Annotated in this window: 48 protein-coding genes and 2 tRNA genes; 25 read left to right on the top strand and 25 right to left on the bottom strand. The window is 68.9% G+C overall.

Features of this window, described 5'->3' with window-relative positions; all coding sequences use genetic code 11:
* Window positions 1-29 precede the first annotated feature (29 nt).
* The 3 genes from CH341_RS03140 to CH341_RS03125 form a co-directional block, all read right to left on the bottom strand.
* Window positions 30-587 carry a CreA family protein gene (locus CH341_RS03140; RefSeq protein WP_111417570.1) on the bottom strand — a complete coding sequence of 186 codons (558 nt, stop codon included), beginning with the start codon at window positions 585-587 and terminating at the stop codon, window positions 30-32.
* Between the two features lie 158 nt (window positions 588-745).
* Window positions 746-1,426: a hypothetical protein gene (locus CH341_RS33570; RefSeq protein ID WP_146604356.1), complete on the bottom strand. Its 681-nt coding sequence runs from the start codon at window positions 1,424-1,426 to the stop codon at window positions 746-748.
* A 151-nt stretch (window positions 1,427-1,577) separates the two neighbouring features.
* Window positions 1,578-2,276: a metal-dependent hydrolase gene (locus tag CH341_RS03125; RefSeq protein ID WP_111417567.1), complete on the bottom strand. Its 699-nt coding sequence runs from the start codon at window positions 2,274-2,276 to the stop codon at window positions 1,578-1,580.
* 162 nt (window positions 2,277-2,438) lie between these two features.
* Here CH341_RS03125 and ruvX point away from each other — a divergent pair, with 162 nt between their 5' ends.
* Entirely contained in the window at window positions 2,439-2,915 is a 477-nt protein-coding gene (gene ruvX / locus CH341_RS03120) for a Holliday junction resolvase RuvX (protein WP_111417566.1), read from the top strand.
* Window positions 2,916-2,987: 72 nt separating this feature from the next.
* On the opposite strand, the gene CH341_RS03115 is transcribed toward ruvX, so the two are convergent.
* Together CH341_RS03115 and CH341_RS03110 are read right to left on the bottom strand one after the other, a co-directional pair.
* Window positions 2,988-3,491, bottom strand: coding sequence for a hypothetical protein (locus CH341_RS03115; protein WP_146604355.1), 504 nt, complete (start codon window positions 3,489-3,491; stop codon window positions 2,988-2,990).
* Between the two features lie 283 nt (window positions 3,492-3,774).
* Window positions 3,775-5,424, bottom strand: a complete 1,650-nt coding sequence (locus CH341_RS03110) for an acyl-CoA dehydrogenase family protein (RefSeq protein ID WP_245430846.1) — start codon at window positions 5,422-5,424, stop codon at window positions 3,775-3,777.
* A 121-nt stretch (window positions 5,425-5,545) separates the two neighbouring features.
* Here CH341_RS03110 and CH341_RS03105 point away from each other — a divergent pair, with 121 nt between their 5' ends.
* The 5 genes from CH341_RS03105 to dprA all read left to right on the top strand — a co-directional run bounded on the left by CH341_RS03105 (window position 5,546) and on the right by dprA (window position 10,894).
* Window positions 5,546-6,499: an aspartate carbamoyltransferase catalytic subunit gene (locus CH341_RS03105; RefSeq protein ID WP_111417563.1), complete on the top strand. Its 954-nt coding sequence runs from the start codon at window positions 5,546-5,548 to the stop codon at window positions 6,497-6,499.
* 186 nt (window positions 6,500-6,685) lie between these two features.
* Window positions 6,686-7,987 (top strand): dihydroorotase, encoded by a 1,302-nt coding sequence (locus CH341_RS03100; RefSeq protein ID WP_111417562.1) that lies wholly within the window; start codon window positions 6,686-6,688, stop codon window positions 7,985-7,987.
* Between the two features lie 135 nt (window positions 7,988-8,122).
* Window positions 8,123-8,761 carry a glycerol-3-phosphate 1-O-acyltransferase PlsY gene (gene plsY / locus CH341_RS03095; protein WP_111417575.1) on the top strand — a complete coding sequence of 213 codons (639 nt, stop codon included), beginning with the start codon at window positions 8,123-8,125 and terminating at the stop codon, window positions 8,759-8,761.
* Between the two features lie 234 nt (window positions 8,762-8,995).
* A complete protein-coding gene (locus CH341_RS03090; RefSeq protein ID WP_210208167.1) occupies window positions 8,996-9,646 on the top strand; it encodes a class I SAM-dependent methyltransferase in 651 nt (216 codons plus the stop codon).
* 129 nt (window positions 9,647-9,775) lie between these two features.
* Window positions 9,776-10,894, top strand: coding sequence for a DNA-processing protein DprA (dprA, locus tag CH341_RS03085; RefSeq protein ID WP_245430845.1), 1,119 nt, complete (start codon window positions 9,776-9,778; stop codon window positions 10,892-10,894).
* 29 nt (window positions 10,895-10,923) lie between these two features.
* Here dprA and CH341_RS03080 read toward each other — a convergent pair whose 3' ends face one another.
* The gene (locus tag CH341_RS03080) at window positions 10,924-11,133 is read right to left on the bottom strand and encodes a hypothetical protein (RefSeq protein ID WP_111417560.1); all 210 of its coding nucleotides are present in this window, start codon (window positions 11,131-11,133) and stop codon (window positions 10,924-10,926) included.
* Between the two features lie 257 nt (window positions 11,134-11,390).
* Here CH341_RS03080 and topA point away from each other — a divergent pair, with 257 nt between their 5' ends.
* Both topA and rnr read left to right on the top strand, forming a co-directional pair.
* Window positions 11,391-14,120: a type I DNA topoisomerase gene (topA, locus tag CH341_RS03075; RefSeq protein ID WP_111417559.1), complete on the top strand. Its 2,730-nt coding sequence runs from the start codon at window positions 11,391-11,393 to the stop codon at window positions 14,118-14,120.
* Between the two features lie 309 nt (window positions 14,121-14,429).
* The gene (rnr, locus tag CH341_RS03070) at window positions 14,430-16,733 is read left to right on the top strand and encodes a ribonuclease R (protein ID WP_245430844.1); all 2,304 of its coding nucleotides are present in this window, start codon (window positions 14,430-14,432) and stop codon (window positions 16,731-16,733) included.
* A gap of 21 nt (window positions 16,734-16,754) precedes the next feature.
* Here the strand turns inward: rnr and CH341_RS03065 are convergent, their stop codons facing one another.
* Complete coding sequence (locus CH341_RS03065) at window positions 16,755-17,726, bottom strand: Bug family tripartite tricarboxylate transporter substrate binding protein (RefSeq protein ID WP_111417558.1); 972 nt, start codon at window positions 17,724-17,726, stop codon at window positions 16,755-16,757.
* Between the two features lie 25 nt (window positions 17,727-17,751).
* Window positions 17,752-18,459, bottom strand: a complete 708-nt coding sequence (locus tag CH341_RS03060; protein ID WP_111417557.1) for a GntR family transcriptional regulator — start codon at window positions 18,457-18,459, stop codon at window positions 17,752-17,754.
* 186 nt (window positions 18,460-18,645) lie between these two features.
* Here CH341_RS03060 and CH341_RS03055 point away from each other — a divergent pair, with 186 nt between their 5' ends.
* The 3 genes from CH341_RS03055 (at window position 18,646) to CH341_RS03045 (ending at window position 21,680) form a co-directional block, all read left to right on the top strand.
* Entirely contained in the window at window positions 18,646-20,091 is a 1,446-nt protein-coding gene (locus CH341_RS03055) for a thioredoxin domain-containing protein (RefSeq protein WP_111417556.1), read from the top strand.
* The gene (locus tag CH341_RS35150) at window positions 20,088-20,642 is read left to right on the top strand and encodes a UGSC family (seleno)protein (RefSeq protein ID WP_210208166.1); all 555 of its coding nucleotides are present in this window, start codon (window positions 20,088-20,090) and stop codon (window positions 20,640-20,642) included. The genes CH341_RS03055 and CH341_RS35150 overlap by 4 nt, the downstream gene beginning before the upstream one ends.
* 183 nt (window positions 20,643-20,825) lie before the next feature.
* Window positions 20,826-21,680: an NUDIX hydrolase gene (locus CH341_RS03045; RefSeq protein WP_245430843.1), complete on the top strand. Its 855-nt coding sequence runs from the start codon at window positions 20,826-20,828 to the stop codon at window positions 21,678-21,680.
* A gap of 7 nt (window positions 21,681-21,687) precedes the next feature.
* On the opposite strand, the gene CH341_RS03040 is transcribed toward CH341_RS03045, so the two are convergent.
* Window positions 21,688-23,211, bottom strand: coding sequence for an efflux transporter outer membrane subunit (locus CH341_RS03040; RefSeq protein WP_111417555.1), 1,524 nt, complete (start codon window positions 23,209-23,211; stop codon window positions 21,688-21,690).
* A gap of 6 nt (window positions 23,212-23,217) precedes the next feature.
* Window positions 23,218-23,907 (bottom strand): TetR/AcrR family transcriptional regulator, encoded by a 690-nt coding sequence (locus CH341_RS03035; RefSeq protein ID WP_170149444.1) that lies wholly within the window; start codon window positions 23,905-23,907, stop codon window positions 23,218-23,220.
* Between the two features lie 148 nt (window positions 23,908-24,055).
* Here CH341_RS03035 and CH341_RS03030 point away from each other — a divergent pair, with 148 nt between their 5' ends.
* From CH341_RS03030 to rpmG, 5 genes are all read left to right on the top strand, one after another.
* Window positions 24,056-25,345 carry an efflux RND transporter periplasmic adaptor subunit gene (locus tag CH341_RS03030; protein ID WP_111417553.1) on the top strand — a complete coding sequence of 430 codons (1,290 nt, stop codon included), beginning with the start codon at window positions 24,056-24,058 and terminating at the stop codon, window positions 25,343-25,345.
* A gap of 17 nt (window positions 25,346-25,362) precedes the next feature.
* Entirely contained in the window at window positions 25,363-28,497 is a 3,135-nt protein-coding gene (locus tag CH341_RS03025; protein WP_111417552.1) for an efflux RND transporter permease subunit, read from the top strand.
* A gap of 43 nt (window positions 28,498-28,540) precedes the next feature.
* Window positions 28,541-29,107 carry a sigma-70 family RNA polymerase sigma factor gene (locus CH341_RS03020; RefSeq protein ID WP_245430842.1) on the top strand — a complete coding sequence of 189 codons (567 nt, stop codon included), beginning with the start codon at window positions 28,541-28,543 and terminating at the stop codon, window positions 29,105-29,107.
* A gap of 165 nt (window positions 29,108-29,272) precedes the next feature.
* Window positions 29,273-30,397 (top strand): patatin-like phospholipase family protein, encoded by a 1,125-nt coding sequence (locus CH341_RS03015; protein ID WP_146604354.1) that lies wholly within the window; start codon window positions 29,273-29,275, stop codon window positions 30,395-30,397.
* A 214-nt stretch (window positions 30,398-30,611) separates the two neighbouring features.
* Entirely contained in the window at window positions 30,612-30,779 is a 168-nt protein-coding gene (gene rpmG / locus CH341_RS03010) for a 50S ribosomal protein L33 (protein ID WP_111385023.1), read from the top strand.
* Window positions 30,780-31,343: 564 nt separating this feature from the next.
* On the opposite strand, the gene CH341_RS03005 is transcribed toward rpmG, so the two are convergent.
* Both CH341_RS03005 and CH341_RS03000 read right to left on the bottom strand, forming a co-directional pair.
* Complete coding sequence (locus CH341_RS03005) at window positions 31,344-32,720, bottom strand: PleD family two-component system response regulator (RefSeq protein WP_111417549.1); 1,377 nt, start codon at window positions 32,718-32,720, stop codon at window positions 31,344-31,346.
* Window positions 32,721-32,732: 12 nt separating this feature from the next.
* A complete protein-coding gene (locus CH341_RS03000; RefSeq protein ID WP_111417548.1) occupies window positions 32,733-33,104 on the bottom strand; it encodes a response regulator in 372 nt (123 codons plus the stop codon).
* A 278-nt stretch (window positions 33,105-33,382) separates the two neighbouring features.
* On the opposite strand from CH341_RS03000, the gene CH341_RS02995 reads away from it, so the two are divergent.
* Window positions 33,383-34,669, top strand: a complete 1,287-nt coding sequence (locus CH341_RS02995) for a DNA polymerase IV (RefSeq protein WP_111417547.1) — start codon at window positions 33,383-33,385, stop codon at window positions 34,667-34,669.
* Window positions 34,670-34,919: 250 nt separating this feature from the next.
* On the opposite strand, the gene CH341_RS02990 is transcribed toward CH341_RS02995, so the two are convergent.
* Window positions 34,920-35,783, bottom strand: a complete 864-nt coding sequence (locus CH341_RS02990; protein ID WP_111417546.1) for a cell envelope integrity EipB family protein — start codon at window positions 35,781-35,783, stop codon at window positions 34,920-34,922.
* Window positions 35,784-35,981: 198 nt separating this feature from the next.
* Here CH341_RS02990 and CH341_RS02985 point away from each other — a divergent pair, with 198 nt between their 5' ends.
* The 3 genes from CH341_RS02985 (at window position 35,982) to CH341_RS02975 (ending at window position 38,505) form a co-directional block, all read left to right on the top strand.
* Complete coding sequence (locus CH341_RS02985; protein ID WP_111417545.1) at window positions 35,982-36,446, top strand: RidA family protein; 465 nt, start codon at window positions 35,982-35,984, stop codon at window positions 36,444-36,446.
* 14 nt (window positions 36,447-36,460) lie between these two features.
* Window positions 36,461-37,189: a glycerophosphodiester phosphodiesterase family protein gene (locus tag CH341_RS02980; RefSeq protein ID WP_111417544.1), complete on the top strand. Its 729-nt coding sequence runs from the start codon at window positions 36,461-36,463 to the stop codon at window positions 37,187-37,189.
* An 83-nt stretch (window positions 37,190-37,272) separates the two neighbouring features.
* Window positions 37,273-38,505, top strand: coding sequence for a GNAT family N-acetyltransferase (locus tag CH341_RS02975; protein WP_245430840.1), 1,233 nt, complete (start codon window positions 37,273-37,275; stop codon window positions 38,503-38,505).
* Here CH341_RS02975 and CH341_RS02970 read toward each other — a convergent pair.
* Complete coding sequence (locus CH341_RS02970) at window positions 38,502-38,705, bottom strand: hypothetical protein (RefSeq protein WP_245430839.1); 204 nt, start codon at window positions 38,703-38,705, stop codon at window positions 38,502-38,504. The genes CH341_RS02975 and CH341_RS02970 overlap by 4 nt on opposite strands.
* A gap of 266 nt (window positions 38,706-38,971) precedes the next feature.
* On the opposite strand from CH341_RS02970, the gene CH341_RS02965 reads away from it, so the two are divergent.
* Window positions 38,972-39,400: an HIT family protein gene (locus tag CH341_RS02965; protein ID WP_111417542.1), complete on the top strand. Its 429-nt coding sequence runs from the start codon at window positions 38,972-38,974 to the stop codon at window positions 39,398-39,400.
* A gap of 25 nt (window positions 39,401-39,425) precedes the next feature.
* Here CH341_RS02965 and CH341_RS02960 read toward each other — a convergent pair whose 3' ends face one another.
* Together CH341_RS02960 and CH341_RS02955 are read right to left on the bottom strand one after the other, a co-directional pair.
* Window positions 39,426-40,427, bottom strand: a complete 1,002-nt coding sequence (locus CH341_RS02960; protein ID WP_245430838.1) for a metal ABC transporter solute-binding protein, Zn/Mn family — start codon at window positions 40,425-40,427, stop codon at window positions 39,426-39,428.
* Window positions 40,428-40,556: 129 nt separating this feature from the next.
* Window positions 40,557-40,862: an ETC complex I subunit gene (locus CH341_RS02955; RefSeq protein ID WP_111417540.1), complete on the bottom strand. Its 306-nt coding sequence runs from the start codon at window positions 40,860-40,862 to the stop codon at window positions 40,557-40,559.
* 198 nt (window positions 40,863-41,060) lie between these two features.
* On the opposite strand from CH341_RS02955, the gene CH341_RS02950 reads away from it, so the two are divergent.
* A complete protein-coding gene (locus CH341_RS02950) occupies window positions 41,061-42,077 on the top strand; it encodes a 2-hydroxyacid dehydrogenase (RefSeq protein WP_111417539.1) in 1,017 nt (338 codons plus the stop codon).
* A gap of 84 nt (window positions 42,078-42,161) precedes the next feature.
* Here CH341_RS02950 and CH341_RS02945 read toward each other — a convergent pair.
* From CH341_RS02945 to CH341_RS02930, 4 genes are all read right to left on the bottom strand, one after another.
* Window positions 42,162-42,238, bottom strand: a tRNA-Pro gene (locus CH341_RS02945).
* A gap of 168 nt (window positions 42,239-42,406) precedes the next feature.
* Complete coding sequence (locus CH341_RS02940) at window positions 42,407-43,492, bottom strand: NAD/NADP octopine/nopaline dehydrogenase family protein (protein ID WP_170149443.1); 1,086 nt, start codon at window positions 43,490-43,492, stop codon at window positions 42,407-42,409.
* Window positions 43,493-43,529: 37 nt separating this feature from the next.
* The gene (locus CH341_RS02935; protein WP_111417537.1) at window positions 43,530-44,948 is read right to left on the bottom strand and encodes an MmgE/PrpD family protein; all 1,419 of its coding nucleotides are present in this window, start codon (window positions 44,946-44,948) and stop codon (window positions 43,530-43,532) included.
* A 75-nt stretch (window positions 44,949-45,023) separates the two neighbouring features.
* Window positions 45,024-45,998, bottom strand: a complete 975-nt coding sequence (locus CH341_RS02930) for an ABC transporter substrate-binding protein (protein ID WP_111417536.1) — start codon at window positions 45,996-45,998, stop codon at window positions 45,024-45,026.
* A 184-nt stretch (window positions 45,999-46,182) separates the two neighbouring features.
* On the opposite strand from CH341_RS02930, the gene CH341_RS02925 reads away from it, so the two are divergent.
* Complete coding sequence (locus tag CH341_RS02925) at window positions 46,183-46,953, top strand: IclR family transcriptional regulator (protein WP_210208165.1); 771 nt, start codon at window positions 46,183-46,185, stop codon at window positions 46,951-46,953.
* 6 nt (window positions 46,954-46,959) lie between these two features.
* Here CH341_RS02925 and CH341_RS02920 read toward each other — a convergent pair whose 3' ends face one another.
* The 3 genes from CH341_RS02920 to CH341_RS02910 all read right to left on the bottom strand — a co-directional run bounded on the left by CH341_RS02920 (window position 46,960) and on the right by CH341_RS02910 (window position 49,163).
* Window positions 46,960-47,430: a DUF192 domain-containing protein gene (locus tag CH341_RS02920; RefSeq protein ID WP_111417534.1), complete on the bottom strand. Its 471-nt coding sequence runs from the start codon at window positions 47,428-47,430 to the stop codon at window positions 46,960-46,962.
* Between the two features lie 193 nt (window positions 47,431-47,623).
* A complete protein-coding gene (locus CH341_RS02915) occupies window positions 47,624-48,232 on the bottom strand; it encodes a cold-shock protein (RefSeq protein WP_111417533.1) in 609 nt (202 codons plus the stop codon).
* Between the two features lie 169 nt (window positions 48,233-48,401).
* Window positions 48,402-49,163, bottom strand: coding sequence for an SIR2 family NAD-dependent protein deacylase (locus CH341_RS02910; protein ID WP_111417532.1), 762 nt, complete (start codon window positions 49,161-49,163; stop codon window positions 48,402-48,404).
* Between the two features lie 62 nt (window positions 49,164-49,225).
* On the opposite strand from CH341_RS02910, the gene CH341_RS02905 reads away from it, so the two are divergent.
* Together CH341_RS02905 and CH341_RS02900 are read left to right on the top strand one after the other, a co-directional pair.
* Window positions 49,226-49,684 carry a VOC family protein gene (locus tag CH341_RS02905; protein ID WP_111417531.1) on the top strand — a complete coding sequence of 153 codons (459 nt, stop codon included), beginning with the start codon at window positions 49,226-49,228 and terminating at the stop codon, window positions 49,682-49,684.
* Between the two features lie 163 nt (window positions 49,685-49,847).
* Window positions 49,848-49,923: transfer RNA gene (locus CH341_RS02900), tRNA-Glu, on the top strand.
* Window positions 49,924-50,022: 99 nt separating this feature from the next.
* Here the strand turns inward: CH341_RS02900 and CH341_RS02895 are convergent.
* Entirely contained in the window at window positions 50,023-50,499 is a 477-nt protein-coding gene (locus CH341_RS02895; protein WP_111417530.1) for a response regulator, read from the bottom strand.
* Between the two features lie 140 nt (window positions 50,500-50,639).
* Window positions 50,640-51,458 carry a pyruvate formate-lyase-activating protein gene (gene pflA / locus CH341_RS02890; RefSeq protein ID WP_111417529.1) on the bottom strand — a complete coding sequence of 273 codons (819 nt, stop codon included), beginning with the start codon at window positions 51,456-51,458 and terminating at the stop codon, window positions 50,640-50,642.
* Between the last annotated feature and the right edge of the window lie 105 nt (window positions 51,459-51,563).

The following is a 51,563-nucleotide window of genomic DNA, read 5'->3' as shown; positions in this document are numbered from 1 at the left end:
GCCGGGCGAGGCCGGCCGCGCCCGAAACCTCACTTCTCGATGAAGTCGGCGCAGCGCTGGACGGTGGTGTCTCCGGGGCCCCACGGCATGACCGGGACGGTCGAGGTCGAGTTCTTCGGAGAACCTTCGATGATCCGGTCTGAATAGACCATGTAGACCAGAACATTCCGTTTGGTGTCGCAGCCGCGTACGATCTGCATTTTCTTGAAGAACAGTGAGCGGCGCTGGCGGAAGACGTCGACGCCCTGCTCGAACTTCGACTTGAACCGGATCGGACCGATCTGGCGGCAGGCCAGCGAGATGTCGGAGACCTCCTCGGCGAGACCCAGCCAGCCCTTGAACCCGCCCTTCTCCGGCACGGTGAAGTGGCACGCGACGCCCTCCACCTCCGGGTCGTCGAGCCCGTAGGTCGCGAGTTTATCGTTCGGGGACAACCACTTGAACACGGTCGACCGGCGGAAAATGAGGTCCGGCTCGTCGGCCGCGACGGCCGGCGACACGGCGGCGAGACCGAGTCCCAGCACCAGCCCGGCCAGCACGGCACGGGCCGAGCACGGTCGGTCCGCGCGGGCAAAAAGTCGCGTCATGTGAAAGCTCCATTCGAATACGGCGGGCGGTCCGCCCAGCATCCTGGCCGGCGCGCGCGGTCGCGGTGTTGAGATAATGCGTCCAGCGAACGCCGGAAGCCCCCGCGCGCAAATAGGTTTTCTCGCGGGACCGCGACTCGGCGGGAGGCCGCGCCCGCTCAATACGGGAAGAAGCCGCCCGGCCTCGGACCCCAGCCCGGACCGTAGCCCTGCCGCGGATAGGCCTCGGCTCGGCGGTAATCGCCGCCCCACGGCGCCTGCCCCGTCTCGGTCCGCGTCTTCTTGCGCACCTTCTTGGTCCGCTTGGGTTTTTCGGCGGCCGGCTTGTCCTCGTCGGCGGCCACGATGGCCTCCTTGGGCGGCTCGGCCGGCTTCGGCTCCACCGCCTTGGACTCGCTGGCTTTTCCGGCGGCCGGGGTGGCGGCCGGATCGACCCGCGGCCGCCCGTCGGGCACGCTCCGCCCGTCCGTCGCACTCGCCGGCCCCGCCGTCCCGATCGCCGTCAACGCCGTCGGCGAGGCGACCGACCGCGTCCGTTTCACCGGCTCCGTGGCCTTGATCGGTGCAGAAACCGCAGCCGGCGGAGGCTCTTGGGCCCGGGCCGGCGCAACGCCGACCGTGCCGGTCGGCTCACTGGCCGAGTAGTCCTGCCAGCTCCGGCCGATCGGCTCCTGCAGGGCAGTCGGCCGCATCAGCTCGGAAACCACGGCATAGCTCGCGACGACACACACCAATCCGGCCGAAACGATGCCGAGCAGCCGGGTGGCCGAGAACCGACGACGGGTCGGGCGCGCCCGTTCGGGCCACAGGGAAAAGTCTGAATGAGAGCGGGGGGTCATGATCGATCCAGGTCGGCTACGCCGGTCGCGTACACAGGTGCCGTTCGATAACGCGCGAACCGTCGACTGGTTCCATCGAGACTCGCGCAAAACGAGACGGAAACGGTAAGTTCCCGTCGACGCGGCGCCGGTTCAACGACCCCCTGAAGTCTCAAACAGCGATGGCCTTGCCCTTCTCGGGCACGACCACGCGGGTCGCCTGTCCTCGCATCGCCTCGATGAACGCGTCGGCGCTCTGCGCGATGATCGGGAACGAGCCGTAGTGGCACGGGATCACGGCATCCAGCCGGAAGAAGCGCTTCACCGCGAAGGCGGCGGTGCGGGCCCCCATCGTGAAGCGATCGCCGATCGGCACCATGGCGATGGTCGGCTCGTGCAGCTCGGCGATCAGCCCCATGTCGGTGAACGCGTCGGTGTCGCCCATGTGATAGACGGTCGGCTCGCCCGCGGCCTTGACGATCACGCCGCAGGGATTGCCGAGATAGATGGGCGTGCCGTCGACGATGTCGCCCGAGGAATGGTCCGCCCGGACCATGGTGGCGGTGAAGCCGCCCAGATCCGTAGTGCCCCCGGTGTTCATCGGATTGAGCTTCTTCAATCCCTTCGAGACCAGCCACATGCCGAGATCATAGTTGGTCGTGACGGTGGCGCCGGTCTCTTCGGCGATCGCCAGCGTGTCGCCGACGTGATCGCCGTGCCCGTGGGTGAGCAGGATATGGCTGACGCCGGCGATCGCCGCGGCGCGGTCACTGACGAAAGCCGGGTTGCCGGTGAAGAACGGATCGATCAACACGGCCTTCCCCTGGAAATCGAGGCGGAAGGCGGAATGGCCGAACCAGGTGATCTCCATGACGACTCTCCTCACGGGCAACTGCGCGGCACGCTGCGTACCGCGGACAGCATGGGTAGGGAAGATAAGCCGCAGGGCGGAAGCACGGTCAATCCGCCCGGCTCGAGCGAAACTCCGCATCGCGGGACTCGCCCCACTGCCGAGGGCATGTTAGGCGGACGCATGCCTGCGCCCGTGGTTCCCCTCGCCGACATCGGTCCGCTCCTGCCGGAGCGCGGCGGCCTGATCGGCCTCGATCTGGGTGAGAAGACCATCGGCGTGGCGGTCAGCGATCCCGACCGGCGGCTGGCGACCGGCGTCGAGACGATCGCGCGAAAACGCTTCACCGAGGACGCCGCCCGCGTGCTGGCACTCGCCGCCGAGCGCCGCGTCGCCGGGCTGGTGCTGGGGCTGCCGATCAACATGAACGGCACCGAGGGGCCGCGCGCCCAATCGACCCGCGCCTTCGCCCGCAATCTTTCTCGCCTCACCGATCTGCCGATCGGCCTGTGGGACGAGCGGCTGTCGACGTCGGCGGTCGAACGCGAGCTGATCGCCGCGGATGCGAGCCGGCGGCAGCGCAAGGCCGTGATCGACCAGCACGCCGCCATCTTCATCCTGCAGGGCGCCCTCGATCGGCTCCTGCGCGGACCGACGTGATCCGCATAAAAAAGGGCGAGTCCGAAGACCCGCCCCTCTCCACATCGAGCGATCGCGTCGAGCGACCGGCGATCAGTACAGCGGATACGGCAGGACCGTGCCCTGCGTGCCCGGCTGGCCCGAGATCGCCGCGACGCCGTAGTCGGCCCGGCGCGTGCCGCACGGCCCGTAATAGCCGTAGCCGCGGTTGAGGTCGGTCGAGATCCAGCACCCGCCACCGGAGGCCGAGGCGACAGGGCCGGCCGAGGCGTAACCCTCGTAGCCCGGCTGCCAACCGGGGTTGTAGCCGCCCGTGAGCGGGCTCAGTGCGGCACCGGCGATGCCGGTGGCAAGGCCGACGCCGGCCCCGATCGCGCCCGCCGCGAGGCCGACACCCGCCCGGGCCGCCCCGCCCGCCACGCCGACACCCGCCGCGACCGGATCACCGTAATAGCCCGGCGAATAGGTCTGCGCGGCGACGCGATCCTGATGACGCATCTGCGACCGGCGCGACTGCGCGTCGCTCGGGGTCACGGTCGCGAGGGCGAGCGCACCGGCCAGACCGGCCGCCACGGCATAGTGAACCATCGTCTTCATCGTGTTCTGCTCCTGCTTGCTGACGAGCCCGTTTCCGACGACGCGATCACGCCGTGCGAGGCGCGTGGTCGCCGCCCCGATCGTTCGGGTCGTGACGGTGCGGTGACGGGCTCTCGGGTCGTCAACCGCCCGCGCCGCCATCGGTTCCGCTGCAGTGCAGCACGTCCAGGAAGAGGATTTCTTGTTATCAGCGAATAACTTGTATCAGGGCGGAGAGTTCGCCCCGAAATTTCCATCGAATTGCCCCGCGGCCGTCACGCACTGCGGCGAGCGGCGCGGTGGTTCATTCGGGCATCGCTCGCGACAGCAACCTGTCCGTTTCGGCGACCGACAATCGGCTCGTCCCGGCCGTGATCCCACCGCCGCCGAGAAGGCGGGTCCGCGCGAATGTTTCGGCGATCGGCGACCCCGACGCGCGCAACGCGGCAGCCGCCGCGAGCAGCGCGAGCCGCTCCACCGCGACGCGGGCGACGCGCTCCGGCTCCGGATCCTCGAACGCCTCCTTCAAGGCCGCGACGGTCGCGGCGACTCCCGGCAAGTCACTGGCCTCGCCGGCGAGCTCCGCCACCACGGCCATGACCTCGTCCCGGTGGCGGTCGAGGGTACGGAGAACGTCGAGGCAAACGACGTTCCCGGAGCCTTCCCAGATCGCGTTGACGGGTGCCTCACGGTAGAGCCGCGGCAGCGGCCCGTCCTCGATGAAACCGTTGCCCCCCAGGCATTCCAGGGCTTCGGCGACGAGAGCCGGTGCTCCCTTCGCGATCCGGTATTTCGCCGTCGGCGTGAGCAGTCGGGCCCGCATCCGCTCGGCCGCGCTCTCGCCGCCCAGATCGAACGAGCGGACGAGCCGGAACGCGAGCGCCACGGCGGCCTCCGATTCGAGTGCCAGATCGGCCAGCACGGCCCGCATCAGCGGCTGCTCGGCGAGCCGACGCCCGAACACGCCGCGATGCCGGGTATGGTGGACCGCATGGGACAGGGCCGCGCGCATCAGCCCGGCCGACGACACGGCACAGTCGACCCGGGCGAGCTGCACCATCTCCATGACGGTCCGAACGCCCGCCCCCTCGTCGCCGAGCCGCCATCCGAACGCGTCCCGAAACTCCACCTCGGCGGAGGCACTCGACCGATTGCCGAGCTTGTTCTTGAGCCTCTGGAATTCGATCGGATTGACGCCGCCGTCCGGCCGGAAGCGCGGCACCAGGACGGCGGTGGGACCATCCGGGGCCCGCGCCAGCACGACGAACGCGTCGCTCATCGGGGCCGACATGAACCACTTGTGGCCCGTGACGGCGTAACCTCCCTCGACCGGCTCGGCCCTGGTCGCGCCGCCGCCCAGGTCGGTGCCGCCCTGCCGCTCGGTCACCCCCATGCCGAGGGTGAGCCCGAACTTCTCTTCCCACGGTCGAAAGCTCGGATCGTAGTGGCGGTTGACCACCTTCTTGATCATCTCGGCCGCGACCGGCGGTCCCGCCCCGAGCGGGGCGACCGCGGAACGCGTCGTGATCATGGCCGAGAGGTGCCCGTTCTCCACCTGGGCGACCATGTAGAAACGCGCGGCCCGCGACACCTCGGCCGGCGAGCCGGCCCGCTCGCCCGCCGGCGTCCAGGTCGAGCAGTGCAGGCTGGCGCCGATGCTCTCCTTCAGCAGATGATGATAGGACGGATGGAACTCCACCGTGTCGCGCCGATAGCCGCGTGCATCGAAGGCCTGGAGACGCGGAGGATTCTCGTTTGCGAGCCTGGCATGCTCGGCCATCTCGCCGGCACCCCAGCGGCGCCCGAAGGCGGCAAGCATCCGGGCCTCGTCCACAGCGCCGTTCGCGACGACGGCGTCCCGCAGGGCGCGGTCGCTTTCATAGAGGTCGACATCGGCGAAAGACGGCGACTGGTTGAAGCGCTCCTGCTCGGCCATCGTTCCCTTTCTCGGCATGCCCCGGCCCCGGGGCTCCTGCGCCGTCCCCGCTCCGCCCATCGTCCGGTTGGGGACAAGTCGGAAGCATAGCACGTCGCGCTTGCTGCCATCCTCGAACGCGCATATACGGCTGGCTTTGATGAATGTCGCTCCCAAACCTGCTTTCGTACTTCGCCAACGTCATTTGTTGGGGATCGAAGGCCTTTCGCGCGAGGAGATCGTCGGTCTCCTCGACCTCGCTGGAGAATTCGTCGATCTCAATCGCCGCGTCGAGAAGAAGACCACCTCGCTGCGCGGGCGAACCCAGATCAACCTCTTCTTCGAAGCCTCAACCCGGACCCAAGCGTCCTTCGAGCTCGCCGGCAAGCGGCTCGGCGCCGACGTGATGAACATGTCCGTCGCGTCCTCGTCCATCCGCAAGGGCGAGACGCTGATGGACACGGCCATCACGCTGAACGCGATGCACCCCGACATCCTGGTGGTGCGCCACAACGCGTCGGGCGCCGTGAAGCTCTTGGCCGACAAGGTCGACTGCTCGGTCGTCAACGCCGGCGACGGCGCTCACGAGCACCCGACCCAGGCGCTGCTCGATGCGCTGACGATCCGCCGCAACAAAGGCCGCATCGAGGGCCTGACGGTGGCGATCTGCGGCGACATCACCCATTCGCGGGTGGCGCGGTCGAACTTCCTCCTGCTCAACGCGATGGATGCGCGAGTGCGAGTGATCGCGCCGTCGACCCTGCTGCCGCCCGGCATCGAGCGGTTCGGCGTCGAGGTCTATCGCGACATGCGGGAAGGCCTGAAGGACGCCGACATCGTGATGATGCTGCGCCTGCAGCGCGAGCGCATGAACGGCTCCTTCATCCCGTCCTCGACCGAATACTTCGCCTATTACGGCCTGGACGAGAAGAAGCTGGCCTACGCCAAGCCGGACGCCCTGGTGATGCATCCGGGCCCGATGAACCGCGGGGTCGAGATCAACTCGACGGTCGCGGACGGCGCACGCTCGTTGATCCGCGAGCAGGTCGAGATGGGCGTCGCGGTCCGCATGGCGATCCTCGAGGCGCTGTCGCGGAACCTTCCGAATGCGTGAGCCGGCTCTTCGCGTCGGCCGCGTCGTCTTTATCTGTCATGACCGGGCGCGTCCCGGCCATCCATGTGTGAACCATCGCGGGACGTCCAGAGCGTGGACGCCCGCGACAAGCGCGGGCATGACGGGTCGGGGTTTCCAGCGACCGCGCCATTCCTCGCGCATGCCCGCTGACTTCCTGGTGTGACCATGCTCTCCGAACGCCGACCGATCCTGCTCGCCAACGCCCGGGTCGTCGACCCGTCGCGCGATCTCGACCTCGTCGCCGACGTCCTGATCGCCGACGGGCTGGTGCGCGACATCAAGCGCGGCATCGGCGCCGCCGGCGTGCCCGAGGGCACCGAGGTGGTCGACTGCGCCGGCAAGGTGGTGGCGCCGGGCCTCGTCGACATGCGCGCCTTCATCGGCGAGCCGGGCGCGGAGTATCGCGAAACCTTCGCCTCGGCGAGCCAGGCGGCCGCGGCCGGGGGCGTGACGACGATCGTGTGCCAGCCCGACACCCATCCGCCGATCGACGACCCCGCGACCGTCGACTTCGTGATGCGTCGCGCCCGCGACACCGCCATCGTCAAGGTGGTGCCCATGGCGGCCCTCACCAAGGGCCTCAAGGGCGAGGAGATGACCGAGTTCGGCCTCCTGAAGGCCGCCGGCGCCGTCGCCTTCACGGACGGGGCGCGCAGCGTCACCAACGCCAAGGTGATGCGCCGGGCGCTGACCTATGCGCGCGACTTCGATGCGCTCATCGTGCACCACACCGAGGATCCGAACCTCTCCTCCGACGGCGTGATGAACGAGGGCGAGTACGCCGCCCGGCTCGGCCTGCTCGGCATTCCGAAGACCGCCGAGACCATCATGCTGGAGCGCGACGTCCGCCTCGTCGGTCTCGCCGGCTCGCGCTACCACGCCGCCTCGCTCACCTGCGCCGACTCGCTCGAGGTGCTCAAGCGCGCCAAGGACGCCGGCCTGCGCATCACCGCCTCGGCGTCGATCAACCACATCACGCTCAACGAGCTCGACGTCGGCTCCTACCGCACCTTCTGCAAGGTGACGCCGCCGCTGCGCCCGGAGAGCGATCGCGTCGCCCTCGTCGAGGCGCTGTGCAGCGGCCTCGTCGACGTGATCATGTCGGATCACGACCCGCAGGACGTCGAGACCAAGCGCCTGCCCTTCGCCGAGGCGACGCCGGGGGCGATCGGCGTCGAGACCATGCTGGTCGCCGGCCTGCGCCTCGTCCATTCCGGCGACGTGCCGCTGCCGACCCTGATCCGCGCCATGTCGACCCGGCCGGCCGAGCTGCTCGGCCTCCCGGGCGGCACGCTGAAGCCGGGCGCGCCCGCCGACGTCATCGTCGTCGATCTCGACACGCCGTGGGTGCTCGACCGCGAGGATCTGAAGTCGAAGTGCAAGAACTCGCCCTTCGACGAGGCGCGGCTGCAGGGCCGCGTGGTGCGGACCATGGTGTCCGGCCGCACCGTTTTCGAGTTCGTGTGAGCGGCGGACGGCCGGCACCGATTGCCCAGCGGGCGGCCTGTCGGTAGGGTCCGCCGCGAGGCCCGGCCGCTGGCCGGGCACGACGGTTCATCCCCGGAGCGAACGACGACGATGCTCCACCCCGGCGCCTGGTTCATGGCCCTGCCCGTCTATGCGGGCGCGGTGGCGCTCGGCTATCTGCTCGGCTCGATCCCGTTCGGGCTGCTGCTGACCCGGATCGCCGGCGCCGGCGACATTCGTACGATCGGCTCCGGTAATATCGGTGCGACCAACGTGCTGCGCACCGGTCGCAAGGGCCTGGCGGCCGCGACGCTCCTGCTCGATGCGCTCAAGGGAACGGCGGCCGTGCTGGTCGCGCCGCTCCTCGCGACGGCGGCGGCGCCGGGTCCCGATCTCGCCCTGCTGGCCGGGCTGGGAGCCTTTCTGGGGCATCTCTTTCCGGTGTGGCTCCGGTTTCGCGGCGGCAAGGGCGTGGCGACCTTCATCGGCGTGCTGATCGGCCTGTCGCCCCTGGCCGCGGTCGGCTTCGGTCTGGTCTGGCTCGCCGTCGCCTTCACGACCCGCTACTCGTCGCTGGCCGGGCTGTCCGCCAGCGCGGCGACGCCTCTCCTCCTCTGGCTGGCCGGCATGTCCGAGGCCGCCATCCTGTTCGCCGGGCTCGCCCTGCTGTCGTGGATCAAGCACGCCGCGAACCTGAAGCGGCTGCTCGCCGGCACCGAGTCGAAGATCGGCAAGCGCACGGGCGCCGGGCAGGCCGCCGACGACCCCGCCTGAGCCGGGAGCCGGCCCGCATGCGCCGTGGTTCGGGCGCAACAGTCTGGCGTCACCGGACCACATCGAACCGACGGTTCTTTACAGCGCGCGCCGGAATGCCGTATCGCGACTAATCGGTGCAACCGTGTCGAGCTAATTTGCCCGACAGAGCGCCCCGGGTGTCTCGACGGCACCAGTGGCCGGTTGCAGAACGAAAAATATCGCGCCGGGGGCGCGCGGCGCTCGGGGGGTCACGTGGCGATTCAGTGGGCCGATTACGATCTCGATTACATCCGCCGCCGCTACGACCGCATCGCCAGCCTGATCGTTCCGTTCGAATGGCTGCTGTTCATGCCGACGGCGTTCCGGCGCACCGCGGTCGAGCAGATCGGCCTCGCGCCCGGCGAGCGGGTGCTGGAGATCGGCTGCGGCACCGGACGCAACCTGCCGTTCCTGCGTGAGGCGGTCGGGCCGTCCGGCCGGGTCTACGGCGTCGACTTCTCGGCCGGGATGCTGGCACGCGCCCGCAGCGTGGTGGCGCGCGGCGGGTGGGACAATGTCCACCTCACCCAGTCCGATGCCGCCGACTATCGCTCGCCCGAGCCCCTCGACGCCGTCATGTTCGGCCTCTCCTACAACACGATGCCGCATCACCGGGCCGTGCTGGCACGCGCCCTCGAGCTGCTCGAGCCGGGCGGCCGTATCGTCATCATGGACGCCAAGCTGCCGCCCGGGATCGGCGGCAAGCTGGTGCTGCCCTTCAGCATCTGGCTGATGAAGAAGACCGTGCTGGGAAATCCCTATATCCGCCCGTGGGAGCACCTGGAGCCGCTCGTCGACGAGTTCCGGATGGACGAGTTCCTGTTCGGCTCCTACTACGTCTGCCGCGGCATCAAGCGGGCCTGATCACCTCACCTGCGCCGCCGACTCGCGCATTGCGCGAATCACCTCTCGCGCGACACGCGCTCCCGTGCCACCATGCCGTGCGTGAGCGAGGCGGCCGTCCGTTCGGCCGTGCGGCAGGGGGAGTGTCCGGTGTCGGCCGGCGTGCGTCTCACCGACGAGCAGCGGCTCGACTGGCTGCGGCTGATCCGTAGCGAGAATGTCGGGCCACGGACCTTCCGGGCTCTCCTGAACCGTTTCGGGGGCGCCCGCGCGGCGCTCGCCGCACTTCCCGACCTCGCCCGCCGCGGGGGCGCCGTCCGCCCCGTCCATGTGACCACCAGCGCCGAGGCCGAACGCGAGCTCGCCACCGCGCGTCGGCACGGCGTCGTGTTCGTGGCACTGGGGGAGCCGGACTACCCCGCGGCCCTGCAGGCGATCGACGATGCCCCGCCGCTGCTCGGCGTGCGCGGCCGGATCGATCTTCTCGCGCAGCCCGCGGTCGGCATCGTCGGCGCCCGAAACGCATCGGCGGCCGGCCTGATGATCGCCGAGAGGCTCGCGCGCGAGCTCGCCGAGGCGGGCTTCGCGATCGTGTCGGGGCTCGCGCGCGGGATCGACGGCGCGGCACACCGGGGCAGCCTCGGGCGCGGGACGATCGCCGTGGTGGCCGGCGGGCAGGATCGCCCCTACCCGCCCGAGCACATCGATCTGCTGGAGGCGATCGCCCGGGACGGGGCCGTAGTCTCCGAGATGCCCATGGGCTGGGTGCCGCGCGGACGCGATTTTCCCCGCCGCAACCGCATCATCTCCGGGCTCGTGCTGGGCGTCGTCGTCGTCGAGGCGGCGCGCCGCTCGGGCTCGCTGATCACGGCCCGGCGGGCGCTGGAGCACGGCCGCGAGGTCTTCGCCGTGCCGGGATCACCGCTCGATCCCCGCAACGAGGGGACGAACGACCTCCTCAAGCAGGGCGCGACCCTGGTGACGGCGGCGGCCGATGTGGTCGCCGCGCTGGAGCCGATGGTCGGCCGCGACTTCGAGCGCCCGCTCGACGAGCCGGCACCCATCACCCTCTCCTTGCCCTTGGAGCTGCCGCCGGACGGGCGGACCCGGGACGGCATCACGGCCCTGCTCGGTCCGACCCCGGTCGCCGTCGACGACCTGATCCGCTGGTCCGGCGCGGCGCCCGCCACGGTACAAATCACATTGCTGGAATTGGAGCTCGCCGGCCGGCTCGACCGCCAGCGCAGCGGGCGCGTCGCGCTTCTTTGAACTGCGTCACCACAGGTGCCGATCCGCGGTCACTGTGGTGGTGCACCGTTAGCCCGTTCCCGGTCACGGCCGGCGCCGCTGCTCGCCTCCGCCTCGATCCGCGCCATGTCCAGGATGTAGCCGAGAGTCTGCAGCCCGTTGCGGCGCGCCAGGCGGGCGAGATCGGCGGTCAGGTCCGCGATATACGCCGCCGCGGATTGCGCGCCGGGCCTCTCGTCGGCGGGTGTGGTATCGGACATGAGCTACCCTGCCGCTGCGCCGCTTCGGGACCACCCGACGGCGCGCGGTCGCATTCCCTCGATACGTGTTTTCGACAGGAATACTATCTAAAGTCGCGGCGAAAGATAAACACAACTTTTGATACGTAGGCGGGTGTGCGGGGCACGCGCCGCAGCTCCGATTTGACACCTGCCCCCCGCTTAACCATTTTCCCGGGGCCGCGGCGGTCCCGGAACCGGGCCGACAGACCGGCCACACGTCCACTGCAAGGCTTTTCATGAACGTCGTTGTCGTCGAATCTCCGGCCAAGGCGAAGACCATCAACAAGTATCTCGGCGGTGGCTACGAGGTGCTGGCCTCGTTCGGGCATGTTCGCGACCTGCCGCCCAAGGACGGTTCGGTCGATCCTGCAGCCGATTTCAAGATGGTCTGGGAGGTCGACGGGAAGGCGCAGAAGCGCATCGCCGACATCGCCCGGGCCCTCAAGGGTGCCGACAAGCTGATCCTCGCGACCGATCCGGACCGTGAGGGCGAGGCGATCTCGTGGCATCTTCTCGAGGCGCTGCGCGAAAAGCGCGCCCTCACCGATCAGGCCGTCGAACGGGTGGTGTTCAACGCCATCACCAAGCAGGCCGTCACCGAGGCGATGAAGCACCCCCGGGCCGTCGACCAGGCCCTGGTCGACGCCTATCTGGCGCGGCGCGCGCTCGACTATCTGGTGGGCTTCACGCTGTCGCCGGTGCTGTGGCGCAAGCTGCCGGGGGCCCGCTCGGCCGGCCGGGTGCAGTCGGTCGCGCTGCGGCTGGTCTGCGACCGCGAGCTCGAGATCGAGAAGTTCGTCACCCAGGAATACTGGTCGCTGATCGCCACGCTGGCGACGCCGCGCAACGAGAGCTTCCAGGCGCGCCTGGTCGGCGCCGACGGCAAGAAGATCACCCGGCTCGACATCGGCAGCGGCGCCGAGGCGGCCGACTTCAAGCAGGCGCTCGAGACCGCCCGCTACACGGTCGCGACCGTCGACGCCCGGCCGACCAAGCGCCATCCGCAGCCGCCGTTCACCACCTCCACGCTGCAGCAGGAGGCGAGCCGCAAGCTCGGCTTCGCCCCGGCCCACACGATGCGGGTGGCGCAGCGCCTCTACGAGGGCGTCGACATCGGCGGCGAGACGGTCGGCCTGATCACCTACATGCGAACCGACGGCGTCCAGATGGCGCCGGAGGCGATCGCCGCCGTGCGCAGCGTCGTCCGTGAGGACTACGGCGACCGCTATCTGCCCGCCGCGCCGCGCCAGTACCAGACCAAGGCGAAGAACGCCCAGGAGGCGCACGAGGCGATCCGCCCGACCGACATGGCCCGCCGGCCGCGCGACGTGAAGAGCCAGCTCGAACCCGATCAGGCCCGGCTCTACGAGCTGATCTACATGCGCGCCGTGTCGAGCCAGATGGAATCCGCCGAGATGGAGCGGACCACGGTCGACATCACGGCGAAGGTCGAGGCGGCGAAGCCGCGGCTGCTGGAGCTGCGCGCCACCGGCAGCGTGGTGACGTTCGACGGCTTCCTGGCCGTCTATCAGGAGGGCCGCGACGAGGATCCGGAGGACGAGGAGAGCCGCCGGCTCCCGGCGATGAGCGCCGGCGAGGCTCTGCAGAAGCTCGCGCTCGAGTCCACCCAGCACTTCACCGAGCCGCCGCCCCGCTATTCCGAGGCGTCTCTGGTCAAGCGGATGGAGGAGCTCGGGATCGGGCGTCCGTCGACCTATGCATCGATCCTCCAGGTGCTGAAGGACCGCAGCTATGTGCGGATCGACAAGCGCCGGCTGGTGCCGGAGGACCGTGGCCGCATCGTCGTCGCGTTCCTGGAGAGCTTCTTCTCGCGCTACGTCGAGTACGACTTCACGGCCGACCTGGAGGAGCAGCTCGACCGGGTCTCCAACAACGAGATGGAGTGGCACCAGCTCCTGCGCCGCTTCTGGACCGACTTCGCCGGCGCGGTCGACGGGATCAAGGATCTCAAGATCAGCGAGGTCATCGACGCGCTGGATGCGATGCTCGCCCCGCATCTCTTCCCGGCTCGCGAGGACGGCAGCGATCCCCGCGTCTGCGCCACCTGCGGCACGGGGCGGCTGTCGCTGAAGCTCGGCCGCTTCGGCGCGTTCATCGGCTGCTCGAACTATCCCGAATGCCGCTACACGAGGCCGTTCTCGGTGCCGGGCGCGGACGGCGCCCCCGAGGCCGAGAACAAGGTGTTGGGCCAGGATCCGGAGACCGGTCTCGACGTGTCGCTGCGCAACGGTCGCTTCGGTCCGTATGTCCAGCTCGGCGAAAGCAGCAACGGCGGCGAGAAGCCGAAGCGGGCCGGCCTCCCCAAGGGCACGGATCCGGCGACCGTCGACCTCGAGCTCGCGCTCGGGCTGCTGTCGCTGCCGCGCGAGGTCGGCAAGCATCCCGAGGACGGCGAGCCGATCCTGGCCGGAATCGGCCGGTTCGGCGCCTATGTGCAGCACGGCAAGACCTACGCGAACCTGGAAGCGGGCGACGAGGTGCTGGCCGTCGGCCTCAACCGGGCCGTGACGCTGCTGGCGGAGAAACGGGCCAAGGGACCGGGCGGGCGTCGTTTCGGTGGCGACCCGGGCCGCTCGCTCGGCGACCATCCGGCCCAGGGCGGAGCCATCGTGGTGAAGGCCGGGCGTTACGGCCCCTATGTCAGCCACAACGGCATCAACGCGACGCTGCCGAAGGACAAGACGCCGGATACCATCACGCTCGACGAGGCCGTGGCCCTGATCGCCGCCCGGGCCGAGGCGACCGGCGGCGCCCCCCGCCGCAAGGCTCCGGCCAAGAAGGCCGCCGCCGCCAAGACGGCCAAGGCCAAGGACGGTGGCGAGGCCAAGCCGGCCGCCAAGGCCGCCGTGAAGGCGAAGGGCAAGGCGGCCCCGAAGAAAGCGGCCGCCAAAAAGCCCCCGGCCCCAAAAGCCAAGAAGGCCCCGGAGCCCGCCGAGACCGAGTGAAGGCGCCACAGCGCATCGCCCCGACTGGACGTTTCGCCTCCTGCGGTCCCTCCCCCTTTGTGGAGGATGGACAGGGAGGGGGTAACGGCGCCGGCGTCCTGCCGCGGGCCCCCCTTCTCCACCTCTCCCCCACAAGGGGCAGAGAGCAGGCTGCGACTCGCGGCAATGTCGGCGGCCACCATGGCTCCTTCGATCGCGAGACCCGCCGCGTCCTGATCATTGCTCCGAGCGGCCGCTGGCGGAATCCCCGGCTGGCGCTTACCTTGGGGCCATGATCTCCATCGACACCCTCGGCGCACGGACCTCGTGGTGAGCTCGAAAAAACCCGGTCCGGTCATCCCCACCAAGGACGAGCTTCTCGCCTTCATCGCGGCCCATGGCGGCGAGGCCGGCACGCGCGAGATCGCGCGCGCCTACGGCCTCAAGAACGCCGACCGCGCCACGCTGAAGACGATGCTGCGCGAGCTCGCCGACGAGGGCCGCATCGCACGGCGCAAGAAGAAGCTGCACCACGCCGGAACACTTCCGAACGTGGTGCTGGCCGACGTGACGGGCCGCGACGCCGACGGCGGGCTGATCGCCGTCCCGGCCGACTGGGACGAGGAGGAGAGCGGCCCGGCGCCGAAAATCCGCCTGCACATCCCGCACAAGGCCCGACCCGCCGACATCCCGCGCGTCGGCGACCGGGCGCTGCTGCGCACCGAGGAGGTCGAGGAGGAGGACGGCATCCGCCATCGCGGCCGTCCCATAAAAGTGCTCGAACGCGACAAGCACCGCGCGCTCGGTGTCTTCCGGGCGCTGCCGGAGGGCGGCGGCCGACTGGTCCCGGTCGAGAAGCGGAGCCTCGGCCGCGAGTTGCCGATCCGGGCCGGCGACACGCTCGACGCCCGCGACGGCGACCTCGTCGCCGTCGACGTGCAGAAGCACGGCCGCTTCGGTCACACCAGCGTCAAGGTGAAGGAGCGGCTCGGCTCGCTCGCCAGCGAGCGCACCGTCAGCCTGATCGCGATCCACGCGCACGGCATCCCGCACGAGTTCTCGAAAGCCGTGCTGGCGGAGGCGGAGGCGGCCCGGCCGGCGACACTGGAGGGACGCGAGGACTGGCGCGAGGTGCCCTTCGTCACCATCGATCCCGCCGACGCCAAGGACCACGACGACGCCGTGTTCGCCCGCACCGACAGCGCGGCCGACAATCCGGGCGGCTTCGTCATCGACGTGGCGATCGCCGACGTCGCCGCCTATGTGCGGCCCGGAACCGCGATGGACCGCGAGGCGCTGGAACGCGGCAACTCGGTCTATTTCCCGGACCGCGTCGTGCCGATGCTGCCGGAGCGCATCTCCAACGATCTATGCTCGCTGCGACCGGCCGAGGACCGCCCTGCCCTGGTGGTCCGCATGGTGATCGACGCGGACGGCAGGAAGCGCAGCCACAGCTTCCACCGCGTGCTGATGCGCTCGATCGCGAAGCTGCATTACGCCCAGGCGCAGGCCGCCATCGACGGCCAGCCGGACGACACCACGACACCGTTGCTGCCGCTGGTTCTGCGCCCGCTCTACGACGCCTACGCCGCGCTGAAGAAGGCCCGCGAGGAACGCAGCCCCCTCGACCTCGAGCTGCCGGAGCGGAAGATCCTGCTCAAGCCCGACTTCACGGTGGACCGGGTGATCGTGCCGCAGCGGCTCGACGCGCACCGGCTGATCGAGGAGTTCATGATCCTCGCCAATGTCGCGGCGGCCGAGACGCTGGAGCGCGCGAAGACGCCGCTCGTCTATCGGGTGCACGACGAGCCGACCCTCGAGAAGCTCAGCGCGTTGCGCGAGTTCCTCGCCACCCTCGACATCTCGATGCCGAAGGCGGGCGCGCTGCGCCCCGTCCAGTTCAACCGGATCCTGGCGCGCGTGAAGGGCAAGGACTCCGAGGGGCTGGTCAACGAGGTGGTGCTGCGCAGCCAGGCGCAGGCCGAGTACGCCTCGGAGAACTACGGACATTTCGGCCTCAATCTACGGCGCTATGCACACTTCACCTCGCCGATCCGCCGCTACGCCGACCTGATCGTGCACCGCGCGTTGATCCGCGCCTGCAAGCTCGGCCGCGACGGCCTTCCCGAGGGCGCCGACGTTGCCGCGCTAGGCGAGATCGCGGCCCGCATCTCGGCCGCGGAGCGGCGCGCCATGGCGGCCGAGCGGGAAACCGTCGACCGGCTGATCGCCCACCATCTCGCCGACCGGATCGGCGCGACGTTCAAGGGCCGGGTCGCCGGCGCGACGCGCTCGGGCCTGTTCGTCAAGCTGGACGAGACCGGCGCCGACGGCTTCGTGCCGGCCTCGACGCTGGGCCGCGACTACTATCGCTACGACGAGAGCCAGCACGCGCTGATCGGCGACGCCACCGGCGAGAGCTGGCGGCTCGGCGACACCGTCACGGTCAAGCTGGTGGAGGCAGCGCCGGTCGCCGGCGCGCTGCGCTTCGAGATCCTCTCGGACGGCCGCATCGAGACCCGGCGCGGCACCCGCGGACGCGAGCGCCCGCGCCGCGAGATCGCCCGCAAGGGGCCCAAGGGCTCCAACGGTCCCAAGCGCCCCGGCGCGACACGGGGGCAGAAGCGACGATAGGCGGGCAATGCGCGCCGCGTTCTACTCGACGCTGGCACCCGCCTGGCGGATCACGGTGCCCCAGGTCTTCGCCTCGGAGCGCAGGAACCGGTCCATCCATTCGGGGCTCGACTCGGCCGGTCCGGGCGGGATGGCGCCGATGTCCTCGATCCGTTTTCGCGTGGTCGGATCCTCGAGGGCGGCCCTGAGGGCGCCGTTGAGCCGGGCGATGACCGGCTTGGGTGTCTTGGCCGGGGCCACGATGGCGTTCCAGCCGACGACGACGAACTCCGGCAGCCCCGCCTCGGTCGAGGTCGGCACCTGCGGCACGGCCGGTAGCCGCGTGGCCTGGGCGACGACCAGGGCCCTGACCGTGCCGGCCTGAACCTGCGGGACGACGTTGGGCGTCGAGTCGCACATCGCGTCGAGCTGGCCGCCGAGCAGATCCGTCATCGCCGGCCCGGTGCCGCGATACGGCACGTGCCGCAGCTTGATGCCGGCGAGGTTCTCCAGATACAGGCAGACCAGATGGGCGTTCGATCCGAACCCCGCATTGCCGACCGTCACCGTCTCGGGATTGGCCTTGGCGTAGGCGATGAACTCGGCCAGCGTCGCGGCCGGGAAGTCCTTGCGGACGACCACCAGATTGGGCGTGCCGGCCAGCATGCCGACCGCCGCGACGTCGTCGACGTCGTACTGGATCTTCTTGTAGAGCGCGAAGGCGGCGCCGAGGCTGCCGAGATTGCCGGACAGCAGCGTGTGCCCGTCCGGCTCCGCTTTGAGCGCGCGGGCCGAGCCGGTGGTGCCACCCGCCCCGGGCGCGTTCTCGATCACGACCGATTGTCCGAGGTCACGCGCCATGTGGTCCCCGACCAGGCGAGCCAGGACATCGTTCGGACCGCCGACCGCGAACGGCACGACGACCGTGACGGGCTTCACCGGATAGTTTTGGGCGAGCACCGGCGAGGCGCCCACCAGGACGACGGCACAGGCACGAGCGATCAGCTTCAGCATGGTGGCTCCTCGAGCGACGGCGCTGTCACGCCTCGCGGTCCGTTGCGCGTGTCGCCGGCTCGGACCGCACCGCGGTCAGCAGCCGCTCGACGTGGCCGACATGGGCGTGGAGCTGCGCGGCCGCGTCCTCGCTGCGGCCCGCCGCCCACAGGTCGACGATCATGCGGTGCTGGGCGATCGCGCGCGCCATCCGGTCGGGCTCGCGGGGCATGCGCTGCCGCAAAGCGCGGAGCTGATCGGCGATGCCGCCATAGGCCCTGATCAGATAGGAGTTGGCACTGGTCGCGACGATCGCCTCGTGAAACTCGCAATCGAGCTCGTCGCACCGGGCCAGGTCGCCGTCGCTCAGCGCCACCGAGGCGCGGCCGACCAGGAAGCCGAGCTGGGCCAGCGACTCGCGGGCGATGCCGTGGCCACCGAAGCGGAGCGCCCCGACCTCGATGATGCCGCGCGTGGCGCAGAGCTGGCGGATGTCGTCCGCCTGCAGGTCGACCACGAACGTCCCACTCTGCGGGCGCACCACCACCAGCCCCTCGCTCTGCAACTGGACCAGGGCTTCGCGCACCGGCGTGCGGCTGACCCCGAGCTCGGCGGCGAGCTGCTTGTCCGAAATCCGGGCGCCGAGCGGCAGCCGGCCCGAGCGGACCAGCGCACGCAGGCGGTCGGCGATCTCCGACTTCAGCGGCGAGGCGCCCGGTATGCGGGACTGAAGACGGACGATATCGGCCGACATCGACAATGCCCTCGGGAAGCGGCGTGACCAAACTGATATATTAGTACACGAGCCGACATTCACCACAAGCCGAAGTCAGAGGCATATTATGCTTATAAAATTGGCAATCGAAGCAGATGCCCGATGACCTATCGACAACCAAGATCGTCATCTAGTATATCAGTTTGGCAATTCAGGAGACCAGACGTGCCCCATCCGGTGCCCGAGAACGGCCTTGTCGTCTTTGCGAAACGCGCCTGCGAGACCTGCGCCATGGTCGAGTCGGTGCTGGGCGAGCTGGCCCGCTCCGGGCAGGCGCTGACCATCTTCACCCAGGATGACCCCGGTTTTCCGGCGAGCCTGCGCCCGGTCGACGACACCACGCTCGAGCAGTCGTTCCGCTTCGACGTCGAGGCGGTGCCCACCGTCATCCGGCTGGAGGACGGACGGGAGACGGCGCGGACCTTCGGCTGGAACCGCACCGAATGGGAAAGCATCACCGGGATCACGGGCCTCGGCGAAGGCCTGCCCGCCATGCGGCCCGGCTGCGGCTCGAAGAGCCGCGAGCCCGGCGTTCACGAGCAGCTCTTCGCGCGTTACGGGGACACCGGCCTCACCTCGCGACGCATCACGCTCGACGCATGGGACGACGAGATGGAGGCTTGCTTCGAGCGCGGCTGGACCGACGGGCTTCCGGTCGTTCCGCCGACCGACGCCCGCATTCTGCGCATGCTGGAGGGCACGCGCCTAAGGCCCGACGAGTTCATCGGCGAGGTGCCGCCGAACCTGTCGCCCATCACGGTCGAGAAGGTCGCCGTCAACGCCGTGATGGCGGGGTGCCGGCCCGACTACATGCCGGTCGTCCTGGCAGCGCTGGAGGCGGCGCTGCAGCCCGAGTTCACCATGCACGGCCTGCTCTGCACGACCTGCTTCTCGGGCCCCATCATCGTCGTCAACGGGCCGATCGCCCGCCGCATCGGCATGAACTCCGGCATCAACTGCCTGGGCCAGGGCAACCGCGCCAACGCCACGATCGGGCGAGCCCTGCAACTGATCGTCCGCAACATCGGCGGCGGCCGGCCGGGGGAGCTCGACCGCGCCGTGCTCGGCGGTCCCGGCAAGTACACGTTCTGCTTCGCCGAGGACGAGAGCGATCCGACCTGGCAACCGCTCGCCCAGGCGCGTGGAATTGCGCCGGGCCGCGACGCCGTGACCCTGTTCCAGGGCGACGGCATCCAGGGTTTCGTCGACCAGCGCTCGCGCACGCCACAGGAGCTGACGCGGTCGCTGGCGATGTCGCTGCTGGCGGTTGCGCATCCGAAGCTGTGCGAGTTCACCAACGCCATGCTGGTACTGGCGCCGGAGCATTACGCGATCTTCCGCGACGCCGGCTGGGATCGCGCCCGCATAGAGCGCGAGCTGCACGCCGCGATGGTGCGACCCGGCAAGGACGTGATCCAGGGCGCGCACGGAGTAGGCGAAGGCGTTGCAGCCAGCCGTCGCGACGAGATGATCGCCAAGTTCTGGCCCGAAGGGCTGCTGATCGTGCATGCGGGCGGACAGGCCGGGCTGTTCTCGGCCATCTGCGCCGGCTGGACGGGCGGCCGCTTCCGCCACGAATCGAAGCCCGTCACCAGGGAGATCACGGCATGACGCCGGGACTGGAGCTGCGAGACCCGACCGCCGAGAGCGCCTCCGCGCTCCGCCCGCGCACGCCGCCGCTAGCCACCCTGGACGGCGCGACCGTGGCCCTGATGGACATCGGCAAGATGCGGGGCGACGAGTTCATCGACCGCATCGAGCAGTTGTGCCGCGAGCGCGGCGTCGCCACCCGCCGGTACAAGAAACCGACCAACACACGCGTCGCCCCGCGCGACATGATCGCCGACATCGCGTCGACCTGCAGCGCGGTAGTCATAGCGCTGTCGGACTGCGGCTCCTGCACGTCGTGCTCGACCCACGATCTCAATGACTTCGACAAGCGCGGCCTGGCCGGCGTGAGCGTGCTGACGGAAGAGTTCCGTCACGCCTTCGAGCAGCAGAAGGCGGCGATCGGGCTCGATGCGGCCGCGATCTACGTGCCGCATCCCATGCAGAACAAGACCACCGACGAGCTGCACGCCTTCGCCGAGCAGTCGATCGACAGAATCCTCGCGGCGATCTGCTCCGCCGTCGAGCCGTCCCCGCTCGAGCGCGCCGCGTGACGCGCCTGAGGGCCAGCCCGCGCTGACCGGCCGGCCGCAACCGCGGCGCCGCCCGCCCGTGTGCGGCGCGCGCATACCGGGCCCGGGTGCGCCCGCCGCGGTTCCACAATCAACCCGCTCTCCGCTACACTGCGGCCGCATCCCGCGAGCGATCCGGGTCACTGCGAACCACGGACGACGGGCATGGCGGACGACGACGAGACGGGTGCGAAATCCACGGGTGCGCCAGCACCGGAGGACCCGCACGACGTCGACGTGTCGGGATACGGCATGGCGAGCGCGCCGCCGGAGACGCTGGCGGAACGGCTGACCGATCACCTGAACCATGCCGAACGGGACATGACGTCGCCGAACCTGCGACCGCGCGACGCCGCGACCCTCATTCTGATCGACCGCACCGGCACGGTCCCCAAGGTGCTGCTCGGCCGCCGCCACGCCGGCCTGAAATTCATGCCCGGAAAATTCGTCTTTCCGGGCGGCCGCGTCGAGCCGACCGACCGCGGCGTGCCGGCGGCGAGCGAGCTCGATCCTCGCATGGCCGAGCGCCTGATGCTGGAAACGTCGAGGCCCAGCCTGGTGAAGGCGCGCGCCTTCGCGATCGCCGCCGTGCGCGAGACGTTCGAGGAAACCGGCCTTCTGCTCGGACGCCCCGACGGGAGCTGGCCCGAGATGCACGCCTCCGAAGGTGCGCCGTGGTCGCCGTTCGCCGCGGCACGGGTGCTGCCCGATCTCTCGACGCTGCAATTCATCGCCCGCGCCGTGACGCCGCCGCGCCGGCCGCGCCGCTTCGACACGCGCTTCTTCGCCGTCGACGCGACGGCGATCGCGGCGAAGGTGGACGGCGTGATCGGGCCCGACGCCGAGCTGGTCGAGCTGGTGTGGATGCCGCTCGACGACGCCGAGGCGCTGGAGATCGCCCCGATCACCAAGGCCGTGCTGGCAGAGCTCGACCACCGCATCACCTGCGGCTTCTCACCCGACCTGCCGGTACCGTTCTATCGCTGGCTGCGCGGAAAATTCTCGCGGGTCGAGCTGTAGGCCCGGTTCAGCGCACCGGATCCAGCACCCGGAAGTCGACCGAGTGCGGCAGCGTGCCGGCATCGACGATCTCGGGCTTGGACACATCGACCCGGCCGGACCATCCGCCACCCAGCGCCTTGGCCAGCGCGACGTAGTCCGTGGTGATCAGCACCCGACTCTGCAGCAGCGTGTCCTCGGCCGAGTAGGCGGACCGCTCGGCGTCGAGAACGTCGAGGAAGCTCGACGAGCCGTTCTGGTAGAGCGCGCGCGAGAGGCGGGCCGACTCGGCGTAGTTCTTCGCCGATTCGGCGAGCTTCACGGCGCGCTTGCGCTCTTCCGACAAGGAGACGAGCGCATTCTCGACGTCCTTGAGCGCGGTCAGCACGGTCGAGCGGAACGAGATGAAGTACTCGTCGCGCTGCGCCTCGGCGACCTCGACGGCGGCGAGCAGGTTGCCGGCGTTGAACAGCGGTACTGTGACGGACGGCCCGAAGGAATAGCCGATGGCCGAGCCCCTCTTGACGTCGCCGAGCCGCTGAGCCGAGGTCGTGAGGCTGCCGGTCAGCGACACGTCCGGATAGAGGGCGGCTTCGGCGACTCCGATCTTGGCCGTGTACTGGGCGAGCTGGCGCTCGGCCTTGCGTACGTCCGGCCGGCGCGACAGCACGTCGGCCGGAATGCCGGCGGGAAGCGGCAGCCGCGGCGCGGGAATCGGCGCGTCACGGCTCACGAGTGCCGTGACGGCCGACGGCTCGCGGCCGAGCAGGATGCCGATCTGGTGCACGGACTCGGCATAAGACGCCGTGAGCTGGGGAATGTTCGCCTCGGTCGCGGCCGCCTGGGCCACCGCCTTGGCGACGTCGACGGCCGACGCCGAGCCGGCGTCGAACTTGCTCTTGGTGAGCGCCGCCGTCTCGCGCTGCGACGCCGCCGTGCGCTTGGCGAGCGCGATGCGGGCCTGATAGCCGCGCGCCTGAGTGTAGTAGGTCGCGACGTCGCCGAGCAGCGTCAGCAGCGTCGAATCGAGATCCTCGAAGGAGGCTTCGAGGGCGCGGGTCGACGCTTCGAGGTTGCGCTTGTTGCCGCCGAACAGATCGAGCTCGAAGCTCGCGTCGAAGCCGGCCTGATAGAGCGTGTAGGGCGTGTTCGCCACCACGTCGGTGCCGGACGACGCGGCCGAGGCCTTGTTCCGGGTGGCCGAGCCCGATCCGTCCACGGTCGGGAACAGCGCCGCGATCGCCTGCTTGCGGTTGGCCCGCGCCTCCCGGACTCGCGCCTTGGCCGCAGCCACGTCGAGGTTGCCGGTGACCGCTTCGTCCATCAGCGAATCGAGGGTGCGGTCGCGAAGACCACGCCACCAGCGGACCAGATCCTGCGGCTTGGCGACCGGCTGCTTCGGCGCGTTCGCCCAATGCAGCGGCAGTGTCACGTCGGGGGCCAGATAATCGGGGCCGACGACGGCGCAGCCGGCGAGTGCAGTAGCCGCGAACGAGCAGGACAAAGCGAGGGCGGCACGGCGGAGGGGCCGTCGCGACGGTCTGGAGGTCATGTCTGATCAGTCTCGTGAACGCTGGGGCACGACGCCGTGCAGGAAGATTCGAAAGGCGGCCGTCGCGTGGGCGCGTCGCTCGTCCAGCGCGGGAAAGCGGGGCCCGCCCTCGTCGAAGCCGATCGGCGCGAAAATCATGTGCATCAGCAGCCCGGCGGCCTGCTCGGGATCCGTGATCGCAACACGGCCGCGCGCCGCCTGACCGGCCAGCCACCGCGCCAGGATCGCCCGCGACTCCTCCGGGCCGTGGCGGAACACCACGCGGGCGAGATCGGGACGCTGCGGCACCTCCATCATCATCAGGCGGAGCAGCGCGGTCCTGTCGCGTTCGGATTCCTCGTCGAGGTCGAGCCGGAAGATCGACGCCAGCGCCTCCTCCAGCGGACGTTCGTCGACGCCCTCGGGAACGTTCAGCATGAGATCGCGATGGGCCGCGACGATGGCGGCGAACAACGCGTCCTTGCCGTCGAAGAGCTGGTACAGGGTCTTCTTCGACACGCCGGCCCTATGCGCCACCGCGTCCATCGTGGTCGCGTCGTATCCGCCTTGCAGGAAGACGTCGCGCGCCGCCGCGACGATGCGGGCGCGCTGAGTCGCGTCGTCGACGACCTTCGGCCGGCCTCGCCCGCGAGCCCCCGCCTTCTTCGGCAACGACGGTGAAGTCCTTGGTTTCATCAAGGTTCCGTTGACGCTCATTCGATCGAGAGCCTCCAAGGTGAACGCCGCAGAGGCACGGCTGGTTGACGCGGCCGGCTCGGCGATTATATAAACTTGATAGTTTCCTAATTCAAGCCGCATGCCTCACGACGCCTGCGGCCGCACGAAGAAACCGGATGCCCCCGCCATGGCTCTCCCCGCGCATAAGAAATCCGTCATCCGCCGGCTTGCAGGCCCGCTGCTCGTCACCGCCCTCCTGGTCGGCTGCGGACAGGCGGATCCAGGAGCGGCCGGAATGGGCGCGCCCGGCGGCCCCGGGGGTTCTGGAGGGCCGGCCCCGGAGGTCAGTGTCGTGGTGCTGCATCCGCAGGCCGTCGCCGTCACGGCGGAGCTGCCCGGACGCACCACCGCGTTCCTGACCGCCGAGGTCCGTCCTCAGGTGAACGGAATCATCAAGGAACGGCTGTTCATCGAGGGTGCGGAGATCAAGGCCGGGGCGGTGCTCTACCAGATCGACCCGTCGACCTATCAGGCGTCTTACGACAGCGCCGTGGCAGCCCTGCAGAAGGCCGAAGCGGCGGTTCCCAGCGCCCAGGCCAAGGCGGACCGCTACAAGGGCCTGAGCAAAGAGAAGGCGGTCAGCCAGCAGGATCTCGACGATGCGGTCGCGTCGCTGGCGCAGGCGAAGGCCAGCGTCGCCTCGGCCCAGGCGGATCTCGACACCGCCCGCATCAATCTCGCCTATACCAAGATCAAAGCCCCGATCGCCGGACGCATCGGCAAGTCGTCGATCACGGTCGGCGCGTTGGTGACGGCCAACCAGACCGACGCCCCCGCCACCATCCGTCAGATCGACCCGATCTATGTCGACGTGACCCAGTCGAGCCTCAATTTCCTGAAGTTCCGCCGGGCGCTCGCCGAGGGACGGCTCTCCAACCGAGGCGACTCGGTCCCGGTGCGGCTGATCCTGGAGGACGGCCGGCCCTATGAACAGCCGGGCAAGATGGGCTTCGCCGACATCAAGGTCGACGAGAGCACCGGCACGTTCACGCTGCGCGCCGAGTTCCCCAATCCCGACCGGTTGCTGCTCCCCGGCATGTATGTTCGCGCCGTCCTCGAGGAGGGCATCGCGCCCGGCAGCTTCCTGGTCCCGCAACGCGCCGTGTCTCGCAACACCAAGGGCGAGGCGGTCGCGATGTTCGTCGGGCCGAACGACAAGATCGAGCAGCGCGTGCTGCAGGTCCGCCGCGGCATCGGCACCAACTGGCTGGTCGAACAGGGGCTGACCAACGGCGACCGGGTGGTGATCGAAGGCTCGCAGAAAGCCCGCAGCGGCCAGCCGGTAAGGCCCGTCGCCGTGACGCTCGACGAGACGACCGGCGAGGTGAAGCGGGCCGATGCTACGCGCCCCGGCGGCTCCACAGAGCGGCGCGCCAACCGCGCCGACGGCGCGGCTGCGCCGACCCGGACCGAGTGAACGGTCGGAGCGAGACGATGGCACAGTTCTTCATCAATCGGCCTATCTTCGCCTGGGTGATCGCGATCGGCATCATGCTGGGCGGCTTGCTCGCCGTATTCACACTGCCGGTCGCGCAGTATCCGCAGATCGCTCCCACCTCGGTCCGCCTCTCGGCGACCTATGCAGGCGCCGACGCCCAGACGATCGAGAACTCGGTCACCAAGGTGATCGAACAGGGCATGACCGGCATCGACCACCTCGATTACATGACATCGTCGTCGAGCTCGTCCGGCACCGTGTCGATCAGCCTCACCTTCACAAACGCGGCCGATCCAGACATCGCTCAGATGCAGGTGCAGAACAAGCTGCAGCTCGTCACGGCGCAACTTCCGTCGGTGGTGCAGAGCACCGGCATCTCGGTGTCGAAGGCTTCCGACAGCTTCTTCATGGTGATCGCCTTCGTGTCGCGTGACGGCTCGCTGAGCGACGTCGACATCTCCGACTGGGTGAACAGCACCCTCAACGACACGATCAAGCGGCTCGACGGCGTCGGCTCGACCCAGCTTCTCGGGTCCGGCTACGGGATGCGAATCTGGGTCGACCCCGACCGCCTCGCACAGTTCTCGCTGATGCCGACCGACGTGTCGGCAGCGATCGAGGCCCAGAACGTCGAGATAGCCGCCGGCCAGCTCGGCGGCCGGCCGGCGGTTGCCGGGCAGCAGCTCAACGCCGCCGTGCGGGCGCGCTCGCGCATGCAGACCCCCGAGCAGTTTCGCAACATCATCCTGAAGAGCGCCGCCGATGGCTCGATCGTGCGTATCGGCGACGTCGCGACCGTCGAGCTCGGGGCCGACAACTATCGTTCGTCGAGCCGATACAACAACATGCCGGCGGCGGGCCTCGCCGTCACGCTGGCCAACGGCGCCAACGCAATCTCGACGGCCGAGCGCGTCAAGGCCGTGATCGCCGACATGGGGTCGGCCATGCCGGAGGGCGTCGAGGTCCACTACCCCTACGAGACGACGCCTTTCGTGCGGCTGTCGATCGAAGAGGTGGTGAAGACACTCGCCGAGGCAATCGTGCTGGTCTTCCTGGTGATGCTGGTGTTCCTCCAGAACTTCCGCGCCACCCTGATCCCGACGCTCGCCGTGCCGGTGGTGCTGCTCGGCACCTTCGGGGTGCTGTCGATCGCCGGCTACTCGATCAACATGCTGACCATGTTCGCCATGGTCCTGGCGATCGGCCTCCTCGTCGACGACGCCATCGTGGTGGTCGAGAACGTCGAGCGGGTGATGGAGGAGGAAGGGCTCCCGCCCAAGGAGGCGACCGAAAAGTCGATGCGCGAGATCACCGGCGCACTGGTCGGCATCGCCACCGTGCTGTCCGCCGTGTTCATCCCGATGGCGTTCTTCGGCGGCTCTGTCGGCGTCATCTACCGGCAGTTCTCGGTGACGATCGTCTCGGCCATGATTCTGTCGGTGATCGTCGCGCTGGTGCTGACGCCGGCGCTGTGCGCCACCCTCCTGAAGCCGCGCCGCGAGCACGCCGGCACGCACGGGCTTGCAGGCTGGTTCAACCGCAACTTCGACCGGACGACGGCCGGCTACCGGCTCGCCGCCGGCGGCGTCGTCGGATGGTCCCGCTTGTTTCTGATCGGCTTCCTGATGGTGACGGTAGCGGCCGGAATGCTGTTCCTGCGCCTGCCGAGCTCGTTCCTGCCCGACGAGGACCAGGGCATCCTGATGACGATGGCCCAGCTTCCGGTCGGCGCCACCCAGGACCGCACCGACCGGGTGCTGGCCCAGGTGACGAACCACTACCTCGACAACGAGAAGGCCGCCGTCGAAGGCGTCCTGACGGTGAGCGGCTTCAGCTTCGCCGGCGAGGGCCAGAATGTCGGCATGGCGTTCGTCAAGCTGAAGCCGTTCGACGAGCGCAAGTCGTCGGCATTGGCGGCGCCGGCCATCGTTGGCCGTGCCATGCAGGCCTTCGCACGAATCAGCGACGCCATGGTGTTCGCCCTGACGCCGCCGACAGTGCCGGGGCTCGGCAATTCCAGCGGCTTCGACGTCTACCTGCAGGACACCGGCGGCGTCGGCCACGAGACCCTGATGGAGATGCGCAACCGCGTGCTCGGCGCTGCGTCGCAGAGCCGCAAGCTGATGGCGACGCGGCCGAACGGCCAGGACGACACGCCGCAGTTCACCATCGACGTCGACCAGGAGAAGGCCAGCGCCTTCAGCCTGTCGCTCGCCAATGTCGACGACACGCTCGCCACCGCCTGGGGCGGCACCTACGTCAACGACTTCATCCATCGCGGCCGCGTCAAATACGTCTACGTGCAGTCCGACGCCAAGCACCGGATGACGCCCGAAAACCTCGAATTCTGGTACGTGCGCAACACGTCGGGCTCGATGGTGCCGTTCTCGGCGTTCGCGTCGACCCGCTGGACTTTCGGCTCGCCGAAGCTGGAGCGGTTCAACGGATCATCGGCGGTCGAGATCGTCGGCCAGGGCGCGCCGGGCGTCAGCTCGGGCGACGCGATGAACGAGATCGCCGGAATCATCGAGTCGCTGCCGACCGGCTTCCGTCCCGCCTGGTCCGGTCTGTCCCGGCAGGAGAAGCTCGCCGGCAGCCAGGCCGGGGCGCTCTACGGCATATCGCTTCTGGTGGTGTTCCTGGCGCTGGCCGCGCTCTACGAGAGCTGGTCGACACCACTCGCCGTGCTGCTGTCGGTGCCGGTGGGCATCCTCGGTGCCGTGGTGGCCGCGACCTTGACGGCGCAGACGAACGACGTCTACTTCAAGGTGGGCTTGCTGACCACCATCGGGCTGTCGGCGAAGAACGCGATCCTGATCGTCGAGTTCGCGCTGGAGCGTCTGAAGCAGGGTCAGGATCTCGTCTCGGCGGCCCTGGACGCGGCACGCCAGCGGTTCCGGCCGATCCTGATGACGTCCCTCGCCTTCATCCTCGGCGTGGTGCCGCTGGCGACGGCGACGGGTGCCGGCTCGGGCAGCCAGAACGCCATCGGCATCGGCGTGCTGGGCGGCATGATCGCGGCGACCGTACTGGGGGTGTTCTTCATCCCGCTGCTGTTCGTCACAGTGCGGCGCCTGACCGGCTGGTTGTCACGGCGCCGCTCGGATGCTGCTGCGGCCCGGACGGCGTGAATTTTGCTTCGACGTGCCGTGCGATGAACAGGGGTGTGTCGACGTGGAGGTCTCGGACGACGATCTCCTCCGGAGGACGGCGACGGACGACGAAGCCGCGTTCCGGATCCTCGTCGGACGTCACGTCGACAAGGCCTTCGGCTTGGCGTTGCGCATCCTACGCAACGATGCCGATGCGGAGGACACGGTCCAGGACGCGTTCCTGAAAATCTGGACCAACCGCCACCGATTCGAGCTCGGGCGCGCCAAGTTCTCGACCTTCCTCTGTCGCGTGGTGATCAATCGCTGCATCGATTTCCACCGTCGCCAGCGCACGGAGCCGCTCGACGGAGTCGCCGAGCCGGCCGACCCGCGGCCCGACGTCGTGACGGCGTTGCAGCGCGCCGAGGTCAACGAGATGCTCGACGAAGCCGTGAACGGCCTTCCGGAGCGGCAGCGTCTGGCGATCATGCTGTCTTATCACGAAGGCCTCGGTAACGAGGAAATCGCGGACGTGATGGAGACCACGGTCTTCGCCATCGAGTCGCTGCTGAAGAGGGCCCGCGAGCGCCTGCGCGCCGTGCTGCGCACGCAGGAGCAGGACATCAGGCTGTCGCTCCCCGCGGATTGATCGCGCCCGTTACAAATCACTACCGCGCCGAAACACTTCGCAACGCCCCGGCCCTGCTCCCGCCCCCTCCGGGCGCGACCGTGCGCGGGTCGGAGAGCCGGGGGAGCCGTGATCGACATCGGTGACACGTCACGGCGTCCGCGCCGAGTGCTGCGGACCGGCGCGATGCGTGGCGCGGCGGTCGCCGTCGCGCTGCTCGGCGCGGCCTGCTCCACGGTCCGTGCGCCGTACAGCCAGATTGATCACGCCCGTGCCCGGATCCCGGACATGCCGGGTGTGCGGGTCTGGGCGGACGATCCGGATCAGCCGATGCTCCGGCTGAATACGACGGCGCCGCTGACGATGCTCACGCTGTCGGGCGGCGGCGCCGAGGGCGCTTATGGCGCAGGCTTTCTCAGCGGCTGGACCGACAGCGGCCGCCGGCCGCGCTTCACGATCGTCACCGGCACCAGCGTCGGCGCGCTGATGGCGCCGTTCGCGTTCCTCGGGCCGGACTACGATCCCGCCCTGAAGCAGATCTACGTCGAGGGGCAGATGGAAAATCTGCTGCGTGTCGACGGCATCAACGGGCTGATCGGTTCGAGCGTCTTCAAGGCGGAACCGCTGAAGCGCCTCATCGACCATTATGCCGACCAAGCGTTGATCGACGCCGTCGCGGCCGAGCGCCGCAAGGGGCGTTTCCTCTTCGTCGTCACCACCAATGTCGACGCGCAGCGCGCCGTCGTCTGGGACCTCACCGCAGTCGCCGCGAGCCCGAGCCCGAACCGCTACACGCTGTTTCGCAGCATCCTGATGGCGTCCTGCGCCATGCCCGGAATTTTCCCGCCGAGCCTCATCGAGGTCGAGGCCGACGGCAGGCGTTTCGCCGAGATGCATGTGGACGGAAGCGTCACGTCGAACGTATTGGCCGTACCGGAGGCGCTCCTGCTCTCGGTGCTGCCCAAGGTGGGCCCCACCCCGCCGCGGCTGTACGTCATCGTCAACGGCAAGCTCGAGCCCGACTTCGACGTGGTCGCCGACCACACGCTTTCGATCGTGGCGCGATCGTTCTGGACGACCGTCAAGGCCAACACCCGCAACACCCTGATCGCGACCTACGAGTTCACCCGGCGCAACGGCTGGGAATTCCGGGCGACCGCGATCGAGCGCGACCACCCGATCGCGACCGCGAGCTTCAACTTCGAGCCGGCCTACATGCGCGGGCTCTACGACTACGGCTACGAGCGCGGCCGCTCGGGCCGGGGCTGGCAGGCCGCCCTGCCCCGCGCCTCCATCACGGCGCGGAACTGACGCATGACACCTCTTCTGGACTCACGCCTGGGACCAGCTCCGAAATCGACGTGCCCCGACGTCGATCGCCCCGCCCGGCATCCATCCGTATCGGCCAACGCCCGTCGCCGCCGCGGATATCTGCCGGGCGGGGTACTTCCTTGACTTTTCGGGTCTTCACACTAGTTTGCCGGCAACTCACCGCATCGTTCGAACGATTTTCGAGGGCGCCCCCATGGCGAAGGCTACCACCATCAAGGTCAAGCTCGTGTCGAGCGCCGACACCGGCTATTTCTACGTCGCGAAGAAGAACTCCCGCACCCAGACCGAGAAGCTGGTGAAGAAGAAGTACGATCCGGTCGCCAAGAAGCACGTCGAGTTCCGCGAAGCCAAGATCAAGTAAGGTCGGCGCCCGCCGACCGGTCGTCCCCGACCACGCCGCGATATTCCGCCGTCCGATGGCCGGGCTCGTCCCGGCCTCTGGCGTTTATGGAGGGTGGGGTGCGCATTCGGGTGGTTCGCCATCCGAACGAACGAGCCCCGACATCACCACGCCCGCATGCATCGAGCGTTGCGCGGCCGTCTTCTCGGCACGATAGCGGACGGACCGGTGCTCTGACCGTCAGGTGACAGGTCACCCGAGACACCGGGGGCGGCGCGGAATAAAAGTGGCCGGCCGGGAGCGATGTTTTGAGGAGGCCACTCTCACCGCTCACCGGCCGGCCGAACCCCACGGCGCTACAGGAGATGCGGCGGACCTGAGCACTCCGTAGGGTTAGTCGCGCTCGACCAGAAGAGAGGCACTAAGCTGTGCCTTCGATCTCCGTTGCGAGCAATTTCACTTAAAATCTACCGCATACGCCGAGGAAATCAACCACTGTCCGGTACCCCGCCCCGGTGAAGAGGCGACAACCTAAACGATTAAGGTTGATGGACCAACGCGTTAACCCTACGAATCGATGTCCTGTCAGGCCGCTGCGGCGACCACCCGGTTGCGGCCATCCCGTTTAGCCCGATAGAGGGCCTCGTCCGCACGCTTGAGAACCTTCGTGGGACTGTCGTCCGGGCCGGCTAGCCCGGCAAGGCCGATCGAAATCGTCACCTCCACGGACCGGCCGCTCGCATGGATCAGGAACGGCTCGGAGGCGATGCGCCGACGCAGCCGCTCGGCCACCTTGGCGGCGATTCCCAGATCGGTGTCCGGCATCACCACCACGAACTCCTCGCCTCCGAACCGGCAGGCGAGGTCGATGCCGCGGATCGACTTACGCAGCCGCGTCGCGAACTCGCGCAGCACGTCGTCCCCGCCGTCGTGGCCGTGGGTGTCGTTGATGGCCTTGAAGAAGTCGATGTCGAGCACCAGCACGGCGAGCGGCTTTCCGCGGGCGATCGCCTGCTCCACCAGGGTCGCCACATGGGTCTCCATGTAGCGGCGATTGTGCAGCCCGGTGAGCGCGTCCGTGATCGCCATCTCGATCGAGAGCTGGACGTTGTCGCGCAGCCGCTCGGTGAAGCGTTTCTTGCGGACCTGGGTGCGGGCCCGGGCCAGAAGCTCGTTGCGGTCGATCGGCCGGAAGACGTAATCGTTGACGCCGATCTCGAGGCCGCGGTTGAGCCGGCTGCTCTCCTCCTCCGGGTCCGCGATGGCGACGATCGGAACGTTGCGGGTGCGGTCGAGCGAGCGGAGCTGGCTGCACAGCCGCAGCCCGTCGAAGCTCTCCAGCGCGAGCGACACGACGATCAGGTCGTAGCCCCCGTCGGCGGCCCGGAACAGAGCTTCCGCAGCATCGCTCTCGACGTCCACGGTATGCTCGGCCGACAGCATGCCGGCGATCCGGTCCCAGGAGGACTGGCGGTCGTCGATCAGCAGCACGTGGCCGCCGCGGCCGGTATCGGCGATGGCCTCGATGACCGGGTTCTCGATGCCGATCTCGCGCGAGGTGTGCGCGCGCATGCGCAGCTCGTCGGTCATCAGCTTGAGGCGCACGAGCGAGCGGACCCGCGCCACCAGCGCGATATCGGAGACCGGCTTGGTGAGGAAGTCGTCGGCGCCGGCCTCGAGGCCGCGCACCCGGTCGGCGGCCTGGTCGAGCGCCGTCACCATGACGACCGGAATGTGATGGGTCTTCGGATTGGCCTTGAGGCGGCGGCACACCTCGAAACCGTCCATGTCGGGCATCATCACGTCGAGCAGCACGATGTCGCACTGCGCGCGCTCGCAGATCGCCAGCGCCTCGCTGCCGGACAGCGCCGTGATGACGTCGAAATACTCCGCCGAAAGCCGCGCCTCGAGCAGCTTCACGTTCGCGAGAACATCGTCGACAACCAGAATTCTCGCAGTCATCGACGGGTCACCTCACGGCTGGCCGAGGAAGTGGCGAACGGTCTCGATGAACTTGCCGACCGAGATCGGCTTGGACAGGTAGGCCTCGCATCCGCCTTCGCGAATGCGCTCCTCGTCGCCCTTCATGGCGAACGCCGTCACGGCCACGACCGGGATGGCGCGAAGCTCCGGATCGTCCTTGAGCCAGCGCGTGACTTCGAGACCAGAGACCTCCGGCAATTGTATGTCCATGAGAATCAGGTCGGGACGATGACGCCGCGCCAGATCGAGCGCCTCGACGCCATTGCGCGTGCCGACCGTGTTGTAGCCGTGCGCCTCCAAAAGATCGTGGAAGAGCTTCATGTTGAGCTCGTTGTCCTCCACGATCAGGACGGTCTTCGCCATCCCATCCCCCTGCGGTCTCGACCGCTCCGGCGCTCTGGGCGGTTCACCGCCACACGCGACATGGTCCGTACTAGTTCACCCTACACGCTATTCCTTTCACAATCGCAAACAAATGCGACCTATAAAGGATTTGTTAAGTATAGTGAATCGGAAAGCGATCCGGTTCTTCGGGCGACGACGACCGGCTGCGCTGCGATACGCTCGCCTGCCCACCGGCTGGCCTTGATCGACTCGCGGCCCGGCCCGACACTCCCCGAAACGACCCGACGAGGCGCCCGATGGCGGGCTTCTGCCGCGACTGCCTGACCGAGGCGCCGGAGGCGGCGACACGCTGCACCCGCTGCGGCTCGCCGCGGCTCGTCCGCCATCCCGGGCTCGACGGCTTCCACATCGCGCATGTGGACTGTGACGCCTTCTACGCCGCCGTGGAGAAGCGGGACCGGCCGGAGCTGCGGGACCTGCCCGTGATCATCGGGGGAGGCAAGCGCGGCGTCGTCGCCACCGCCTGCTATGTCGCCCGCACCTTCGGGGTGCGCTCCGCCATGCCGATGTTCGAGGCGCGGCGGCTGTGCCCCCACGCCGTGGTGATCCCACCCGACATGGCGAAGTACGCCAAGGCGGGCCGCGCCGTGCGGACCATGATGCTGGAGTTGACGCCGCTGATCGAGCCGCTGTCGATCGACGAGGCGTTCCTGGATCTGGGCGGCACCGAACGGCTGCACGGCGCCTCGCCGGCCGTCACGCTCGCGCGCTTCGCCGCCCGGGTCGAGCGGGAGATCGGCATCACCGTCTCGGTCGGCCTGTCGGAGAACAAGTTCCTGGCCAAGATTGCCTCGGATCTCGAGAAGCCGCGGGGCTTCTCGGTGCTGTCGCGCGCCGACGCGGCCCTGTTCCTGGCGCCGAAGCCGGTCACCGCCATCTTCGGGGTCGGCCAGGCGACCGCGGCGGCGCTGGCCAAGTCCGGCTACCGGACCGTCGCCGACCTGCAGCGGGCCGACGAGACGGCGCTGATGCGCGCCTTCGGCACCGAGGGGCTGCGGCTCGCCCGACTGTCCCGCGGCGTCGACGCCCGCTCGGTCACACCGGACCGGCCGACCAAGAGCATCTCGGCCGAGACGACCCTGGAGACCGACGTCGCCGACGGCCGGCAGCTCGAGAAAATCCTCTGGGCGTTGTGCGAGAAGGTCTCGGCGCGCCTGAAGGCGAACGGCTTCGCCGGCAGCACCATCACGCTCAAGCTGAAGCGCTCCGACTTCAAGCTGCGCACCCGCTCGCGCGGCCTGCCCGCCCCGACCGAGCTGGCCGGAACGATTTTCGCGGTCGGCCGCGAGCTGCTCGCCAACGAGATCGACGGTACGACGTTCCGGCTGATCGGGATCGGTGTCGGCTCGCTGGCCTCCGCCGCCGAGGCCGATCCGCCCGATCTGATCGACCAGCACGGCAGCCGCAAGGCGGCGGCCGAGCACGCGGTCGACAAGATCCGCGAAAAATTCGGCAAGGCCGCAGTGGTGCGCGGCCTGGTCCTGGACGTGCCGAGGACGTCCACGCGCCCCCAGAAGCGCTGAACCGCTCGTCGCGAGATTGTCCGGTCGGACGACGGCGATCGGGCCGCCAATTCCGGCCCGACCGACCGTCTGATCCCCCTGCCCTGGTCACATCCGGCGCGAGCCCGCTCGGCTTGTTCCTGATCTTATCGCAGCTCGGCCTGGCCCGACTTCACCCGCTGCTGCTGCCGGCGCTCGGCGCCGCCGCATTCGTCGCGATGGACCTGCTGACCGGAGCGCCGTGATCCGGCACGGCGCGGCCCGATGTCGATCAGGGACAGGCGCGATCGGGCTTGATGTCGAGCTGTGACATCTCGCCGGAGATCACGAAGTCTCCATAGTCGAGCCGCAGGGCCCGCGAGACGCCGTTCTCGTAGAGCTGGAACCCGATCGAGTAGACCGGGGTCTGCTCGCCTTGGCCGCTCGCGGCTCGGTCGAAATAGCTGATCGTTACGGGCCAGCGCTTGAGGCCGTCGAGCGCCGCCTGCCCGACCGTCGCGTCGCCCTCGGCGCGATTCTCGGGGCTGATCGGCTGCCCGATGACGGTGAGTGTGTTGTAGGCTTTCTGGCCGTTCTCCGAGCCGTCGTAGACGGGCAACTCGAGCAGCGTCTTGCCCTCGCGGGCGGCGTCGAGGACGCGCCGCATGTGCTCGGTCGGGAACACCATTCCGGCATCGAGGTCGAACTCGGTGTCCTTCGGCTTCGCCAGCGACACCGAGACCTTGCCGTCGCCGCGCATGGCCTTGCCGTCGACCATGTCGCCGGGCCGTTCGTTGACGTAGTTCTGCGAGTTGAAGCGGAAGCTCTTGGCGTTCGCCTCCTCCCAGGTGGAGGCCCGCAGGTCGCTCACCGCGACCTTCCCCTCGCCATTGTCGAGTTCGGAGACCTGCCGGAACTGCAGCACCCATCCGTCGCAGGCGTTACCGGTGAAGTCGTACAGGATGCGGCCGCGCACCGACTGCAGCGAACGCTTCCCCTGCGACTTCACCAGCTTGAGATCGTAGACGGCGCGGTGGGAGACCAGCCCGGGCGCGGCGCCCGCCGAGGGCGCCGGTATGGCGATCAGGCCCGCCGTGACCAGCGCAGCCGTGAAGGCGAGGCGCGCGTGCGACTGTCCGAGAGATCCGAGGTCCATCGCGTCTGTGGTCTCCTGTCCCTCTACCGGGGTTGCCGGCGCGTCGGCGAACATAGGGGCCCCCCGACGGCCCCGCAACCGCGGTCCCGAGCGGCCCGGCTCCGCATGGCGGCCGCGAGCCCTGCCCTTGCCCCATTGCGCGACGATACGCGATCGGACACAAGGTCCGGCGCGAACCAATAGGCCGGGGAGGCTTCAATGACTGGTAGTGCTGAAACGAAACTCGCGGAGCTCGGGATTGTTCTGCCGACGCCGGCGGCGCCGATCGCCAACTATGTCGGCTTCGTCCGCTCGGGGCGGCTCCTGTTCGTGTCGGGCCAGCTCTGCCTGGTCGACGGTAAGGCCGTCGCGATCGGCAAGCTCGGCGGCGAGGTGACGATCGAGGCCGGCCGCGATGCGGCCAAGGTGTGTGCCATCAACCTGCTGGCGCAGGTGAAGGCGGCGCTCGGAGACCTCGACAAGGTGACCCGCGTGGTCCGGCTCGGCGGCTTCGTCGCCTCAACGCCGAACTTCCTGGACGGCCCCAAGGTGCTCAACGGCGCCTCCGACCTGATGGTCGAGGTGTTCGGAGAGAAGGGCCGGCACGCGCGCACCACCATCGGCGTGGCGGTGCTGCCCGGCGATGCGGCCGTCGAGGTCGAAGGCACCTTCGAGGTGGCCTGACCGGCCGGCGCGCCATGGGCGCCCTTGCCTGGCTGATGGCGAAGCCGATCGCCCATCGCGGTCTCCACGACGCCGACCGCGGCATCGTGGAGAACACCGCGGCGGCCGTCACGGCCGCCGTCGAGGCCGGCTACGGCATCGAGGTGGATCTGCAGCCGAGCCTGGACGGTGAGGCGATGGTCCACCACGACCATGCCCTCGGCCGTCTGGCCGAGGGGCGCGAGGCGCTCCGCACCCTCTCCGCCGCGGACCTCAAGGCCCGCCGCTTCCTCGCCAGCTCCGACGGCATGTTGGCGCTGGGCGAGCTGCTGGAGGTCGTCCGCGGCCGGGTTCCGCTGCTTCTGGAACTGAAGAGCCGGTTCGACGGCGACACCACCGTTGCGACCCGCACGGCCGCCGTCCTGGCCGGCATCGACGCGCCGGTGGCGGTCATGTCGTTCGACCCGGCCTTGATCGTCGTTATCAAGACGCTGGCCCCGCGGCTGGCGCGCGGCGTGGTCGGCGAGCGGCGGTTCGCCGGCCTCGGTCCCCTCGACCGGCGCGCCAGTGCCGTGTTCGAGACGGTGCGCGCCGATCCCGGCTTCGTGGCGTGGCGCTTGCAAGATCTGGGGACATGGCCACCGCGGACCGCCCGGCTGCTGGGCCGCCCCGTGCTGTCGTGGACGATCCGCTCCGAGGCCGAACGCCAAGCGGCGCTGCGCGCGGGTGCCGAACAGGTGATCTTCGAGGGGTTTCGCGCGTAGACTTGAAGGACTGCTCGATCAGGAGAACACCCCTGAGCTCCACCCCCGACAGGCCGGCGGACCCGGCCGAGCTTCGCATTCGTGTGGTCCCGGCGATCACCGAGGTTCCCGCCGCCGTGTGGGACGGCTGCGCCAATCCGACCGCTGCAGGATCCGAGACGCCGCTGGCGGCGGCTTGCGACGCGGCCTCCGCAATCGCCTACAACCCGTTCACATCCCACGCTTTCCTGTCGGCGCTCGAAGCATCGCGCTCGGCCACGGCCCGGAGCGGCTGGCAGCCACGGCACCTCGTTCTCGAAGACCCCGGCGGGGCCGCGCTCGGGGTTGTCCCGTGCTACCTGAAATCACATTCGAAGGGCGAGTACGTCTTCGACCAGGGCTGGGCCGACGCCTACGAGCGCGCCGGCGGGCAGTACTATCCAAAACTCCAGGTGTCGGTGCCGTTCACCCCGGCGACCGGCCGCCGCTTCCTGGTCGCGCCCGGTCCGCAGGCGGAGTTCGCGCAGGCGGCACTCGCCGACGGCCTGCGGGCGCTGTGCGAGCGCGACGACGCCTCCTCGGTCCACATCACCTTCATGACCGAGGCGGAATGGCGGATCGCCGCCGAGCACGGCTACCTGCAGCGCACCGACCAGCAGTTCCACTGGGACAATCCCGGCTACGGCACGTTCGAGGACTTCCTGAACGCGCTTGCGGCGCGCAAGCGAAAGGCCATCAAGCGGGAGCGCCGGGAGGCGGTCGAAAACGGGATCGAGATCGTGCGCCTCACCGGCTCGAGCATCGACGAGGCGGCCTGGGACGCGTTCTTCGCGTTCTACATGGACACCGGATCACGCAAATGGGGCCGGCCTTATCTGACCCGTGCGTTCTTCTCGTTGGTCGGGGCGAGCATGGCCGACCGCATCCTGCTGGTGATGGCGAAACGGGCCGGGCGTTACATCGCCGGCGCTCTCAACTTCATCGGCGGCGACACGCTGTTCGGCCGCCATTGGGGCGCCGTGGAGCACCACCCGTTCCTGCATTTCGAGCTCTGCTACTACCAGGCCATCGAGTTCGCGATCGAGCGTCGGCTGGCGCGGGTGGAGGCCGGAGCGCAGGGCGAGCACAAGCTGGCCCGCGGCTATCTGCCCAGCACGACCCACTCGGCACACTGGATCGCCGATCCGGGGCTGCGCCGCGCCATCGCGAACTATCTGGAGCGCGAGCGCGCCTATGTGGACGCCGCCGCCCGTGAGCTCGCGGCGGCGAGCCCCTTCCGCAAGGACGGCGGCTTCGAGATCCGTCCGGTGGCCGAGGAGGAGATGGAAACCGATTAGAACTGGATGCCGATCTTGCGGCCGCGCTCCCAGACGAGGCGGCTGCTCTTCTTGACGCTGCCGTGCAGGAAGATGAAGCGCTTCGGGATAGGAGCCTGGCCGGCGACGTAGAGACAGGCTCCGCCGGCGCTCACGTCGATCACCTGGCATTCCATCACGGGACTCTTGGGATCGGCATAGATCTTTCCGGCCCTCGGCACCAAGCCGCTCGGGCGCACCCGTACATATCGCCGCTTGTCGTTCATGGACGCACCACAATCGCTCGCGAGATCGGATGCGTCATTTTCCGTATGCGCCGTTAAAACCACGTTAAACAAGGAGGCAATTCGGTGCGCCGCGACACGGGCGGCCCGGCACGGCTTGACGCGCGCGCACACGGGCGCCATCCATGCGAAAAGCCGATGGAGATGTCGCGGACGCCCGCGGTCGGCGCGGCCGCGACCCGGTGCAGGGGAGTGAGGCAGCCATGGCGAGCTACGACCAGTCGAACGTGTTCGCGAAGATTCTGCGCGGGGAGCTTCCCTGCCACAAGGTGTACGAGGACGAGCGGGCTTTTGCGTTCCTCGACATCATGCCGCGCTGCCCCGGCCACACGCTGGTGATCCCAAAGGCGGCCGCCCGCAACATCTACGACATCGCGCCCGAGGATCTCGCCCACGTTCACCGGGTGGCGCAACGGATCGCCAAGGCCGCCACCGAGGTATTCAAGGCGGACGGCATCACGATCCAGCAGTTCAACGAGCCGGCAGGCGGACAGGTCGTGTTCCACCTGCACGTCCATGTGCTGCCGCGCAAGGACGGCGTGCCGCTGAAGCCAGCGGCGACCTTCAAGGAAGAGGCGGCAGTGCTCGCCGACCACGCCGTGAAGCTGTCGGCGGCACTGAGCCAGAGCTGAGACGTCGGCTGCGGCGTCGTCCCGCTCACCCCCGCAGCGCGTCGGCGATCGCCTTGGTGTTGACCCGCATCATCTCGATATAGGTCGGCGCCGGGCCGGATGCGTCGGAGAGCGCGTCCGAATACAGCGTGCCGCCGACCTTCGCGTCGGTCTCCTGGGCGATGCGATCGAGCAGGCGCCGGTTGGAGATGTTCTCGACGAAGAGGGCGCGAACCTTCTCCTTCTTGATCAGCTTGATCAGGTCGGCGATCTCGCGCGCGGACGGCTCGGACTCCTCACTCACGCCTTTGGCGCCGCGGAAATCGATCCCGTAAGCGGCGCCGTAGTAGCGGAACGCTTGGTGCGCGGTGATGACCTGGCGCTTGTCCTTCGGGACGCCGTCGAAAGCGGCGCGGATCTCGCGGTCGAGCTGGTCCAGCTTCGCCAGATAGGCGTCGGCATTGGCGACATAGGCAGCCTTGTCGGCGGGATCGACCGCGGCGAGCGCGTCGCGGATGTTGGCGACATAGAGCTTCACATTGCCGACCGACTGCCAGGCGTGCGGATCGTTGGTGCCTTGCCCGTGACCATGGTCGTGATCATGACCCGTCTCGGGCTTGGCGAGCGCCTTGAGGCCCTTGGTGGCGATCACCACGGGCCCCGTGTAGCCCGAGGCCTTGGTCATCCGCTCGGCCCAGCCCTCCAGGCCGAGACCGTTCATCACCACCAGCTTGGCGCCGGCGAACTTGCGGGAATCCGACGGCGACGGCTGGAAGGCGTGCATGTCGACATTCGGCCCGACCAGCAGATCGACGGCGACCAGCGGACCGCCGATCTGCTTCACCAGGTCTCCCAGGATCGAGAAGCTGGCGACGACCCGGATCGGTTCCGCCGCCTTGGCCGGCTCGGCTGCGGCTGGCGACTCACCGGATTGCGCCTGGGCACCCGAGAGAGAGGCGGCCGCCACCGCGGCCCCGGCGAGCATGGCGAAGCCGCCACGAAGCAGGCGCCGCCGCGATGTCCGAACCAGCCGATGTCCTGCGCCCATCTCAACCTCCATGTAATAACATAACGTTTATGGAGAGCGTTGTAGCGCGTTGCGACGGCAAGTCAACGACGAGCCCGTGACGATGCGCCACGAGCAAGCCTCGAGAGAGGATACCCCCGTCCGCGACCCTCAGTGGGTCCACAGACCCCGGCGCGTATAAGCGAAGTTGTCGGCATAGGCGATCGTGCGACGGCTCGGTGCCTTGGGCTCCAGCACCTGGTAGGGGATGCCCTGGGCCTCGCAGTAGCTGATCGCCTCCTCCTTGGAGTCGAATCGCAGCCGGAGCTGCTGGCGCGTGTCGCCCGAACTTGTCCAACCCATCAACGGCTCGACCCGGCGCGGCTCGTCCGGCTCGTAATCCAGCACCCAATGCTTCGTCTTGGCAGTCCCCGACTGCATGGCGTTACGGGCGGGCTTGTAGATCCGTGCGATCATGGTGGAGCCTCGGCATCGATCCGGCGGTCTCCCGGCAGGCCGGGAGGCATCGAAGTCCTACGCGGTCCTCGGCGAAACGCAAGCCGTCCGCGCGAGTTCGGCAGCCCGCGGCACCACACCGCGGCGTCCCCCCCTGCCCCGCCCGGAATCCGCCGGATCGCCGGGTCACTGCTTGCACGGTTCACCGAGGAGCAGCGCGTGAAAATCGCCGTGTTCAGCACCAAGCCCTACGATCGGCAGTTCCTGGACGCCGCGAACCGCGACGGCCGGCACCGACTGGTCTGGTTCGAGGCCCGCCTCTCGCTCGAGACGGCCCCACTGGCCGCCGGTGCCGGCGTCGTCTGCGCCTTCGTCAACGACCAGCTCGACCGGCCGGTGCTGGAGCTCCTCGCCGAATTGGGCGTCCGCCTCATCGCGCTGCGCAGCGCCGGCTTCAACAATGTCGACATGTCGGCCGCAGCCTCGCTCGGGCTTTCGGTGTGTCGGGTGCCGGCCTATTCGCCCCAGGCGGTGGCCGAGCACACGCTCGCCCTGATCCTCTGCCTCGACCGAAAGATCCATCGCGCCTACAACCGCGTGCGAGAGGGGAACTTCGCCCTCGAAGGCCTGCTCGGATTCGACCTCGCCGGGAAGACCGTGGGGATCGTCGGCACCGGCAAGATCGGCGAGGCCGTGGCGCGCATTCTCGGCGGCTTCGGCTGCCGGCTGCTCGCTCACGACGTCGCCGAGAATCCGGCCTGCCTGGCGCTGGGTGCACGCTACGTGCCGCGCGACGAGCTGTTCGCGAATGCGGATGTGGTGACGTTGCACTGTCCGCTGACGCCGGACACGTATCACTGCGTCGACAGCGCGCTGCTCGGGCGCGCCAAGCGCGGCCTGATGCTGGTGAACACCAGCCGCGGTGCCGTGATCGACACGCGCGCGGTGATCCGGGCCCTGAAGGACGGCACCCTCGGCAGCCTCGCGCTCGACGTCTACGAGGAGGAGGCCGACCTGTTCTTCGAGAACCTGTCCGACCAGGTGATCCGCGACGACGTCTTCGCCCGGCTCCTGACCTTTCCGAACGTGCTGATCACCGGCCACCAGGCCTTCTTCACTGTCGAGGCCCTCACCGAGATCGCCCAGACCACGATGGCCAATATCACGGCCTTCGAGGAGACCGGGCACCCGATGCACGCAGTGCCGAGCAGCCGGGGCGTTCCACCGGCGGGGTGATGCGACGAAAGGCGGCCCAGAGGTCCATCTGGCCCGACGAATGGGGGCGAAGAAAACCGTCAACGTTCTGATTAAGTGCCTTTTTGGTCGGGGCAGCAGGATTTGAACCTGCGACCTGGAGTACCCAAAACTCCCGCGCTACCAGGCTGCGCTATACCCCGCCAAGCGGTATTCCGAGGAGAGCCCGACGGGCCGTGCCCTGAGGGCGAAGCTCGTCCACGCCCCCGAACGGAACGACCCTCGATTAGATGCCAAGCGCCGGTGCGGGTGTCACGCTGTTTTTCGCCCGCCTGCCGGGGCCTGCCAGCCGAACGGCCGCGGGATAGGGCTCACGCCGTGCCAAACGCTCCCTCCGTCGCGAGTCCCAGAAGGTCGTCCGCCGTGCGCCCGGCAAGTCCCAGGACGGCAAGCAGATTGTTGGCGGCGCGGTAGTCCGTCCCGAGAGTCGCACCGGCGAGCGTGAGGGTTGCCTGGTGAACCGGCGCCGGAACGCCGGCGATCTCTGCTGCGGCCTCGGCGAAGGCGAGACCGAACGGCAAGTCCTGCGCCAGGAACCGATGGGCGACGGTGGTCGGCCCTTTCGGCCCCCTGCCCCTCTCGGCGAGCAGCGCGTTCATCTCCGCCATGCTGCCGAGCGGAACCTTGAACGAGCGGGCGAAGTGCTCGTTCACGCTGTGGACCGGCAGGCCGAAGGCGGCGCCGATGGCGATCCGCTCGCGATCGAGCACCTCCATCAGGCGGCCGACGCTGTCGGTGGTCTGCGCGTAAGGCGCCCAGGTCTCGCCGTGCTCGATGCGCGACACATTGAGCAGGCAGACCGGGACGTGAAACACCGGGTTGCAGTTCGACAGGAGTGCGATCCGAAGCGCGTCCGCGCACCGCTCGAAGCGGTCACCGAACAGGGTCCGGCAGGTTGCGAGGGCCTCGTCGGCGAGCCGCGACGGCATCACCGAGGCGTAGATGCGGGGGCGCACGGTGCGCATGTCGACCACGCCATTCTCGATTCGGTGTGCGGTCCCGACCGTGGTGTTCCACGAGACGATCGGCAGCACCACGCCGCGCTGCGCCAGCAGTCGAGACAGATAAAGCCCGCTCAGCGAATGCGCGGCGCCGATGATGAACGGCACACCCGGCCGCAACAGCGGCGCCACCGCCTCCATCACCGGGCGATGGCCCGGCGCATCGACGGCCAGGACCACGGCGTCGGCATCCCGGATCGCCTGCTCCGACGTTTCGGCGATGTCGATCTCCCAGCCGCCCGACAGCGCGCCGGTCGCCGTGATGGTCTTTCGACGACCGAAGCCCGTGGTGCTGCGCCCCGACGGCGACCACATGCTCGGCGCATGGCCGGCGGCCGCGAGTGTCGCACTGGTCGCCAGACCGATGGCGCCGGCACCGAGAACCGCGACCTTCATGACGACTGTCCTCCCGGGTCGCTTCCGACCGCGCCGGTCATGCCGCGCTCTCGAGACTCGACGTCGGCGCGAAGAGCCCGCGCAGGTCGCGGCGATCCGAGAGCGTGCGCAGCAGACCGAGCAGCCGCGTCGCGCCCTCCTGCCCGAGCACGGGCGCGGCATTGGCGACGAATTTCTGGTCGAGCCGCTCGTCCGTCACCGGGTTGACCGGCTTGCCCGTCGATGCGACCTGGAGATGCGAGACCGACCGGCCGTCGCGCAGGACGATCGTCACACGCGTCGCCTCCGGCCCCTCCCGGGCCGCGGCCTCGTCGTCGAACAGCGTCGCCGGGTGCATCTCGATCTTCGCCATCGCGGCCTGGACGGCGGGGGCGGTGAGCGACGTCGGCGCGAGATGCTCGGCCGTGAAGCTCCCATACGCCAGCACGCAGCCGAGCGCGAACGGCATGGAGAACTGCGCCTGCGTCACGGTCTCGGGTCGGGGGAACGCGAGGTTGCTGGCGATGTGCTGCGTGACGTCGCAGCGCACCGTCGCGACGTCGGCGACTGAAATCGCGTCGCGCGCCATCAGAAGCTCGAGCGCCTCGGCGGCGGCCTGGATCGACGAGCAGGCCGGATAGAGCTTGAACGACGCGCCCGGATCAGTGAAGCCGCCCAGCCGGTCGAACACCTCGGCCGACCAGGCGCCGCCGTTGATCACCTGGATGAAGCCGCGAAATCCCTCGAACGCATCGTGTGGCGCTTGCGCCCCGCCCTGTGCCAGAAGCGCCGCCCGAAGCCCGGTCTCGGCGGCACGGCCGGTGAGATACGGCTTCATGTCGGAGCCGACGGCGATGCGCAGGCCGCCCGCCTGCACGGTCGCGATGGCGATCGCCTCGGTGGTGCGCCGCGCGTCGAGCCGCAGGACGCGAGCTGCCGCTGCGGCCGCCCCGATCGGGCCGAGCACGGCGGTGTTGAACCACCCACGATAGAACAGACTGTCGCGGTCCTTGCGATAGGGCGCGTCCGAGAGCGCGGCGGCGAGGACGCAGACGATCTCCGAGCCGGCCGCGAACGCGGTCAGAAGGTCGTCTCCGGACGCGCCGACCATCTCACCGGCGGCGAGCGCCGCGGGCAGCATCGCGGCCGGCGCGAACACCATGCCGGTGTTGTAGTTGGCGTCGAAATCGAGCACATGCGCCGCGACCGCGTTGACGTGCGCCGCGGCCGGCGGTGCGAGCGTGGCACCCGGCACGCCGATCAGACTCGCCGGACCGGCCGCATAGTCCGCCAGAGCCTGCTGGCGTACGGTGCGGGCGAGCGGCGCCGACGCGCCCGCGAATGCATCGCCGACCACGTCGACGATCGCCCGGGTCGCGGAGCGCCACGCGACGTCGGACACGTCCTCGCGGCGCAAGCCGGCCGTCCAGGCGCCGAGCCGCTGCGCCACCGTCGCGCCGGCTGCCTTGTCGGTCATCTGCGTCTCCGGAATGCGCGTCGGAAATGAAAGCGGGCCCGCCGGAACGGCGGGCCCGGAGGATCGTGCCGTCGCTCACTTCGCCTCGAGGAAGCTCGGATCGTAGTAGCGCGACAGGACGAAGGCGCGGTCAGAGGTGGGATTCGCCCCGACGGCCTTGTCGATCTTGATCAGGTTTTCCAGGCTCGCAGCGCTGACCACCAGACCGCGGCCGATCGCCTGCTGCTGCTCGACGATGAACTTGTAGGATTCGGCGCAGATGTCCCGGTCGACCTTGGTGAAGGCGGCGAGAATGTCGATCGCCTTCTCCTTGTTGGCCGGATCGTAGATCCAGTCGGCAGCCTTCTTGGTCGCCTGGGTCAGCGCGATCGCCGACTTCGGATCCTTCTTGGCCCAGTCCTTGTTCACGATCAGCGGCGTCTGCAGATACGGCTCGGTGTAGTCGTCGAGGACCTTCATGCCGTCGCGCTGCGCGATCGTGTCGAACGGCGCGATCAGCAGCGAGCCCATCACCTGCCCGTTCTTCAGCGCGATCACGCGGTCCTTCGAGTTGGCCATCGCGACCATCTGGACGCCGCGCGGATCACCGCCGCCCCGCATGATCAGGTAGCGCAGCAGATTGGCCGTGCCGCCTTCGACGCCGCCCGCCGTGACGGGCTTGCCGTTCATCTGCGCGGCGCTGGTGATGCCGGCCCCGCCGACGAGACGGAGAATAGACTTGCCGAGCACCGCGCCGACGATGACCACCGGCGCGTCCTTGTCGATCGCCCGGATCGCGAGATCGGCGACCGAGATGCCGGCCTCGACGCTGCCGCTCGCCACGGCCTGCAGGAGCGCCGGGCTGCCGCCCGCCACCAGCTCCCTCACCTCGATGCCACGCTCGGCGTAGAAGCCCTTCTCCTTGGCGATCGCATGCAACCAGAGAAGCGCGCTCGGCGCGAGCATGGCGACACGCACGTCCGTCTTCTGCTGGGCGTGAGCCACCGGCGCAGCCAGGGACAGACAGGCCGCAAGCGCAAAGCATAGAGTCCGCGTCAGTGCAGTCTTCATCCGATCCTCGTCGATAGCGGCGGAGCCGCGTGAATCCGCGGGCGGGGGGGAGCGCGAAACTTGCCAAAGTGTGGCCAGGACCACCCTCGACGTCAAGCAACTTTGCCATTATGTGTCAATTTCGCGCATTTGCTGAATATCGTTGCACGTTCCGCACTCAGTGGACCTCATGACGGCCAACCGAATGCCCCGGCAGAGCCATATCGTCTCGATCCTACAGCTGTTCGATACCGCCCGTCCGGTCTGGACCGTCGAGGAGATCGCCGCGGCCCTCGGGGTCTCGGTCCGCACGGCCTATCGAAACGTGCGTGAGCTGACGCAGAACGGCTTCCTCGACCCGGTGTCGCGCGCCGGCTACGGGCTCGGCCCCGCCTTCATCCGCTTCGACAGCGTCATCCGCGACACCGATCCGTTGATCCGGATCGCCACCCCGGGCATGCACGAGCTGTTGAACCGGACCAGCCAGGAGGCGGCCGTGATCCTGTGTCGCCGTTTCAAGGACTGCGTGATGAGCGTCCACAAGGTGGAGGGCGCGGCACCGCACCTTCCGGCGAGCTACGAGCGCGGCGCGGCCATGTCGCTGGTGCTCGGCGCGCCGGCCAAGATCATCCTGGCACATCTGCCCGACCGCGCGCTGCGCGGTGTCTATCTGCGGCAGGAGGAGGCGATCCGCGCATCCGGCATCGACACCTGGCAGCACTTCAAGGATCAGCTCCGGCCGCTGCGCAAGCACGGCTACGCGATGACGGATTCGGAGATCGGGCCGGGCCGCGTCGGCATCGCCGCGCCGATCTTTCGCGATGGCGACGTGGTGGCCAGCATCAGCATGGTGGTCGGCGCGAGCGTCACCCGCGAGGCCGGGCGCGCCGAGGCGTTCGCGTCGGCCGTCACGGCGGTAGCAGCCGACATCTCGCGGCTCCTGGACGGCGCCGCAGCCGCACCCCGGGAGGCGTGAGGCCGATCAGCGCGTCGAGAACATCGGATGACCGACGCGGTCGCCCGCCGCGATCCCGAGCTTGCGCGCCGTCCCGGCGACCACCTCCAGCACGGCACGCACCGGACCGCCCGAGGAGATGATCTTCTCGGACATCGGCACCGTGTTCTCGGCGATGCGCTGGATGCGGCCGTCGGCCGTGATGAAGATCATGTCGAGCGGCACGTAGGTGTTCTTCATCCACATCGCGACGTTCTCGTCGCGTTTGAAGTCGAACAGCATGCCCTCACCTTCGGGAAGCTGCTTCCGGTACATCAGTCCTTGCGCGCGCTCCGCGTCGGTGACGGCGAGCTCGACCGAGAAGACGTGAACACCGGTGCGGCCGGCGATCTCCAGGATCTGGCGCTCGGCGGCGCCCCCCGGCGTGGCGGCCAGCGTCAGGGCGAAAGCTGCAGCCAGGAGCGACAGCGCGGCGAGGAAGGGATGACGTCGAATCATACGGGACCTTGCGGGTTGCGCCGTCCCCGGACGTCGGCGGACGGCGCCGTCACCCTAAACGATTTGGCCCGGAATGGGAGGTGGCCCGCGAGGCCGGCGGGGACCGCGAAGCGGCCATGACACGGCGCAGCACCGGGACGCGCCGGGACGTCGGGGAAACAAGAGTCAGTGCGTGGGGATCACTGCGTTGCGGTCAGTGCGAGGCGAGCGCGTGCGGCCCACCATCGGGCCTGACCTCGGCCGCCATCAGCCCCTTCGGGCCGGGGCCGAAACGGACCAGCACGGTCTGTCCCGGACGAAGCTCGGTGAGGCCGTACCGCCGCAGCGTCTCCATGTGGACGAAGATGTCCGGCGTACCGTCGCCCCGAGTGAGAAAGCCGAATCCACGCAGCCGATTGAACCACTTCACGACGGCCCGCTCGAGCCCGCTGGTCGGCACCACCGTCACGTGCGTGCGGGGCGGCGGCATCTGGGCCGGATGGACGGCGGTGGTCTCGTCCATCGAAACAATGCGGAAAGCCTGAAACCCCTTGGGGCGGGCCAGAGCCTCGCAGACGACGCGGGCTCCCTCGTAGGCGGTCTGGAACCCGTCGCGCCGCAGGCACGTCACATGAAGGAGAACGTCCGCCATCCCGTTGTCCGGGACGATGAACCCGTACCCCTTGGCGACGTCGAACCACTTGATGACGCCGCTGATCTCGACGACCGCGGCGCCTGCCGCGTCATCCGCGAAGTCGCCGATCGGATCGGTCACGCCGTAGCTTTCGCTAGGCCCCTTCGACCCAAAATCGTCCGTGGCCATGAGGACGTACGCCGCCGCTTTAGGCGCCTCTTCTGGAGCGCTTCAACGAATCTCTTACCGAAAAGATATCCAGGCCGCCCCCGATGGGAAACAGGAAAATGAGTTCGCCGCAATCTGTGCGCTAAATCTGTGCATGACCGTGGCGTTTGTGCACGGAAGGCGAATCAAATCAGTGTGTAACGAACGGGGCTAGAACGTTTCCTATATCGGCATGCACCACCAGATCGGCGACCTCGTCGAACTCCGTGGGCTCGCGATTGAGAATGACGAGCCGCGCGCCGTTGCGCTTGGCCAACATCGGGAACCCGGCCGCCGGCCAGACCACCAGTGACGAACCGATCGCGAGGAACAGATCGCAGCGCAGCGTCAGCGCCTCGGCGCGTCGCATGGCGGCCTCGGGCATCGCTTGCCCGAACGACACCGTCGCGGTCTTGATGTAGCCGCCGCAGGAGGTGCAATCGGGCGCATGGTCGGTGACCTCGAAGCGCTCCTTCACCCAGGCGACCTCGTAGCGTCGGCCGCACGACAGGCACAGCGCATAGGTGGTGTTGCCGTGCAGCTCGACGACATCGTCCTCCGGCACGCCGGAGGCTTGGTGCAGGTTGTCGATGTTCTGGGTGACGACGGCCGGTGCTTTGCCGATCCGATAGAGGCTCGCCAGCGCGCGGTGCCCGCGGCCCGGCTGTGCCGCGCCGAATTGCTCCTCGATGACGAAGCGACGGCGCCAGGCCTCGTCCCGCATCTCCCGGCTGGCGACGAACTCGCCGAACGGGATCGGCGCGTTCTTGGTCCACAAACCTCCGGGCGAACGGAAGTCGGGGATCCCGCATTCGGTCGAGATGCCGGCGCCGGTGAACGGCAGGACGACACTCGCGCTCTCGATCATCTCGGCCAGATGCTTCCGGCCTGTCTCCGCGTCCGACGCGATCATATATTCACCCGCGGGCGGCCGGCCTTTCGCGGTCGGGGCCGCCGACCCTTGAAGAGGACTTCATGCGATATCTGCACACGATGCTCCGCGTTCGCAACCTCGACGCCGCGCTCGATTTCTACTGCGGCAAGCTCGGTCTGCAGGAGACCAGCCGGCGCGTCGACGACAAGGGACGATTCACGCTGGTGTTCCTGGCCGCCCCGGACGACCAGGCCGACGTCTCCGCCAGCCGCGTGAAAGGACGCCCTGCCCCGCTGGTCGAGCTGACCTATAACTGGGACGGCGACGAGGATTACGGCGAGGCCCGCTATTTCGGCCATCTCGCCTTCGAGGTCGACGACATCTATGCGACGTGCGAGCGCCTCCAGGCCGCCGGCGTGACCATCAACCGCCCGCCCCGGGACGGCCAGATGGCGTTCGTCCGCTCGCCCGACCAGCACTCCATCGAGCTCCTCCAGAAGGGCGAGGCGAAGCCACGCCAGGAGCCGTGGGCCTCGATGCCGAACACCGGCCACTGGTAAGGAACTCACCGTCCCGACCCGCCCGACCGGCGTGCGCTCCCGGTGCGCCGGCAGCGGTTCCGTCCCGCCCGGGGCGGCTCCAGCGGCACATCCTCGGCCGCTTGCCGCACGGCGGAAACGCCTCTATATGTCGCGGCTCGCGTCGCCCTCCCGGGCCGACGTTGCGCCCATCGTCTAGCGGTCCAGGACGTCGCCCTTTCACGGCGAAAACAGGGGTTCGATTCCCCTTGGGCGCGCCATTCGGATGCGGTTCTCGGGATGCACAGCAATCGGCCGCCGGATCGGGTGCGTCCACCCGGTCCTGCGAGCTTGGTGCGGTTTCGGATCCCTGCGTGTCCTCAGCCCGGCAGAAGGCACCGGGCCGGTGCTCCTGCGGACGGCTTCAGGCCGACCAGGACATGGCGGAGCAGCGTCAGGTCCACCGGCTTGGGCAGCGCCTCGCGGACGTCGAGCTTCATCAACCCCGCCATCGACATCGTCTCGCTGCGCATGGCCGCGTTGGACCCGCTGACGATCACGATCGGGGTGCGGCAGTCCATGGCGACGAGCGCGTGCATCACGTCGAGACCGTTACGCGCACCGAGCGAGAGATCGAGCGTGATCGCCGTGTAGGTGTCGCGCCGCAGCAGCGAAACGGCAGCCCCGAAGGATGCGGCCGGTGTCGGCACGTATCCGGCGCGCTCGGCGGTCTTGCAGAGCACCATCCTGTGCACGGGATCGTCGTCGATCACCAGCACGGTGGGGGGCCCCACAGCGGCTGCGAGCATCGGATCGAAGGCGTCGAGGGGGCGCTGATCGCAGGCCAGATCGAGCATGTGCGACCTACCGGTTCCGGGTTGGACCGACCTGTTCTACGCGGCGCGCGGAAACACCCGATTAATTCGATTCGATAAAGTCGGCCCAATTGTCCGGTGCGTCGCAACGGACCGGAAAGGATGCGCGGCCCGCGCTCGGATCAGCGGACCGTCAGGCCGCGCTCGCGGAAGATCGCGACGGCCGCGTCCACCTCGGTCCGCGTCGGCGCCGGCGTATCGGCGAGCGGGTAGGCGCGGCCGAGCGCAGCCCATTTGTGCGTGCCGAGGCGGTGATACGGAAGCACGTCGACCTGGTGGACGAGCGGCCCGAGGTCGCCGAGAAAATCCGCGAGCCGCGCGATGTCCGCGGCATCATCGGTCAGGCCGGGCACCAGCACGTAGCGGATCCACATCGGCTTGCCGAGCCGCACCATGCGGCGCGCGAAGTCGAGCGTCGGCGCGAGATCGCGGCCGGTGATCTTGCGGTAGACGGCGGGATCCGAGTGCTTGATGTCGAGCAGCAGGAGGTCGACGGGATCGAACCAGTCGTCGGCGACCGTGTGGCCCAGGAACCCCGTCGTATCCAGCGCCGTGTGCAGCCGCATGTCGTGGTGCAGCCGCGTCAGCAGGGCGCCGACGAAACCGGGTTGGGTCATCGGCTCGCCGCCCGAGACCGTGACGCCTCCGGCGAGGCGCAGGAAGCCGCGATAGGGCGCGATCTCGGCGAGCGCCTCGTCGAGGTCGATCCGACGCCCGGCCTTCATCTTCCAGGTGTCCGGGTTGTGGCAGTAGACGCAGCGCAGCGGACAGCCGGCCATGAAGAACACGAACCGCATGCCGGGACCGTCGCCCGCCGCCCCGGTCTCGACCGAGTGCAGGAAGCCGACCGGCGCCTCGCCGGGAGCCGTTCCGGCCGGCGGCACGACGACGCATGCGGGTGCATCGCCGTGTCCGTAGGTCGGGGAGGATATAGCGGTCATCGGGGGCTCTCCTCCGGTTCGTCGTCGGCGCCCGGCCCGTGATCAGAGTGTCGGACCGGGCGCCCTCGCGACGAACTCTTCGCGGCGCCGCCGCCGGAGCGGCGG

Source organism: Rhodoplanes roseus, assembly GCF_003258865.1.
Classification (GTDB): Bacteria; Pseudomonadota; Alphaproteobacteria; order Rhizobiales; family Xanthobacteraceae; genus Rhodoplanes; species Rhodoplanes roseus.
This window is presented reverse-complemented; position numbering and strand designations above follow the sequence as displayed.

What these genes read in the sequence shown, in the direction of transcription:
- CH341_RS02985 (WP_111417545.1), top strand. Translation starts at nt 35,982, where the DNA reads ATGACTGGTAGTGCTGAAACGAAACTCGCGGAGCTCGGGATTGTTCTG.
- CH341_RS02995 (WP_111417547.1), top strand. Translation starts at nt 33,383, where the DNA reads ATGGCGGGCTTCTGCCGCGACTGCCTGACCGAGGCGCCGGAGGCGGCG.
- CH341_RS02910 (WP_111417532.1), bottom strand. Translation starts at nt 49,163, where the DNA reads ATGATCGCGTCGGACGCGGAGACAGGCCGGAAGCATCTGGCCGAGATG.
- CH341_RS02980 (WP_111417544.1), top strand. Translation starts at nt 36,461, where the DNA reads ATGGGCGCCCTTGCCTGGCTGATGGCGAAGCCGATCGCCCATCGCGGT.
- CH341_RS02920 (WP_111417534.1), bottom strand. Translation starts at nt 47,430, where the DNA reads ATGATTCGACGTCATCCCTTCCTCGCCGCGCTGTCGCTCCTGGCTGCA.
- topA (WP_111417559.1), top strand. Translation starts at nt 11,391, where the DNA reads ATGAACGTCGTTGTCGTCGAATCTCCGGCCAAGGCGAAGACCATCAAC.
- pflA (WP_111417529.1), bottom strand. Translation starts at nt 51,458, where the DNA reads ATGACCGCTATATCCTCCCCGACCTACGGACACGGCGATGCACCCGCA.
- CH341_RS03000 (WP_111417548.1), bottom strand. Translation starts at nt 33,104, where the DNA reads ATGGCGAAGACCGTCCTGATCGTGGAGGACAACGAGCTCAACATGAAG.
- CH341_RS03040 (WP_111417555.1), bottom strand. Translation starts at nt 23,211, where the DNA reads ATGACCTCCAGACCGTCGCGACGGCCCCTCCGCCGTGCCGCCCTCGCT.
- CH341_RS02935 (WP_111417537.1), bottom strand. Translation starts at nt 44,948, where the DNA reads ATGACCGACAAGGCAGCCGGCGCGACGGTGGCGCAGCGGCTCGGCGCC.
- CH341_RS02965 (WP_111417542.1), top strand. Translation starts at nt 38,972, where the DNA reads ATGGCGAGCTACGACCAGTCGAACGTGTTCGCGAAGATTCTGCGCGGG.
- CH341_RS02930 (WP_111417536.1), bottom strand. Translation starts at nt 45,998, where the DNA reads ATGAAGACTGCACTGACGCGGACTCTATGCTTTGCGCTTGCGGCCTGT.
- CH341_RS02895 (WP_111417530.1), bottom strand. Translation starts at nt 50,499, where the DNA reads ATGCTCGATCTGGCCTGCGATCAGCGCCCCCTCGACGCCTTCGATCCG.
- CH341_RS03015 (WP_146604354.1), top strand. Translation starts at nt 29,273, where the DNA reads ATGCGTGGCGCGGCGGTCGCCGTCGCGCTGCTCGGCGCGGCCTGCTCC.
- CH341_RS02940 (WP_170149443.1), bottom strand. Translation starts at nt 43,492, where the DNA reads ATGAAGGTCGCGGTTCTCGGTGCCGGCGCCATCGGTCTGGCGACCAGT.
- CH341_RS03065 (WP_111417558.1), bottom strand. Translation starts at nt 17,726, where the DNA reads ATGCTGAAGCTGATCGCTCGTGCCTGTGCCGTCGTCCTGGTGGGCGCC.
- CH341_RS03110 (WP_245430846.1), bottom strand. Translation starts at nt 5,424, where the DNA reads ATGCCGAGAAAGGGAACGATGGCCGAGCAGGAGCGCTTCAACCAGTCG.
- CH341_RS02955 (WP_111417540.1), bottom strand. Translation starts at nt 40,862, where the DNA reads ATGATCGCACGGATCTACAAGCCCGCCCGTAACGCCATGCAGTCGGGG.
- CH341_RS03125 (WP_111417567.1), bottom strand. Translation starts at nt 2,276, where the DNA reads ATGGAGATCACCTGGTTCGGCCATTCCGCCTTCCGCCTCGATTTCCAG.
- CH341_RS02905 (WP_111417531.1), top strand. Translation starts at nt 49,226, where the DNA reads ATGCGATATCTGCACACGATGCTCCGCGTTCGCAACCTCGACGCCGCG.
- CH341_RS02925 (WP_210208165.1), top strand. Translation starts at nt 46,183, where the DNA reads ATGCCCCGGCAGAGCCATATCGTCTCGATCCTACAGCTGTTCGATACC.
- CH341_RS02915 (WP_111417533.1), bottom strand. Translation starts at nt 48,232, where the DNA reads ATGGCCACGGACGATTTTGGGTCGAAGGGGCCTAGCGAAAGCTACGGC.
- CH341_RS02960 (WP_245430838.1), bottom strand. Translation starts at nt 40,427, where the DNA reads ATGGGCGCAGGACATCGGCTGGTTCGGACATCGCGGCGGCGCCTGCTT.
- plsY (WP_111417575.1), top strand. Translation starts at nt 8,123, where the DNA reads ATGGCCCTGCCCGTCTATGCGGGCGCGGTGGCGCTCGGCTATCTGCTC.
- CH341_RS33570 (WP_146604356.1), bottom strand. Translation starts at nt 1,426, where the DNA reads ATGACCCCCCGCTCTCATTCAGACTTTTCCCTGTGGCCCGAACGGGCG.
- CH341_RS03115 (WP_146604355.1), bottom strand. Translation starts at nt 3,491, where the DNA reads ATGAAGACGATGGTTCACTATGCCGTGGCGGCCGGTCTGGCCGGTGCG.
- CH341_RS03080 (WP_111417560.1), bottom strand. Translation starts at nt 11,133, where the DNA reads ATGTCCGATACCACACCCGCCGACGAGAGGCCCGGCGCGCAATCCGCG.
- CH341_RS03045 (WP_245430843.1), top strand. Translation starts at nt 20,826, where the DNA reads ATGGCGGACGACGACGAGACGGGTGCGAAATCCACGGGTGCGCCAGCA.
- CH341_RS02990 (WP_111417546.1), bottom strand. Translation starts at nt 35,783, where the DNA reads ATGGACCTCGGATCTCTCGGACAGTCGCACGCGCGCCTCGCCTTCACG.
- CH341_RS35150 (WP_210208166.1), top strand. Translation starts at nt 20,088, where the DNA reads ATGACGCCGGGACTGGAGCTGCGAGACCCGACCGCCGAGAGCGCCTCC.
- CH341_RS03030 (WP_111417553.1), top strand. Translation starts at nt 24,056, where the DNA reads ATGGCTCTCCCCGCGCATAAGAAATCCGTCATCCGCCGGCTTGCAGGC.
- CH341_RS03035 (WP_170149444.1), bottom strand. Translation starts at nt 23,907, where the DNA reads ATGAGCGTCAACGGAACCTTGATGAAACCAAGGACTTCACCGTCGTTG.
- CH341_RS03105 (WP_111417563.1), top strand. Translation starts at nt 5,546, where the DNA reads ATGAATGTCGCTCCCAAACCTGCTTTCGTACTTCGCCAACGTCATTTG.
- ruvX (WP_111417566.1), top strand. Translation starts at nt 2,439, where the DNA reads ATGCCTGCGCCCGTGGTTCCCCTCGCCGACATCGGTCCGCTCCTGCCG.
- CH341_RS03005 (WP_111417549.1), bottom strand. Translation starts at nt 32,720, where the DNA reads ATGACTGCGAGAATTCTGGTTGTCGACGATGTTCTCGCGAACGTGAAG.
- CH341_RS03140 (WP_111417570.1), bottom strand. Translation starts at nt 587, where the DNA reads ATGACGCGACTTTTTGCCCGCGCGGACCGACCGTGCTCGGCCCGTGCC.
- CH341_RS03025 (WP_111417552.1), top strand. Translation starts at nt 25,363, where the DNA reads ATGGCACAGTTCTTCATCAATCGGCCTATCTTCGCCTGGGTGATCGCG.
- CH341_RS03100 (WP_111417562.1), top strand. Translation starts at nt 6,686, where the DNA reads ATGCTCTCCGAACGCCGACCGATCCTGCTCGCCAACGCCCGGGTCGTC.
- CH341_RS03060 (WP_111417557.1), bottom strand. Translation starts at nt 18,459, where the DNA reads ATGTCGGCCGATATCGTCCGTCTTCAGTCCCGCATACCGGGCGCCTCG.
- rpmG (WP_111385023.1), top strand. Translation starts at nt 30,612, where the DNA reads ATGGCGAAGGCTACCACCATCAAGGTCAAGCTCGTGTCGAGCGCCGAC.